Source organism: Ketogulonicigenium vulgare WSH-001 (genome assembly GCF_000223375.1).
Classification (GTDB): domain Bacteria; phylum Pseudomonadota; class Alphaproteobacteria; order Rhodobacterales; family Rhodobacteraceae; genus Ketogulonicigenium; species Ketogulonicigenium vulgare.
This window is the reverse complement of sequence record NC_017384.1, coordinates 962,284-1,018,679: the sequence shown is the minus strand read 5'-3', so window position 1 is coordinate 1,018,679 and position 56,396 is coordinate 962,284. Positions and strand designations below refer to the sequence as shown.

General features: G+C 61.6%; 53 protein-coding genes and 3 tRNA genes (2 of these 56 only partly in view). 29 read left to right on the top strand and 27 right to left on the bottom strand.

Translation table 11 applies throughout. The annotated features are described in order from the left end of the window. Positions 1-359 carry the 3' portion of an ABC transporter ATP-binding protein gene (locus KVU_RS05070; protein ID WP_013384264.1) on the top strand. The gene continues 640 nt to the left of window position 1, outside the view, so 359 of the gene's 999 nt are visible here — the last part of the coding sequence; its start codon lies off the left edge, out of view; it ends in the stop codon at positions 357-359. Beyond that, positions 352-1,320: an ABC transporter ATP-binding protein gene (locus KVU_RS05065; protein ID WP_013384263.1), complete on the top strand. Its 969-nt coding sequence runs from the start codon at positions 352-354 to the stop codon at positions 1,318-1,320. The genes KVU_RS05070 and KVU_RS05065 overlap by 8 nt, the downstream gene beginning before the upstream one ends. 150 nt (positions 1,321-1,470) lie before the next feature. On the opposite strand, the gene KVU_RS05060 is transcribed toward KVU_RS05065, so the two are convergent. Together KVU_RS05060 and KVU_RS05055 are read right to left on the bottom strand one after the other, a co-directional pair. Continuing rightward, positions 1,471-1,545: transfer RNA gene (locus tag KVU_RS05060), tRNA-Asn, on the bottom strand. Positions 1,546-1,632: 87 nt separating this feature from the next. Further along, positions 1,633-1,707 (bottom strand) — tRNA-Asn (locus KVU_RS05055). A 147-nt stretch (positions 1,708-1,854) separates the two neighbouring features. Between KVU_RS05055 and KVU_RS05050 the strand changes: the two genes are divergently transcribed. Then, complete coding sequence (locus KVU_RS05050) at positions 1,855-3,162, top strand: ATP-binding protein (RefSeq protein ID WP_013384262.1); 1,308 nt, start codon at positions 1,855-1,857, stop codon at positions 3,160-3,162. Here KVU_RS05050 and KVU_RS05045 read toward each other — a convergent pair. Beyond that, positions 3,159-3,752, bottom strand: a complete 594-nt coding sequence (locus KVU_RS05045; protein ID WP_013384261.1) for a gamma-glutamyl kinase — start codon at positions 3,750-3,752, stop codon at positions 3,159-3,161. The genes KVU_RS05050 and KVU_RS05045 overlap by 4 nt on opposite strands. A 187-nt stretch (positions 3,753-3,939) precedes the next feature. Here KVU_RS05045 and recA point away from each other — a divergent pair, with 187 nt between their 5' ends. The 3 genes from recA to KVU_RS05030 all read left to right on the top strand — a co-directional run bounded on the left by recA (position 3,940) and on the right by KVU_RS05030 (position 8,115). Beyond that, complete coding sequence (gene recA / locus KVU_RS05040; protein WP_014537720.1) at positions 3,940-5,028, top strand: recombinase RecA; 1,089 nt, start codon at positions 3,940-3,942, stop codon at positions 5,026-5,028. Positions 5,029-5,159: 131 nt separating this feature from the next. Continuing rightward, entirely contained in the window at positions 5,160-7,823 is a 2,664-nt protein-coding gene (gene alaS, locus KVU_RS05035) for an alanine--tRNA ligase (RefSeq protein ID WP_060486304.1), read from the top strand. Position 7,824: 1 nt separating this feature from the next. Continuing rightward, entirely contained in the window at positions 7,825-8,115 is a 291-nt protein-coding gene (locus tag KVU_RS05030) for a DUF1330 domain-containing protein (protein WP_013384256.1), read from the top strand. A 148-nt stretch (positions 8,116-8,263) separates the two neighbouring features. On the opposite strand, the gene typA is transcribed toward KVU_RS05030, so the two are convergent. The 6 genes from typA to KVU_RS05000 form a co-directional block, all read right to left on the bottom strand. After that, positions 8,264-10,084 (bottom strand): translational GTPase TypA, encoded by a 1,821-nt coding sequence (gene typA / locus KVU_RS05025; protein WP_013384255.1) that lies wholly within the window; start codon positions 10,082-10,084, stop codon positions 8,264-8,266. 89 nt (positions 10,085-10,173) lie between these two features. Continuing rightward, the gene (locus KVU_RS05020) at positions 10,174-10,509 is read right to left on the bottom strand and encodes a DMT family transporter (protein WP_013384254.1); all 336 of its coding nucleotides are present in this window, start codon (positions 10,507-10,509) and stop codon (positions 10,174-10,176) included. 21 nt (positions 10,510-10,530) lie between these two features. Next, positions 10,531-11,124, bottom strand: a complete 594-nt coding sequence (locus KVU_RS05015; RefSeq protein WP_236953044.1) for a YitT family protein — start codon at positions 11,122-11,124, stop codon at positions 10,531-10,533. Positions 11,125-11,210: 86 nt separating this feature from the next. Beyond that, a complete protein-coding gene (locus tag KVU_RS05010) occupies positions 11,211-11,885 on the bottom strand; it encodes a YitT family protein (RefSeq protein ID WP_013384252.1) in 675 nt (224 codons plus the stop codon). Between the two features lie 36 nt (positions 11,886-11,921). After that, entirely contained in the window at positions 11,922-12,521 is a 600-nt protein-coding gene (locus tag KVU_RS05005; RefSeq protein ID WP_013384251.1) for an HD domain-containing protein, read from the bottom strand. Further along, a complete protein-coding gene (locus tag KVU_RS05000) occupies positions 12,521-13,174 on the bottom strand; it encodes an alpha/beta hydrolase (RefSeq protein ID WP_013384250.1) in 654 nt (217 codons plus the stop codon). Before KVU_RS05000 ends, KVU_RS05005 begins: the two co-directional genes overlap by 1 nt. Before the next feature lie 265 nt (positions 13,175-13,439). Here KVU_RS05000 and iscR point away from each other — a divergent pair, with 265 nt between their 5' ends. The 8 genes from iscR (at position 13,440) to KVU_RS04960 (ending at position 20,677) form a co-directional block, all read left to right on the top strand. Then, positions 13,440-13,898 (top strand): Fe-S cluster assembly transcriptional regulator IscR, encoded by a 459-nt coding sequence (iscR, locus tag KVU_RS04995; RefSeq protein ID WP_014537718.1) that lies wholly within the window; start codon positions 13,440-13,442, stop codon positions 13,896-13,898. Continuing rightward, complete coding sequence (locus KVU_RS04990) at positions 13,895-14,938, top strand: cysteine desulfurase family protein (RefSeq protein WP_013384248.1); 1,044 nt, start codon at positions 13,895-13,897, stop codon at positions 14,936-14,938. Before iscR ends, KVU_RS04990 begins: the two co-directional genes overlap by 4 nt. 27 nt (positions 14,939-14,965) lie before the next feature. Further along, a complete protein-coding gene (sufB, locus tag KVU_RS04985) occupies positions 14,966-16,471 on the top strand; it encodes a Fe-S cluster assembly protein SufB (protein WP_014537717.1) in 1,506 nt (501 codons plus the stop codon). Then, complete coding sequence (locus KVU_RS04980; protein WP_013384246.1) at positions 16,471-17,244, top strand: FkbM family methyltransferase; 774 nt, start codon at positions 16,471-16,473, stop codon at positions 17,242-17,244. The genes sufB and KVU_RS04980 overlap by 1 nt, the downstream gene beginning before the upstream one ends. A 54-nt stretch (positions 17,245-17,298) precedes the next feature. Beyond that, the gene (gene sufC / locus KVU_RS04975; protein WP_013384245.1) at positions 17,299-18,051 is read left to right on the top strand and encodes a Fe-S cluster assembly ATPase SufC; all 753 of its coding nucleotides are present in this window, start codon (positions 17,299-17,301) and stop codon (positions 18,049-18,051) included. Position 18,052: 1 nt separating this feature from the next. Next, positions 18,053-19,327, top strand: a complete 1,275-nt coding sequence (locus KVU_RS04970; RefSeq protein ID WP_013384244.1) for a SufB/SufD family protein — start codon at positions 18,053-18,055, stop codon at positions 19,325-19,327. Further along, positions 19,327-20,544, top strand: coding sequence for a cysteine desulfurase (locus KVU_RS04965; protein WP_014537715.1), 1,218 nt, complete (start codon positions 19,327-19,329; stop codon positions 20,542-20,544). Before KVU_RS04970 ends, KVU_RS04965 begins: the two co-directional genes overlap by 1 nt. Positions 20,545-20,600: 56 nt before the next feature. Beyond that, positions 20,601-20,677 (top strand) — tRNA-Arg (locus KVU_RS04960). A 228-nt stretch (positions 20,678-20,905) separates the two neighbouring features. Here the strand turns inward: KVU_RS04960 and KVU_RS04955 are convergent. The 3 genes from KVU_RS04955 to KVU_RS04945 form a co-directional block, all read right to left on the bottom strand. Then, positions 20,906-21,400, bottom strand: a complete 495-nt coding sequence (locus tag KVU_RS04955) for a hypothetical protein (RefSeq protein ID WP_013384241.1) — start codon at positions 21,398-21,400, stop codon at positions 20,906-20,908. Positions 21,401-21,493: 93 nt separating this feature from the next. After that, a complete protein-coding gene (locus KVU_RS04950; protein ID WP_013384240.1) occupies positions 21,494-22,588 on the bottom strand; it encodes a P1 family peptidase in 1,095 nt (364 codons plus the stop codon). Positions 22,589-22,691: 103 nt separating this feature from the next. Further along, positions 22,692-23,243, bottom strand: coding sequence for a cupin domain-containing protein (locus KVU_RS04945; protein WP_013384239.1), 552 nt, complete (start codon positions 23,241-23,243; stop codon positions 22,692-22,694). A gap of 146 nt (positions 23,244-23,389) precedes the next feature. Between KVU_RS04945 and KVU_RS04940 the strand changes: the two genes are divergently transcribed. Continuing rightward, positions 23,390-24,760: an aminotransferase family protein gene (locus KVU_RS04940; RefSeq protein ID WP_014537714.1), complete on the top strand. Its 1,371-nt coding sequence runs from the start codon at positions 23,390-23,392 to the stop codon at positions 24,758-24,760. Here the strand turns inward: KVU_RS04940 and KVU_RS04935 are convergent, their stop codons facing one another. After that, positions 24,761-25,663 (bottom strand): LysR family transcriptional regulator, encoded by a 903-nt coding sequence (locus KVU_RS04935; RefSeq protein ID WP_013384236.1) that lies wholly within the window; start codon positions 25,661-25,663, stop codon positions 24,761-24,763. It lies immediately after the preceding gene. A gap of 150 nt (positions 25,664-25,813) precedes the next feature. Here KVU_RS04935 and KVU_RS04930 point away from each other — a divergent pair, with 150 nt between their 5' ends. From KVU_RS04930 to KVU_RS04900, 7 genes are all read left to right on the top strand, one after another. Beyond that, positions 25,814-27,307: an ABC transporter substrate-binding protein gene (locus tag KVU_RS04930; protein WP_013384235.1), complete on the top strand. Its 1,494-nt coding sequence runs from the start codon at positions 25,814-25,816 to the stop codon at positions 27,305-27,307. 75 nt (positions 27,308-27,382) lie between these two features. Beyond that, on the top strand, positions 27,383-28,336 hold the full coding sequence (locus tag KVU_RS04925; protein WP_044008042.1) for an ABC transporter permease: 954 nt from the start codon (positions 27,383-27,385) through the stop codon (positions 28,334-28,336). Beyond that, positions 28,333-29,151 (top strand): ABC transporter permease, encoded by an 819-nt coding sequence (locus tag KVU_RS04920; RefSeq protein WP_013384233.1) that lies wholly within the window; start codon positions 28,333-28,335, stop codon positions 29,149-29,151. Before KVU_RS04925 ends, KVU_RS04920 begins: the two co-directional genes overlap by 4 nt. After that, entirely contained in the window at positions 29,148-29,960 is an 813-nt protein-coding gene (locus KVU_RS04915; protein WP_013384232.1) for an ATP-binding cassette domain-containing protein, read from the top strand. The genes KVU_RS04920 and KVU_RS04915 overlap by 4 nt, the downstream gene beginning before the upstream one ends. Beyond that, entirely contained in the window at positions 29,953-30,753 is an 801-nt protein-coding gene (locus tag KVU_RS04910) for an ATP-binding cassette domain-containing protein (RefSeq protein WP_013384231.1), read from the top strand. Before KVU_RS04915 ends, KVU_RS04910 begins: the two co-directional genes overlap by 8 nt. 25 nt (positions 30,754-30,778) lie before the next feature. Next, positions 30,779-32,167 carry an amidase gene (locus tag KVU_RS04905; RefSeq protein ID WP_013384230.1) on the top strand — a complete coding sequence of 463 codons (1,389 nt, stop codon included), beginning with the start codon at positions 30,779-30,781 and terminating at the stop codon, positions 32,165-32,167. After that, positions 32,160-34,607, top strand: a complete 2,448-nt coding sequence (locus tag KVU_RS04900; protein WP_013384229.1) for a beta-glucosidase — start codon at positions 32,160-32,162, stop codon at positions 34,605-34,607. Before KVU_RS04905 ends, KVU_RS04900 begins: the two co-directional genes overlap by 8 nt. Positions 34,608-34,623: 16 nt before the next feature. Here the strand turns inward: KVU_RS04900 and KVU_RS04895 are convergent, their stop codons facing one another. Next, complete coding sequence (locus KVU_RS04895; RefSeq protein ID WP_014537711.1) at positions 34,624-35,499, bottom strand: LysR family transcriptional regulator; 876 nt, start codon at positions 35,497-35,499, stop codon at positions 34,624-34,626. A 99-nt stretch (positions 35,500-35,598) separates the two neighbouring features. Between KVU_RS04895 and KVU_RS04890 the strand changes: the two genes are divergently transcribed. Beyond that, positions 35,599-37,095, top strand: a complete 1,497-nt coding sequence (locus tag KVU_RS04890) for a CoA-acylating methylmalonate-semialdehyde dehydrogenase (protein WP_044008158.1) — start codon at positions 35,599-35,601, stop codon at positions 37,093-37,095. Between the two features lie 42 nt (positions 37,096-37,137). On the opposite strand, the gene KVU_RS04885 is transcribed toward KVU_RS04890, so the two are convergent. The 5 genes from KVU_RS04885 to KVU_RS04865 all read right to left on the bottom strand — a co-directional run bounded on the left by KVU_RS04885 (position 37,138) and on the right by KVU_RS04865 (position 42,283). After that, positions 37,138-37,845, bottom strand: coding sequence for a copper homeostasis protein CutC (locus tag KVU_RS04885; RefSeq protein WP_013384226.1), 708 nt, complete (start codon positions 37,843-37,845; stop codon positions 37,138-37,140). Further along, positions 37,845-38,834, bottom strand: a complete 990-nt coding sequence (locus KVU_RS04880; protein ID WP_014537709.1) for an ROK family protein — start codon at positions 38,832-38,834, stop codon at positions 37,845-37,847. The genes KVU_RS04885 and KVU_RS04880 overlap by 1 nt, the downstream gene beginning before the upstream one ends. Next, a complete protein-coding gene (locus tag KVU_RS04875) occupies positions 38,831-39,697 on the bottom strand; it encodes an ABC transporter permease (RefSeq protein ID WP_013384223.1) in 867 nt (288 codons plus the stop codon). Before KVU_RS04875 ends, KVU_RS04880 begins: the two co-directional genes overlap by 4 nt. After that, positions 39,697-40,617, bottom strand: coding sequence for an ABC transporter permease (locus KVU_RS04870; protein WP_013384222.1), 921 nt, complete (start codon positions 40,615-40,617; stop codon positions 39,697-39,699). The genes KVU_RS04875 and KVU_RS04870 overlap by 1 nt, the downstream gene beginning before the upstream one ends. A 127-nt stretch (positions 40,618-40,744) precedes the next feature. Then, positions 40,745-42,283, bottom strand: a complete 1,539-nt coding sequence (locus KVU_RS04865; RefSeq protein ID WP_014537708.1) for an ABC transporter substrate-binding protein — start codon at positions 42,281-42,283, stop codon at positions 40,745-40,747. 120 nt (positions 42,284-42,403) lie between these two features. On the opposite strand from KVU_RS04865, the gene KVU_RS04860 reads away from it, so the two are divergent. From KVU_RS04860 to KVU_RS04845, 4 genes are read left to right on the top strand one after another with little or no spacing between them, the layout of a single operon-like run. Then, positions 42,404-43,555 (top strand): ROK family transcriptional regulator, encoded by a 1,152-nt coding sequence (locus tag KVU_RS04860; RefSeq protein ID WP_013384220.1) that lies wholly within the window; start codon positions 42,404-42,406, stop codon positions 43,553-43,555. 9 nt (positions 43,556-43,564) lie between these two features. Next, positions 43,565-44,998: a M81 family metallopeptidase gene (locus KVU_RS04855; RefSeq protein WP_013384219.1), complete on the top strand. Its 1,434-nt coding sequence runs from the start codon at positions 43,565-43,567 to the stop codon at positions 44,996-44,998. A gap of 19 nt (positions 44,999-45,017) precedes the next feature. After that, a complete protein-coding gene (locus KVU_RS04850; protein WP_014537707.1) occupies positions 45,018-46,847 on the top strand; it encodes an ABC transporter ATP-binding protein in 1,830 nt (609 codons plus the stop codon). Further along, positions 46,847-47,845 (top strand): Gfo/Idh/MocA family protein, encoded by a 999-nt coding sequence (locus KVU_RS04845; RefSeq protein ID WP_013384217.1) that lies wholly within the window; start codon positions 46,847-46,849, stop codon positions 47,843-47,845. Before KVU_RS04850 ends, KVU_RS04845 begins: the two co-directional genes overlap by 1 nt. Here the strand turns inward: KVU_RS04845 and KVU_RS04840 are convergent. The 4 genes from KVU_RS04840 to KVU_RS04825 form a co-directional block, all read right to left on the bottom strand. After that, positions 47,842-48,246, bottom strand: coding sequence for a DUF1284 domain-containing protein (locus KVU_RS04840; RefSeq protein ID WP_014537706.1), 405 nt, complete (start codon positions 48,244-48,246; stop codon positions 47,842-47,844). The genes KVU_RS04845 and KVU_RS04840 overlap by 4 nt on opposite strands. Further along, positions 48,243-48,785: a biotin transporter BioY gene (locus tag KVU_RS04835; RefSeq protein WP_014537705.1), complete on the bottom strand. Its 543-nt coding sequence runs from the start codon at positions 48,783-48,785 to the stop codon at positions 48,243-48,245. Before KVU_RS04835 ends, KVU_RS04840 begins: the two co-directional genes overlap by 4 nt. 101 nt (positions 48,786-48,886) lie before the next feature. Then, positions 48,887-49,513 (bottom strand): GntR family transcriptional regulator, encoded by a 627-nt coding sequence (locus KVU_RS04830; RefSeq protein WP_013384215.1) that lies wholly within the window; start codon positions 49,511-49,513, stop codon positions 48,887-48,889. A gap of 17 nt (positions 49,514-49,530) precedes the next feature. Next, entirely contained in the window at positions 49,531-50,025 is a 495-nt protein-coding gene (locus tag KVU_RS04825) for an Lrp/AsnC family transcriptional regulator (protein ID WP_013384214.1), read from the bottom strand. 126 nt (positions 50,026-50,151) lie between these two features. Between KVU_RS04825 and KVU_RS04820 the strand changes: the two genes are divergently transcribed. Next, positions 50,152-51,090 carry a DMT family transporter gene (locus KVU_RS04820; RefSeq protein ID WP_013384213.1) on the top strand — a complete coding sequence of 313 codons (939 nt, stop codon included), beginning with the start codon at positions 50,152-50,154 and terminating at the stop codon, positions 51,088-51,090. On the opposite strand, the gene KVU_RS04815 is transcribed toward KVU_RS04820, so the two are convergent. The 4 genes from KVU_RS04815 to KVU_RS04800 all read right to left on the bottom strand — a co-directional run bounded on the left by KVU_RS04815 (position 51,087) and on the right by KVU_RS04800 (position 56,157). Continuing rightward, positions 51,087-51,959 carry a heme/hemin ABC transporter substrate-binding protein gene (locus KVU_RS04815; protein ID WP_013384212.1) on the bottom strand — a complete coding sequence of 291 codons (873 nt, stop codon included), beginning with the start codon at positions 51,957-51,959 and terminating at the stop codon, positions 51,087-51,089. The genes KVU_RS04820 and KVU_RS04815 overlap by 4 nt on opposite strands. Positions 51,960-51,962: 3 nt before the next feature. Then, positions 51,963-53,036, bottom strand: a complete 1,074-nt coding sequence (locus KVU_RS04810; RefSeq protein ID WP_014537704.1) for a siderophore-interacting protein — start codon at positions 53,034-53,036, stop codon at positions 51,963-51,965. A 47-nt stretch (positions 53,037-53,083) separates the two neighbouring features. Beyond that, on the bottom strand, positions 53,084-55,111 hold the full coding sequence (locus tag KVU_RS04805) for a TonB-dependent hemoglobin/transferrin/lactoferrin family receptor (protein WP_013384209.1): 2,028 nt from the start codon (positions 55,109-55,111) through the stop codon (positions 53,084-53,086). A gap of 146 nt (positions 55,112-55,257) precedes the next feature. Next, positions 55,258-56,157, bottom strand: a complete 900-nt coding sequence (locus KVU_RS04800; RefSeq protein ID WP_013384208.1) for a LysR family transcriptional regulator — start codon at positions 56,155-56,157, stop codon at positions 55,258-55,260. A gap of 74 nt (positions 56,158-56,231) precedes the next feature. On the opposite strand from KVU_RS04800, the gene KVU_RS04795 reads away from it, so the two are divergent. Next, a protein-coding gene (locus KVU_RS04795) for an SDR family oxidoreductase (RefSeq protein ID WP_014537703.1) crosses the window boundary here: on the top strand, positions 56,232-56,396 show its 5' portion. It continues 546 nt past the right edge of the window; only the first 165 of its 711 coding nucleotides appear in the window; it begins with the start codon at positions 56,232-56,234; the stop codon falls past the right edge of the window.

Sequence of the window (56,396 nt, the reverse complement as noted above, 5' to 3'; positions counted from 1 at the left end):
CGGTGATGATCATCACCCATGATCTGGGTGTGGTCGCCCGTATCGCCGAGGAGGTCGCCGTGATGTACGGCGGCCGCATTGTCGAGCGGGCAGGGGTCGAGGAGATATTCGATGCGCCGCGCCATCCCTATACGGCGGCGCTGCTGGCGTCGGCACCGCGTATTTCCTCACGTGCGCGCCTGACGCCTATTCAGGGCACGACACCGGTGTTGATCAACCCCAAACCGGGTTGCGCTTTTGCGCCGCGCTGTGCCTATGCGACGCCGATCTGCGTCAACGAACGCCCGCTGCTGACACCCGATGGCGCGCCCCATTGCTATGCTTGCCACCATCCCATGCCCGAGGTCGAACATGCTTGATCACACCGACGCCCCCTTGTTCGAGGCGCGGGGCCTCAGCAAAAGCTTTCGCGCTGGCGGCCATATCACCGGCAAAAAGTTCAACGCCGTCAAAGACGCGTCGCTTAAGCTCTACCGCGGTGAAACATTGGGAATCGTGGGGGAATCCGGATGCGGTAAGTCGACATTGGCCCGCATGTTGGTAGGGCTAGAGGTGCCGGACGGCGGGGATGTGTTGCTGCGGGGGCAGGCGCTGGTGCGCGATAAGGCCAGCCGCCGGGCGGTGCAGATGGTGTTTCAGGACCCCTATCTGTCGTTGAACCCGCGCCTGACGGTGATGGATATTATTGCCGAGCCGTTGGATGTGCATGGTCTGGCACGCGGCGCGGCGCGCAAGGCGCGCGTTGGGGAATTGCTGGATGCGGTCGGCCTTGATCCGCAGGTCTCCAGCCGTTTTCCGCATGAGTTTTCGGGCGGCCAGCGCCAGCGGATTGGCATTGCGCGCGCACTGGCGGCAGATCCGCAAATTTTGGTTTGCGACGAGCCGGTATCGGCGCTGGACGTCTCGGTGCAGGCGCAGGTGGTCAACCTTTTGATCGACTTGCAGGCCCGGTTCGGGCTGTCGATCATCTTTATTGCGCATGATTTGGCGGTGGTGCGCGCGATGTGTCACCGCACGATGGTGATGTATATGGGGCGCGTGGTCGAGGTGGGCGACACTGACACGGTGATGCAGCATCCAAACCACCCCTATACCCAGATGTTGCGCCGCTCTGCGCTAGAGCCCGACCCGCGCGCCGCGCGCCTCGCCAGGGGCACGACGCCAAAAGGCGAGCCACCAAACCCCGCAAATCTGCCGCAGGGCTGCGTCTTTCAATCACGCTGTCCGCTGGTTTTCGCAACCTGCCACCAGGCCGAGCCTGACCTGTTGGCGGTGGGGGATCAGGGAAAAGCGGCGTGCTGGCACCTAGAGGCGCGATGATATAGCGGCGCGGCCCGGCGGGTGTCATACATCTGCATTTAGCGATGCGATGACCCTATACCGCAAGCCTATGGGCCCGCGTGATAAATGGCGTTCATCGCATTTCACGTATGCATGGTCATATGGGGAGGCAGCCTGCTTTACGCCGCATGGCTCCGGCGGTAGGGATCGAACCTACGACCAATTGATTAACAGTCAACTGCTCTACCGCTGAGCTACGCCGGAATATGCGGGGTGGGCTATTTGATGTCAGCCGTAGCAGCCAACGCACCACCTTGTTTTATATTTTCAAACCAAATCCTTGGTTGAAAATGGCTCCGACGGTAGGGATCGAACCTACGACCAATTGATTAACAGTCAACTGCTCTACCGCTGAGCTACGTCGGAACATGTGGGGTGTATAGCTAGGCTGTTCCGGCCCGTCTAGGGCATTTTCACGAAAAATACGCATAACCTAAAGTCAGTGACACTGAAACTTACCCTTTGCAATCTTTCAAGAATTCCGCAGATTCACCGTAAGAGGAGGGATCGGTCATGTTCGAATTTCTAAAGCGGTATATGCCACGCAGCCTTTACGGGCGGGCGGCGCTGATTTTGCTGCTGCCGATTCTGACGTTGCAGGTGACGATCTCGTTGGTGTTCATCCAGCGCCACTTTGAACAGGTCACAACCCAGATGACCGAATTTTTGATCGTCGATCTGGCGCATCTGGTCTCCTATTACGATGACGGCGATCCGTTGGCGCTGGCGCAGGCGGCGAATGTGGCGCGTGCCCTGCGGTTTGAAATCGAAGACCCGGCACTGGCCCAACAGATGCAGGAGGATCGCGTCGCGTTCGAGGATCTGTCCGGGCGGGCCCTGATCCGTACATTGCATGATAGCCCGTTGCCGATCACGCATATTGACCTGACCCATCCGCGCCGCGTGTTTGTTGCGCTTGATACCAACAGCGGCCCCTATGTTGTCAGTTTTGAACGGCGCCGGATTGCGGCCTCGAACCCGCATCAACTGCTTGTTCTGATTATTGTCCTGAGTGTTCTGCTGACCTTTATTTCCTATGTGTTCCTGCGCAATCAACTGCGCCCGATCAAACGCCTGTCCGAGGCCTCGTTGGAATATGGCAAGGGCAGGGTGATCCCCTATCGCCCCTCTGGCTCGACCGAGGTGCGCGCGGCCGGCGCCGCCTTTGTCGAAATGCGCAACCGGATCGAGCGGCAGGTACAGCAGCGCACACAGATGCTGTCGGGCGTCAGCCACGATCTGCGCACACCGCTGACGCGTCTCAAACTGGGCCTGTCGATCAGCGATGATCCCGAAGCGGTCGAAATGCTGAAGGATGTCGAGGAAATGGAACATATGCTGGACGCGTTCCTGGACTTTTCCCGCTCGGATGCCGAGGCCGCGCTGGAATATGCGGACCCGGTTGCACTGGTGCGTGATACGGTCGCCAAGGCGCAAAAGCTGGGACAGGTTGTGCTGACACAAACGGCAGGTGTCGGCATGGTGCAGTTGCGCCCCGATTCGATCCGTCGCGCGCTAGAGAACCTGATCGGCAATGCGCAGCGTTACGCCGATCAGGTCCAGGTTAGCGTGCTGCTGAACGAACGTAATCTGCGCATCATTGTCGAGGATAACGGCCCCGGTATTCCAGCGTCGCTGCGCGAGGACGCGATGCGGCCCTTCGTGCGCCTTGATCCTGCGCGCAATCAAGATCAGGGATCGGGCGTCGGCCTTGGCCTTGCGATTGTGGCGGATGTGGCGCGCAGTCACGGCGGGCAGCTGCGTCTGTCGCAAAGCGAGACCCTGGGGGGCTTGCGCGCCGAATTGGTGCTGGCGCGTTAAAGCGCCATCTCCCACGCCTCGAATTCCAGCGGACGCTCGCGTCGAAAGCGGGCCTCGATCTCGGGGCTGAGGCTGGTCTCGATCTCGGGCGAGATATTCAATCGTGGCAAGGTGATGCGCATGTTCAGGCGCTGTTCCAGAAATTCAATCAGCCCATCTTGGTTCTCATAGCGCGACAGCAGCGTCGTCTCGCGCTTGCCATCGCCATCGAACACGTAAGACGCCTGCTTGCCGACCTTGGCGTAAGGCAGCGGCTTGTCGTTTAGATATTCGGTGACGAAATGGTCAAATGTGATTCCGCGCGTCGAATTCGCATGGCCGATCAAATCCTCGCGGTGGCGATAGCGATACCAGCTAGAGAGCCATGACACCGGCTCGCGGATGACCGCTAATGTTTCAAATCCCTCGCCACCCGAGTTTTCAATTAAAGGATTAATTGTTCTATTATAGCGTGTTAGCTGCATATGCTTAATCGTGGGCGGATTGCGCAGGATCATCGCCGCGCGGGGGGCAAGGAACCCTTCGATGGCCGTCGTTCCCGTCTTTGGCACGGCAAATAGAACCAGCCGCTCTTGCCAGAATACCAGCATAAAATCTCCGTTCGTCATTGAGGCAAATATCGCGCCTCGACGTAAACTATCGGTTAACCAATCTGACGAAAAGCTAGGGATGTCGATTTTACTTGATTTGTTCTCATTTTGGACCGACAACATGAACACATAGTGAACAAACCTCCGATTGCCGCTTGGCAAGGGCTATGGGATAAGGGTGACAACAATGGCAACGGCAGATCTGATTTCGATGATGGACAAGAAGGCTTCCGACAAGCAAAAGGCACTCGATAGCGCATTGGCTCAGATTGAGCGTCAATTCGGTAAAGGTGCGATCATGAGATTGGGCGGGGCGAATGCGCTGCCTGAAATCGAAGCAACCTCAACGGGTTCGCTGGGACTTGATATCGCTTTGGGGATCGGCGGTCTGCCCAAGGGGCGCATCATCGAAATCTTTGGGCCGGAAAGCTCGGGCAAGACGACGCTGACGCTGCATGCGGTCGCGGAAGAGCAGAAAAAAGGCGGCGTCTGTGCCTTTGTGGACGCGGAACATGCGCTGGACCCGTCCTATGCCAAAAAGCTGGGCGTCAATCTGGACGAGCTGCTGATCTCGCAGCCCGATACGGGCGAGCAGGCGCTGGAAATCGTCGATACGCTGGTGCGCTCGGGCGCGGTCAGCATGGTCGTCGTTGACTCGGTCGCGGCGCTGACGCCCAAATCCGAGATCGAGGGTGATATGGGCGACAGCAGTGTCGGCGTCCACGCCCGCCTGATGAGCCAAGCGATGCGCAAGCTGACGGGTTCGATCTCGCGTTCGAATTGTATGGTCATCTTCATCAACCAGATCCGGATGAAAATCGGCGTCATGTTCGGCAGCCCCGAGACGACCACCGGCGGCAATGCGTTGAAATTCTACGCCTCGGTGCGTTTGGACATCCGCCGCATCGGTGCGATCAAGGATCGCGACGAGGTTGTCGGCAACTCGACCCGCGTGAAAGTCGTCAAGAACAAAGTCGCGCCGCCCTTCAAACAGGTCGAATTCGACATCATGTATGGCGAGGGCATCTCGAAACGTGGCGAGATCATCGACCTTGGCGTCAAAGCCGGTGTCGTTGAAAAGTCGGGGTCGTGGTTCTCGTATGGCGATCAGCGCATCGGGCAGGGGCGTGAAAACGCCAAGCAATTCCTGCGCGACAACCCCGCCATCTCGGACGAGATCGAGGGGAAAATCCGCGCGATGAACGGCCTTGATCTGGCGTTTTCGCCCGGTGCGGATGACGACGCGGGCGACGGAAACGATCCTCTGCTGGACTGATCCAGATAAATTTAGCCCCGGTTGAGACGTCAACCGGGGCTTTTTGTATTTCCTGCCCTGCGATGACACTTTACGCCATGGCGGTGCAACGATATGCGAGACATGCAAAAGATAAGGATCATTGGGACGCCATGACCAGCCTCGCCGATATTCGTTCAACATTTCTGAACTTCTACGCCCGCAACGGCCATACCATCGTGCCGTCGTCGCCGCTTGTCCCGCGCAACGACCCCACGCTGATGTTCACCAACTCGGGCATGGTGCAGTTTAAAAACACCTTCACCGGGGTCGAGACGCGCGATTACGTGCGCGCCACCTCGGCGCAGAAATGTGTGCGCGCAGGCGGCAAGCACAATGACCTCGACAACGTCGGCTATACGGCGCGTCACCACACATTCTTTGAAATGCTGGGCAATTTCAGCTTTGGCGATTATTTCAAAGAAAGCGCGATCCCCTTTGCGTGGGAATTGCTGACCAAAGATTTCGGCATCAACAAAGATCGCCTGCTGGTCACGGTTTACCATACCGACGATGAGGCCGCGAATATCTGGAAGAAGGTCGCCGGCCTGTCGGATGATCGCATCATCCGCATCCCGACCAATGACAATTTCTGGATGATGGGCCCGACCGGCCCCTGCGGCCCCTGCACCGAGATTTTCTATGACCACGGCGACCATATCGCCGGTGGCCCGCCCGGCTCGCCGGACGAGGATGGCGACCGTTTCATCGAGATCTGGAATCTCGTTTTCATGCAGTTCGAGCAGTTCGAAGACGGCAGCCGCACCGGCTTGCCCAAGCCTTCGATCGACACCGGCATGGGCCTCGAGCGGATCGGCGCGCTGCTGCAAGGCAAGCACGACAATTACGACACCGATCTGATGCGCGCGCTGATCGAGGCCTCGGCCCATGCGACGTCGAACGATCCCGATGGGCCCGGTAAGGTGCACCACCGCGTGATCGCCGACCATCTGCGCTCGACCAGCTTCCTGATCGCGGATGGTGTGATGCCGTCGAACGAGGGCCGCGGTTACGTGCTGCGCCGCATCATGCGCCGCGCGATGCGTCATGCGCATATGCTGGGTGCGAAAGATCCGGTGATGTACCGCCTTGTCCCGGCACTGGTGCGCGAAATGGGCGCGGCTTATCCCGAACTGAACCGGGCACAGGCCCTGATCGAGGAAACCCTGCGCGCCGAAGAAACCCGCTTCAAGCAGACTCTGGACCGCGGTTTGCGCCTGCTGGATGACGAGCTGGGCCAACTCCCGGGCGATGCCGCGCTGCCCGGCGCGACCGCGTTCAAGCTGTATGACACTTACGGCTTCCCGCTGGATCTGACGCAAGACGCGCTGCGCGAGAAAAACCGCACCGTTGACACCGACGGCTTTACCGCCGCAATGAACGAACAAAAAGCCAAGGCCCGCGCCGCTTGGGCGGGTTCGGGCGAGCAGGCCGATGCCAGTGTCTGGTTCGATCTGGTCGAGCAAAACGGCACCACCGAATTCCTCGGCTATGACACGCTGCAGGCCGAAGGGCAGGTGACGGCCATCGTCGCCCCCGCAGGCGCGCTGATGGAGCGGGCCGAGATCGGCGCACAGGTCCAAGTCGTGCTGAACCAAACGCCGTTCTATGCGGAATCGGGCGGTCAGGTCGGCGATGCGGGCCTGCTGCGCACCGATACCGGCGTGATCGAGGTCACCGATACCAAAAAACACGCGGGCGCTTTCGCCCATATCGGCACCGTGCGCGAGGGTTTTGTCGCAGTCGGCCAAGGCGCTGTCCTGACGGTCGATGCCACCCGTCGCGGCCAGATCGCTGCAAACCACTCGGCCACGCACCTTGTGAACGAGGCTTTGCGCGCAGCGCTTGGCGATCATGTCGCGCAGCGCGGCTCGCTGAATGCGCCCGACCGCCTGCGGTTCGACTTTAGCCATAACAAGGCGCTGTCGGCTGATGAAATCGCCAAAGTGCAGGCCGATGTGAACGCCTATATCCGCCAGAATACGCCGGTCGAGACCCGCGTGATGACGCCGGACGAGGCGCGCGATCTGGGCGCACAGGCGCTGTTTGGCGAGAAATATGGCGATGAAGTGCGCGTCGTCTCGATGGGCCGTCTGGATGGGTCTAACAAAGGTGTCGATAAAAACACCTATTCGCTAGAGCTTTGCGGCGGCACCCATGTCACCCGTCTGGGCGAGATTGGCGCCTTCGTGCTGCTGTCGGATTCCGCATCTTCCGCCGGTGTCCGCCGGGTCGAGGCGCTGACAGGTCAGGCCGCGCTGGATCACTTGGCCGCCCAAGAAGCCGCATTGATCTCTGTCGCCAGCTTGCTGAAAACCAGTGCCGCCGATGTGGTCGAACGTGTCCGCGCACTGGTCGACGAGCGCAAAGCCCTGTCGAACGAGGTCGCGCAACTGCGCCGCGATCTTGCGATGGCGGGCGGTGCCAAGAATGATGTCGCGATCCGCGACGCGGGCGGCGTTTCGTTGCAAGCGCAACTGCTGTCAGGCGTCACCGGCAAAGATCTGCCCGCGCTGGTCGATAGCTTTAAATCCGAGCTTGGCTCGGGCGTCGTGCTGCTGATTGCTGATGTTGACGGCAAGGCTGCGGTTGCGGCGGGCGTCACGGCTGATCTGACCGATAAGGTCTCGGCGGTCGAGGTGCTGCGCGCGGCTGTCGGCGCTTTGGGCGGTAAAGGCGGCGGTGGTCGTGCGGATCTGGCGCAGGGCGGTGCGCCCTCGGCCGAGAATGCGGAAGCTGCGTTTGACGCGGCCGAAGCCCTGATCAAAGGAGTCTGAGATGCCGACAGCTTTGTGGATCGGCCGCATCGACGTCAGTGATGCGGAACGCTACGCCGAATATGCGCGCCTTGCGCCCGCTGCGATTGCGGCCTTTGGTGGCGAATTTTTGGCGCGCGGCGGCAAATACGAAGTTCTCGAGGGCGAGGGCCGTTCGCGCAATGTCGTGACGCGCTTTCCGTCAATGGATGCGGCGCGCGCTTGCTATAACTCGGACGCCTATCAGGCGGCGCTGGCCTTTGTCGAAGGGGCCGCCGTGCGCGATCTGATCATTATGGAAGCGCTGGATTAATCCGCGCCACAACGATGCACGAAAAACCCGGCGGAAACGCCGGGTTTTTTTATTGGGTAAACCGCCCGCAGGCCGCCCAAAAGAAAAGGCCCCCCAAAAGAAAAGGCCCCGGAGTTTCCTCCGGGGCCCGATCATTCAACCGACCGTATTAGCCGATCGACTTGGCATTGCGCTTACGCTCGTTCGAGTCGAGGAAGCGCTTGCGCAGACGGATCGCGACCGGGGTCACTTCGACCAGCTCATCATTGTCGATATAGGCGATGGCCTGTTCCAGCGACATAATGGTGGGCGGCGTCAGACGCACAGCCTCATCCGTGCCCGAAGCGCGCACGTTGGTCAGCTTCTTGCCCTTCAGCGGGTTCACTTCCAGATCGTTCTCGCGCGAATGCTCGCCGATGATCATGCCTTGGTAAACCGGCTCTTGCGGCGAGACGAACATCTTACCGCGATCTTCCAGGTTCCACAGTGCATAGGCAACAGCGGTACCGTCTTCCATCGAGATCAGAACGCCCTGACGACGACCTTGGATCGCGCCTTTATAGGGGGCCCAGCTGTGGAAGATGCGGTTCAAGACGCCCGAGCCGCGCGTGTCGGTCAGGAATTCGCCTTGGTAACCGATCAGACCGCGCGAGGGGACATGCGCGATGATGCGGGTCTTGCCAGCGCCTGCGGGGCGCATTTCGACCAGATCACCTTTGCGCACGCCGGTCAGCTTTTCAACGACCGCGCCGGTGTATTCGTCATCCACGTCGATGACGACTTCCTCGATCGGCTCGATGCGCACGCCGCCTTCTTCTTTCAGAACAACCTGCGGACGCGAGATCGACAGCTCGAACCCTTCGCGGCGCATGTTCTCGATCAGAACGCCCATTTGCAGCTCGCCGCGGCCAAAGACCTCGAACGCTTCGCCGCCGGGGGTGTCTTTGATCTGGATCGCGACGTTAACTTCGGCCTCTTTCATCAGACGTTCGCGGATGACGCGCGACTGGACTTTCTTGCCCTCGCGGCCAGCCAGCGGGCTGTCGTTGATACCGAATGTGACCGAGATGGTCGGCGGGTCAATCGGCTGTGCGGCAATTGCAGTGTCAACCGACAGATCGCAGAGCGTGTCGGCCACGGTCGCCTTGGTCATACCAGCGAGGGTAACGATATCGCCAGCTTCGGCGACATCAATCGGCTGTTGCGACAGGCCGCGGAAGGCAAGGATCTTGCTGACGCGGAACTGCTCGATCCGGTCGCCATCGCGGGTCAGGGCCTTCAGCGTGTCGCCAGCGCGCAATGTGCCAGCCTCGACACGGCCGGTCAGGATGCGGCCGATGAACGGGTCGGCCGACAGCGTGGTTGCCAGCATCTGGAAGGGCTCTTCGCGGCGCGCGATTTGCTTGGGCGGCTCGACGTGCTTGACGATCAGATCGAACAGGGCCGACAGATCTTTGCGCGGGCCGTCCAGTTCCATATCCGCCCAGCCGTTACGGCCCGAGGCGTAGACAACCGGGAAGTCCAGTTGCTCGTCGGTCGCATCCAGCGCGGCGAACAGGTCGAACACCTGGTTCAGCGCGTTATCGGCATCGCCATCGGGCTTGTCGACTTTGTTCACAACAACGATCGGACGCAAGCCCAGGGCCAGCGCCTTCGAGGTCACGAATTTGGTCTGCGGCATCGGGCCTTCAGCGGCGTCGACCAGCAGGCAAACGCCGTCAACCATGCTGAGGATACGTTCAACTTCGCCACCAAAGTCCGCGTGTCCGGGGGTGTCGACGATATTGATGCGCGTGCCGTTCCATTCAACCGAGGTACACTTGGCCAAGATCGTAATGCCGCGTTCACGCTCGATATCGTTGCTGTCCATCGCGCGCTCGGCGACGGCTTGGTTTTCGCGGAAGGCGCCCGACTGCTTCAGCAGTTCGTCCACGAGGGTCGTCTTGCCGTGGTCAACGTGCGCGATAATCGCGATATTGCGAATGTCCATGGGTCTCTCTTTTCAGGAATTGATCGGCGCATAACGTGCTAGGCCTGAAAAGACCAGTAGAAAACGCCGCGCGCGCTGTGATGGTGTATCTAGTGTGTGCTGCTGCTGGAAAAAAGGTTGATGACCAAAACGCCGGCAAGGATCAGGCTGATGCCGATAATGGCCGCCAGATCCAGCTTTTGCCCGAACAGCACCAGCCCGACGCCTGCCACTAGCACGATGCCAACGCCCGACCAGATCGCATAGACCACGCCGACCGGCATGACTTTCAGCGTCATCGACAGCAGATAGAACGAGGCGCAATAGCCGATCACCACGATGACCGAGGGCCAGAGCCGGGTGAATTGTTGACTGGCGTTCAACGCCGAAGTCGCGACGATCTCGAACAGGATCGCCGCGATCAATGTGATGTAATGCGTGGGCATGTCTTTGACCTGTCTGCGGTTTCAGCCCGCGATATACCAATCTTTGCGATGATTGAAGGCAAGGACGAATGACAAAATAAAGGTGCCGACAAAGGAAAACGCGACTTGCGGGAAAGGCAGTAAGAAAAGTGCCACAATGAATATGACAGCATCCATGCCCATCTGCACCCAGCCCGCTTTGATCCCCCAGCGTTCCTGCGCCATCACCGCCAGCATCGATGTGCCGCCAAGGCTTGATCCGTGGCGGAACAGGCCAAGGATACCGACCCCCGCCACGATGCCAAAGACGACCGCCGCCAGCAGGGGATCAATCGCAGTGATGGTGATGTAATCCTGTGCGACCGCCGTCAGCAGGGACACGGCGCCGACGCTGATGATGCCTTTCAGCGTAAAGGACCAGCCGCGTGTGAACAGGGCAATGGCGTAAAACGGCACGTTGACCCAGAAAAACACCGCGCCGAATGACCAATGCGTCACATAGCTGAGCAGCAAGGCGATCCCTGCGGTGCCGCCGGTGATCAGCCCCGCCGCGCGCAGCAGGAAAATGCCCGTCGCGGCCCCGATCGAGCCGATGGCCAACCCCTGAATATCTTCGAAAAGCGTATAGCGGCGCATGATCATCCCATCCCCGACCTATGGGCCCAGTAAATCACTGTCGGGCCTCAGGTCAATATGGTCAGTACCGCTTACCTAAAATAAAGTCAAAAGCCGATATAGCGATCGCGGCGATGATTTACAGCGATGACGAAATTCAGCACCACCGCGCCGATAAAGCTATAGATCACCAGATGCAGTGGCATCACGATCAGCGCGACGACGAACAGCGCGCTATCGAATGCCATCTGGATGTGACCGGCGCGGAACCGCGTGTGTTCTTGCAAATAGACCGCCAGAATGCCGATGCCGCCCAGGCTCGCACCATGGCGAAACAGCGCCAGCAGCGCCGATCCCGCGATAAAGCCATAGATGACCGCACCAAACAGCGGGTTCAGCAGATCGAAGCTTACCCAATCGCGCATCAAAATGCTAAGGGCCGACAGCAATGAGACCGAAATCAGCGTCTTGACCATGAACCGCAGGCCCATGCGCTTATAGCCAATCCAGTAAAAGGGCAGGTTGATCACAAAGAACACCACCCCGAACGACCAGCCGCTGACATAAGAGATCAGCACTGCCAGCCCCGCCATTTGCCCGGTGATGAACCCCAGCGATGTCAGGATCACCATCCCGAACGCCGCCATCACCGTGCCAAAGGCAATGCCCTGCGCGTCATCGAACAGGGAATGGGGGCTGGCTTTGTCGGACATGGGGGCCTCGGTCAGGGACGTGTTTGCGCCATTCAGCGCAGGCGCGCGGCGGATGCAAGGGGCGGCCATGAAAAAGGGGCACCGGATCAGCGGTGCCCCTAAATTTTAAGCTTTCCCGTGGGATACGAACCACGGCTTGACATGTTCGCGCACCGCTTGCCACAAAGCGGGCAGGCCCCGCGCGACTTTGACGCCGACCCGTTCCTCGAGCTGGTCAAAGCTGACGTCATATTCGCGCCACGATCCGCCGCCGCCGGCATGGTTCAGCAGCACCGGCTGCACCCGATCAAGTGCGCGGGCATAAAGCGCGGTTGGCGTGACGCCCCCCTCGAACTCCAGCCAGATCGCTAGCATCTGTTCGGCTTGGCCCTCGGGCAGCAGGCCGAACAGACGCGCGGCGGCGCGTTCCTCGGCCTCTTTCACGGCGGCGCTGGAATGGGCGCTGCCGCCTTGGGCGTGGATCGGCACATCGCCGACATCGATCTCGACCAGATCATGCAGCAACAGCATGGTGATGGCGCGGGCAATATCGACGCCTTCGCCCGCCTGATCTTGCAAGATCAGCGCATAAAGCGCGACCGACCAGCTATGCTCGGCCGAGTTTTCGCGCCGCGACTGGTCGGGCAGTGCCGTCGCACGATAGACGGATTTCAGCTTTTCCGCCTCACGCAGAAAACCCAGTTGCTGCGCAAGGCGGTCGGTCATTAGCGGGTGCCCTCGGTCAGGCGGCGTTTGACATAGGAATTCACCGAACCCGTCAGCGTATCCATATGGGTATCTTCAAAGAAGTGGCCCGCACCCTCGACAACTTCGTGGGTGATGGTGATGCCCTTTTGTTCGTGCAGTTTGCGCACCAGTGCCGATGTATCAGCCGGGGGCGCAACGCGGTCGGCGGCACCGTTAATGATCAGGCCGGACGCCGGGCAGGGCGCCAGGAAGCTGAAATCATACATATTCGCAGGCGGCGCGACCGAGACAAAGCCAGTGATCTCGGGGCGGCGCATCAGCAACTGCATCCCGATCCACGCGCCAAAGCTGAAACCAGCGACCCAGCAATGTTTGGCGTTGGTGTTCATCGATTGCAGGTAATCCAGCGCCGCTGCCGCATCCGACAGCTCGCCAATGCCCTGATCGTATTCGCCCTGGCTGCGCCCGACGCCGCGGAAGTTGAACCGCAAAACGGTAAAGCCCATGTTATAAAAGGCGTAGTGCAGATTATAGACGACACGGTTGTTCATCGTCCCGCCGAATTGCGGATGCGGGTGTAGCACGATGGCTATGGGCGCATCCCGGTCCTTCTGAGGGTGGTAGCGTCCCTCGATACGGCCTTCGGGTCCGGGAAAAATCACTTCAGGCATCGTTACCCCTATCTTCGTCGTGTTACGTCTAAACTGCCGGGCAATTCTTGACGAATTTGCATAGGCAGTTTAGAATGATTCAAAATCCGCTAGACCCGGCAGCGTCATCAGGACATGGGGCCAGCACTGTCATACGCCAATGCGTAGCGCCAGTGCAAACCCCGCTGTTGCAGCCACTTCGGCAAAGCGGGCGGTTGGCGCTCAAGTAATCAGGCGCCGCCCCAAGGTCAATGGATGTGGTCATTTCAGCGGTTGGACGCAAGGCATGAAGCTTTCGACAAAAGGACGTTACGCCATGGTGGCGCTGGTGGATCTGGCTTTGCAGCCAGAAAGTGCACTGGTGAACCTTGGCGAGATTTCAAAGCGGCAGGATATCTCACTGCCGTATCTCGAGCAGCTTTTCGTGAAGCTGCGCCGGGCGGATCTGGTGGAATCCGCGCGCGGGCCGGGCGGCGGCTATAAGCTGGCGCGTCCGATGGATCAGATCTCGGTTGCCGATATCCTCGAGGCGGTCGATGAAACCGTCAGCGCTATGCACAAAGGCGCGGGCGTGTCGGGCGGATTGTCCGGCTCGCGCGCGCAATCGCTGACCAACCGTTTGTGGGAAGGGCTATCGGCGCAGGTCTATGTGTTTTTGCACCAGACCAAACTGTCGGATATTGTGAAAAACCGACTGGCCCCGTGCCCTGCGGTGCCGTCTTTGTTCGAGATTATTGACCAATGAGCCGTATCTATCTGGACTATAACGCAACAGCCCCCCTGCGTCCCGAGGCGCGGGCGGCGGCGATTGCGGCGATGGATGCGGTGGGAAACCCGTCCTCGGTCCATATGGAGGGTCGTGCCGCCAAAACGATCATGGAGCGCGCGCGTGCCCAGATTGCCGAGGCGATTGGCGCGATGAATGCGGATATTATCTTTACCTCGGGCGCGACCGAAGCCTCGAGCCTTGCGCTGGCCGGTCGCAATCTGCAAGCCGCCGCGATCGAGCACGAGGCGGTGCTGGCTTGGACATCTTCCGATCTGCCGGTGGATGCGAATGGCCTTGTCACGGTGACTGACCCCGCCAGCAGCACGCTGCAACTGGCGAATTCGGAAACCGGCGTGGTGCAGAACCTGCCCGGTGGCTTGGCCGTGATCGACGCCACCCAAGGGTTCGGACGCATTCCTTTTGCCTTTGAATGGTCGGGCGCGCGCGCCGCGATCATCTCGGCGCATAAGCTGGGCGGCCTGAAGGGCGTCGGTGCGCTGATCATTCCGCAGGGCACCGATGTTGCGGCGCAACTGCTGGGCGGCGGGCAGGAGATGGGGCGGCGCTCGGGCACCGAGAACATCACCGGCATCGCCGCATTTGGCGCGGCGGCGGCGGCGGCGGCGCATGATTTGAATACCGGGCGTTGGGATGAGATTGCGGAGCTTCGCGATCTGCTGGAACAGACCATTCTGGACGGCAGCCCCGGCACACAAATCGCGGGTAGGGGCGCCGCGCGCCTGCCCAATACCACCAGCCTGATCACCCCCGGCTGGAAGGGCGAAACGCAGGTCATGGCGATGGATCTGGCAGGATTTGCGATCTCGGCAGGCTCGGCCTGTTCCTCGGGCAAGGTGCGCACCAGCAAGGTGCTGGCGGCGATGGGATATGATGCGGATGCGGCGGCCTCGGTCATGCGCGTCTCGCTGACATTGGATACGACACGCGATCAGGTGCTGCGGTTTGCTGCGGCCTGGATTGCGAAAAGCGTCAAACACCGCCAAAAGGCGGCTTGAGCGGCGCGGGATTATGAAAAGGACGGGATGATGGAAGACCTACAGGTAAAGGAAGGCGTGGACGAGGCAACCGTAGCCGCCGTTCAGCAGCTTTCGGGCACATATAAACACGGTTGGGAAACCGATATTGAAACCGATTACGCGCCCAAGGGTCTCAATGAGGACATCGTGCGCCTGATCTCGGACAATAACGGCGAGCCGCAGTGGATGCTGGACTGGCGTCTGCAGGCCTTTGCGCGCTGGCAAAAGTTGGAAAGCCCGACCTGGCCGATGCTGACCCTGCCTGTCATCGACTTTCAGGACCAGTATTACTATGCCCGCCCCAAAAGCATGGCCGTCAAACCCAAAAGCCTGGACGAGGTCGACCCCAAGCTGCTGGCGACCTATGAAAAGCTGGGCATCCCGCTGAAAGAGCAGATGCTGCTGGCCGGTGTCGAGGGTGCGGCCGAAGAACGCAAAGTCGCTGTGGATGCGGTGTTCGATTCCGTGTCTGTGGGCACCACGTTCAAGGACGAGCTGGCAAAAGCCGGCGTGATCTTCTGCTCGATCTCTGAGGCGATCCGCGAACACCCTGAACTGGTCAAGAAATACCTGGGCACGGTCGTTCCGGTGTCGGACAATTTCTATGCCACGCTGAACTCGGCCGTCTTCTCGGATGGGTCTTTCGTCTATGTGCCGCCGGGCGTCCGTTGCCCGATGGAGCTGTCGACCTATTTCCGCATCAACGCGGAAAACACCGGCCAGTTCGAACGCACCCTGATCATCGCCGACAAGGGCAGCTATGTCAGCTATCTCGAGGGGTGCACCGCACCGCAACGTGATATCGCGCAACTGCACGCCGCTGTGGTCGAGATCATCGTCGAAGAAGATGCCGAAGTGAAATATTCCACCGTGCAAAACTGGTATCCGGGCGATGCCGAGGGCAAGGGCGGTATCTATAACTTTGTGACCAAGCGCGCCGATTGCCGCGGCGACCGCGCCAAGGTGATGTGGACCCAAGTGGAAACCGGATCGGCCATCACCTGGAAATACCCCTCGTGCATCCTGCGCGGTGACGACAGCCAAGGCGAATTCTATTCGATCGCCATCGCCAACAACGCCCAGCAGGCCGATACCGGCACCAAGATGATCCACCTTGGCAAGAACACCAAGTCGCGGATCGTCTCGAAAGGGATCTCGGCGGGCCGCGCGCAGAACACCTATCGCGGTCTTGTCTCGATGCACCCAAAGGCACAGAACAGCCGCAACTATACGCAATGCGACAGCCTGCTGATCGGTGATCAATGCGGCGCGCATACCGTGCCTTATATCGAAGTGCGAAACAATTCCTCGCGCGTGGAACACGAGGCGACCACCAGCAAGGTGGATGACGATCAGATGTTCTATTGCCGCTCGCGCGGGATGGACGAAGAACAGGCCGTCGCGGTGATCGTGAACGGTTTCGTCAAGGACGTGCTGCAAGCGCTGCCGATGGAATTCGCGATGGAAGCGCAAGCTTTGGTCGCGATCAGCCTCGAAGGTTCGGTCGGCTAATGGACGGCCCGCTGACCTTGCCCCAGCCCGAGACGACGGGCGCAGATTACTTTGACCTTGCTGCCGCGCAAAACGCGCGCGCGGCGGGCGAGGTGCTGCACTTCCCGCCGTTCGAGCTGGCGCATTGGGGCGGGCTGACCTTTTGCCTGAACTATCACAACGACCCGATCCAGCGCGCTTTGCGCGCCGGGACGTTCTATGAAGCCGATGTATTGGCCGAGGTGCTGCGCCATCTGCCCGAGGGCGCGCATATTCTGGATGTGGGCGCGAATATCGGCAATCACGCGCTGTTCTTTGCCACCCGCGCCAAAGCCGCGCGTGTCGTGGTGATCGAGCCGAACCCGCTGGCAATGGCGCCGCTGTTCGCCAATGTGATCGTGAACGGGCTCGAGGAGGTCATTGACCTCGACTACCTGGGGATCGGGCTGTCGGATGAGGACGCCGGCGGCTTTGCCATGCACCGCCACGACCGCAACCTTGGCGCGACGAAAATGCGCAAGGGTGGCGGTGATCTGCAGGTGCGGCGCGGCGATGATCTGTTTGGCGATCAGGTCTTTCACTTTGTAAAGATCGACACGGAAGGCATGGAAATAAAAGTGCTTTCCGGGATTTCTGAAATGGTTGATCGCTGTCAGCCCACGATTTTGGTCGAGGTGTTCCACGGCCATATTCCCGCGCTGATGAACTGGATGGATAGCCATCGCTATCAGCCCGTCGCCGATTGGCCCGTCGCCACCGATACATCGAATTACCTATTGCAGCCGCTTGGCTAATACCGAAAATCTCCTGTGCGCCAAGGCGGCAGGACAGACCAGATGGAAGACAAAATGCTGACGATCAAGAACCTGCATGTAAAGCTGGAAGAGGAAGACAAGGCGATCCTGAAAGGGGTCGATCTGGTGATCAAACCCGGCGAAGTGCATGCCATCATGGGCCCGAACGGTTCGGGTAAATCGACCACCTCTTATGTGCTGGCGGGCCGCGACGGCTATGAAGTGACCGACGGCGAAGTCGAGTTCGAGGGCGAGAACCTGCTGGAGATGGAACCCGAGGAACGCGCCGCCGCTGGCGTCTTTCTGGCCTTCCAATACCCGGTCGAGATCCCCGGCGTCGGCAATCTGACCTTCCTGCGCACCGCGCTGAACGCACAGCGCAAATCGCGCGGCGAAGAGGAACTTTCGGCCGCCGATTTCCTGAAACTGGTGCGCGCCCGTGCCGCCAGCCTCAAGATCGACGCTGAAATGCTGAAGCGTCCGGTCAACGTCGGCTTTTCGGGCGGCGAGAAAAAGCGCAACGAAATCCTGCAGATGGCCATGCTCGAGCCCAAGCTGTGCATTCTGGACGAGACGGATTCCGGCCTTGACGTTGACGCGATGAAGCTGGTGGCCGAGGGCGTGAATGCGCTGCGCTCGCCCGAGCGGTCGTTCCTTGTCATCACCCACTATCAGCGCCTGCTGGATCACATCAAACCCGATGTTGTCCATATCATGGCCAATGGCCGCATCGTGAAATCGGGCGGGCCGGAACTGGCGCTGGAAGTCGAGAATAACGGCTACGGCGACCTGCTGGCGGGGGTGTAAGATGGGTTTGCCGAAGATCAAGGCTGATACCACCACCGCGCTTTTGGCCAATCTGGTGCTGCCCAAAGGCGCGCCTTGGGCAGATGCCGTGCGCGCCGCCGCGCTCGCGCGGGTCGAGACGGATGGTCTGCCGTTCCGCCGCGACGAATACTGGCGTTATTCCAACCCCGAGGGGCTGACCGCCAGCGCACCCGCAACTGTTGCGCCCGCGACCGAGGATGACGCCTTTGCCGCGCGCGAGGTGCTGACCATTACGTTTGTCGATGGTGTCCTGGACACCAGCCTGTCGGATCTGCCCGCGCTGGAAGGCGTCGAAGTGGATACGCTGGCGACCGCACTATCCGAAGATGCCCATTGGGCCAAGGACTTGTTCGGCACTCTTGAAGCAAAAGGTCAGGTTCCAGTGCAGCGCCCGCTGGCGGCGCTGAACACGGCTTTTGCCTATAGCGGCCTTGTCCTGCGCGTCAAAGCCGTGGTCGAGACGCCGATCAAGATCATTTACCGTCAAAGCGCGACGGCCGCAGATGCATTCGTGCGTCACCTGATCTGGCTGGAAGAAGGTGCAGGCCTGACCCTGCTAGAGGTCGGCACCGGCGCCGCGCGTTTCAATTCGGTCACCGAGGTTGAAGTAGCCGACCACGCCGCCTTCCACCACATCCGCACCCAGGGCCGCACCGCTGATCGCCAACTTGCCACCCATATGTTCGCGCATCTAGGGCAAGAGTCGCTGTTCAAAAGCTTTACCCTTGCCGTTGACGGTCGTTTCACCCGCAATGAATGCGTGATCGAGATGACCGGCGACGATACCTCGGCGCATGTTGCGGGCGTCGCGGTCGGCGAGGGGCGTGACTTCCTGCATGATGACACGATCTTCATCACGCATGATGCGGTGAATTGCGAAAGCCGTCAGGTCTTTAAAAAGGTGCTGCGCAATGCGGCCACCGGCGTTTTCCAAGGCAAAATCCTGGTGAAACCCGGCGCGCAAAAGACCGACGGCTATCAGATCAGCCAGTCGTTGCTGCTGGACGAGGATGCCAATTTCCTTGCCAAGCCGGAACTCGAAATCTACGCCGATGACGTGGCCTGTTCGCATGGCTCGACCTCGGGTGCGATTGACGACACCGCTTTGTTCTATCTGCGTTCGCGCGGGGTGCCCCATGCGCAGGCGATTGACCTGCTGGTGCTGGCCTTCCTTGCCGAAGCGCTGGACGAAATCGCGGACGAGGATCTGGCCGACGATCTGCGCGAGCAACTGACGATCTGGTTGAAGCGCTGATGTTCGACATTGCAAAGGTCCGTGCGGATTTCCCGATCCTTGCGCGCGAAGTGAACGGCAAGCCGCTTGTCTACCTGGACAACGGCGCCTCGGCGCAAAAGCCGCAGGTGGTGATCGACGCGATCACCACCGCCTATTCCCATGAATATGCAAATGTTCACCGCGGCTTGCACTACCTTTCTAATGTTGCAACTGAAAAGTATGAGGGGGTGCGCGGGATCATCGCGCGCTTTTTGAACGCCGCGCGGGCGGATGATATCGTCTTTACCTCTGGCTCGACCGAGGGGATCAATCTGGTCGCCTATGGTTGGGCCATGCCCCGCCTGCAAGCGGGGGACGAGATTGTTCTGACCGTCGCCGAACACCACGCCAATATTGTGCCATGGCATTTCCTGCGCGAGCGCCAAGGCGTCGTGCTGAAATGGGTCGAGGTCGGCGCGGATGGTGCGATCGACCCGCAGGCGATCATCGACGCTATCGGCCCGCGCACGAAACTGGTGGCGGTCACGCATTGCTCGAACGTGCTGGGCACGATTGTCGATGTGAAAGCCGTGGCGGCCGGCGCCCATGCCAAAGGCGTGCCGGTGATGGTCGATGGCAGCCAAGGCGCTGTGCATCTGCCGGTCGATGTGCAGGATCTGGGCGTCGATTTCTATGCGATTACAGGGCATAAGCTGTACGGCCCCTCCGGCTCTGGCGCGATCTATATCCACCCTGACCGTCAGGCCGAGATGCGTCCCTTTATGGGCGGCGGCGATATGATCGATACGGTAACGCGCGATCGCATCACCTATGCCGCGCCGCCCATGCGGTTCGAGGCGGGCACCCCCGGCATCGTCCAGACCATCGGCCTTGGCGTCGCGCTGGACTATATGATGGCGCTTAGCATGGAAAACATCGCCGCGCACGAGGCGGATCTGGCGCATTACGCCGCCATTCGCCTGGCGCAGCTGGATTTCATCGAAGTGCAGGGCACGCGTCCGGACAAGGCGGCGATCTTTTCGCTAACGATGAAAGGCGCGCATCCGCATGACATCTCGACCGTTTTGGATAAACGCGGCATCGCTGTGCGGGCAGGGACGCATTGCGCGCAACCGCTGCTGGACAGCTTTGGCCTGACCGCCAGTTGTCGCGCCTCTTTCGCGGTTTACAATACCCGCGCCGAGGTCGACGCCCTGATCGACGCGCTGCATCTGTGCCACGATCTATTTGCGTAACGGCAGATGAATGATTGGTTGCAGGCCGTTGGGCCTGCGACTATAGCTAACCCCAAGCACCCGTAGCTCAGCTGGATAGAGTGTCGCCCTCCGAAGGCGAAGGTCACAGGTTCGAATCCTGTCGGGTGCACCAATCATCAAGATATTTTAATATAAGTACCTGATATTTTAGGGCTTATTTTTTGATCTGGAACTTTGCTGTTCGGTCGATGTTCCCATGAAGATCCGCCGCCGCTCTGCTTTCCGACTGTAGTGATCTATTCCCGACAGGGATTCATGGCCAGTCCACGCGCCGATCTGGCGGGTTGTAGCGCCGTTTTCCGAAAGCGACGTGTCCCGCGCTTCACGCAGGCCGCGCCCTCTATCGCGTCATCTCGACCGGTCTCTCGGCAATCTGTGCCGTGGCGGGGTCATAGCGATAGGCGATTGCAGCGCTTTCATCTTCCAGATCGCCAAGAGTAAAGACCGGCAACCCGTTTTCGACCACGTAATCGCCTTCCTCGGCGCAGGTGCCGAATTCGCCGCTGCTGCGCAGGATGCCGTCCGCATATGTGATCCAGGCAAACATAACAGGGCAGGCATTGCCACCTGTATACATTTCCAGCAGCGCGCTATCGCCCTCGACCACCAGCACGCGGGGCAGATATTGGCTTGCCAGCAGCACCTCTTGATCGCTGCCCGCATGGGCGAAGAGGCCAAAGCCCTCGACGGTGTTTTCGGTGATCTCGACCGCGCCCGCAGGCAGGTTCACATAGACGGTGCTGCCCGGCTCGGGGAAGGGATCGGTGCTGACCAAGGGCGCAGCCGCGCTAGCGACGGGCAGGGTCAGGGCGGCGATCAGGATGAATTTGCGCATGGAGCCTCGCATAAATTGGGTGTTTTGCCAATTCTGTCAAAGCTTTCGCGCTATGCCTAGCGCGGCGCCGCCCCATGCGCGGTTTATGGCCGCTTACAGCGGTGTGCTATGGGCGATATCGCGATAGGCGGGGATGTCTGGGTCGGTCAGGCTTTCGGCGGCCATGACCGCGCGGACAATCGCATGTGACATGACCACAGCGCCAATTGTCCCGATCGCGGTCACACTGGCGGTCACGCCATCCGATTTGCCGGTCGAGAGGCCGAAAATCGTATCGCCGTCCGACATCGTGTGGATCGGGCTGATCGCACGGGCAAAGCCGTCATGCGCCATTTCGGCGATCTTTGTCATCTCGGTCTTGGTAAAGGGTGCGTTGGTCACGACCGCACCGATCGTGGTATTCTGCCCGCTAGAGGTGATGACGTTATGACCGGCCAGGATCTGCTGCTCGGTATTGCGGAAGGCGCTGCGGTCCTCGGTCAAGGCACCGGCAACGATTTGGCCGGTGCGCGGGTCGATCACATCGCCAACCGCGTTTACCGCAACAATCGCCGCCACGACAATATTGGTGCCAGGTACGGTATAGCTGGCCGTGCCGAGGCCGCCTTTCATCGAAGATCCGCGGAACATCTTGCCGATGGTCGCACCCGCGCCTGCGCCCACATTGCCATTGGCCGAAGGCTGATCGGTGGCCGCATCGCAAGCCGCATAGCCCGCCGCCGCATCCGGCCGGATCGCGAAATCGCCAACACCCAGGTCGAACAGGATCGCAGCCGGCACAATCGGCACCACGCCGCGCCCGACGTTATGGCCCATGCCGCGTTCCTCAAGCCAGCGCATGACGCCGCCCGCCGCATCGAGGCCGTACGCCGAGCCGCCCGACAGCAGGATCGCATTGACCGTATCCACCATATTGGTTGGATTAAGCAGATCCGTCTCGCGCGTGCCGGGGGCCGAGCCGCGCACGTCGACACCGGCGCGGGCGCCTTCCTCGCACAGGATGACCGAACAGCCGGTGGGGCGACCCTCCATCAGCGCGTGACCCAGTTTGATGCCCGGTACATCGGTGATGCAGCCCGCCATCAGCGACGGCAAACTGTCTTGCGCGCTGGCCGAGGTGCTGTGCAGCATCGTGGCACCTGCAGCGCCAAGGCCGACCATTGCGGCGCCAAAACTTCTGCGATCCATATCCAATTCCCTGTTTTGATTTGATTATGGCGTCAGATGATCACGTAAGGTCAGATCATAACAGATCACAATCCGGTATCACAGTGACACGAAAATCGTGACACTAGAACGTCGGTGGCGTGCAGGCGCTGACCACTTCGCAGGGCTGCGCGCCGGGATTGCGAAAGCGGTGTGGCAAGGTGCTGTCAAAGGCATAGGCGTCACCGGGGCCGAGCAGTTTCTTTTGCCCGTCGACAGTGACCTCTAGCCGGCCGTACAGGATGATCCCGACTTCTTCGCCCGCATGGGTCAGGGGGACTTTGCCGGTATCGGCGCCGGGCTGATACACCTCGCGCAGCATCTGCAGGGCGCGGCCTGCGCCGCCGTCACCGACCTGCCGGAACGATATCTTGCCGCGCCCGATCTCGCGCAGCTCTTCGGCGGCAAAGAACACCTGCCGCTGCGCTTCGGGGTCAAAGGCAAAGAATTCCGCCATGCCGATCGGCAGCCCGTCCAGAATGCGTTTCAGCGACCCGACCGAGGGGTTGGCGCGCCCCGATTCAATCAGCGAAATGGTGGAGTTCGGCACGCCCACACGCTTGGCCAGCACGCGCTGCGACAGGCCGCGCGCCATGCGCAGCGCCCGCAGCCTGCCGCCGATATCCAACTGATCCATTGCAGTCCCGCTGTTAGTGTTGTTCGATATATCCAAACACTGCCAGATCACCTGCTGTATTTCAATGGCTTACCCTGATCAGATAAAGGCTTGTTCGCGCCCGTGATCCGTGACGAACTAGCGCCACAAATCCAACAGAGGCAATCATGAGCAACGATCTCTCGCATGTCGTCAGCGCCGACAAGGCGCATGTGTGGCACCACCTGACCCAGCATAAACCCTATGAGGTGGGCGAGCCGCGCATCATCGTCGAGGGGCAGGGCATCCATGTCTGGGACCAGCACGGCACCCGCTTTCTGGACGCTGTGTCGGGTGCGGTGTGGACGGTAAACGTCGGCTATGGCCGCACCGAGATCGGCGATGCCATTCGCGATGCCGTTGTGAAACTGAACTATTTTGCAGGTTCTGCCGGCACGATCCCCGGCGCTTTGTTCGCCGAGCGTCTGATCGAGAAGATGCCCGGCATGAGCCGCGTCTACTATTGCAACTCGGGCTCCGAGGCGAATGAAAAGGCGTTCAAAATGGTCCGCCAGATCGCCCATAAAAAATACGGCGGCAAAAAGACCAAGATCCTGTATCGCGACCGCGACTATCACGGCGGCACTATGGCCACTATGTCGGCGGGCGGGCAGGACCAGCGCAATGAACAATATGGCCCGATGGCGCCCGATTTCATCCGCGTGCCCCATTGCATGGAATATCGCGCGCAATGGGATCTGACGGGCGAGGCCTATGGCAAACGCGCCGCCGCCGCGATCGAGGAAGTCATCCTGCGCGAAGGCCCCGAGACGGTTGGTGCACTGTGCCTCGAGCCGGTGACCGCTGGCGGCGGCGTCATCACCCCGCCCGAAGGCTATTGGGACGCCGTGCAGGCGATCTGCAAGAAATACGACATCCTGCTGCATATCGACGAAGTGGTCTGCGGCATCGGCCGCACGGGTGAATGGTTCGGCTATCAGCACTACGGCATCAAGCCCGATTTCGTGACCATGGCCAAGGGTCTGGCCTCGGGCTATGCGGCGATTGCCTGCTGCGTCACCACCGAAGAGGTGTTCGAGATGTTCAAGGATGATCCGGCGGATATCCTGAACCACTTCCGCGACATCTCGACCTTTGGCGGCTGCACCGCTGGCCCCGCCGCTGCGCTGGTCAATATGGATATTATCGAGCGCGAAGGCCTGCTGGAGAACACCACCAAAATGGGTGCGCGGCTGATCGCCAATCTGAACGCGCTGATGGAAAAGCACGCGGTGATCGGCGATGTACGCGGCAAGGGCCTGTTCTGCGGCGCGGAACTGGTCAGCGACCGCGCGGCGAAAACGCCGGTGACCGAGGCGCAAATGGGCGCGGTCGTCGCCGAATGCGCAAAACAGGGCGTAATTATCGGTGCCTCGAACCGTTCAGTGCCGGGCCTGAACAATGTGCTGTGTTTCGCGCCCGCCCTGATCATCACCGCCGATCAGATTGACGAGCTGACCGCCGCCGTCGATTCCGCGCTGATCCGCGTTTTCGGCTGATCAGGGGTGATGGCGCCGTAAGAACGCCTCGATAAATTCCAGCAACCGTCGCGCCGCCAGACTTTGGTGGCGCGACACCGAATGGCTCAGCTCCAGCAGCGTTTCGATCCGGTCTTTGGGCTGGAAGGGGCGCGCGACAAGGCGGCCGTCGTCAATCTCGCGCTGCACCGCCATTTGCGGCAGGATCAGCACCGCCGCGCCGCGCATGGCGAGTTCCTTTTGCAGCTCCAGCGAGGATGTCGTAAAGCCTGTTTCGCGTGCGTCAATGCCATGCGCCCGCAAACGGGCATCAAAGGCGCGCCGGACACCGAAATTGCGGTCGGGCAGGGCAAGGCGATGGCCCATAATATCGTCGATACCAATCACATCGCGCACGGCCAGCGGGTGGTCGGGGGCCATGATCGGCTCGTGCCGCACGGCCATTTTGAACCGGTTCACGATGCGCCGGTCGATGGGGGCGAACATGGTCATCGCAAGGTCAGTTACGCCCCCCGCCACCGCATCCAGCGCACCTTGCGCCGAGGTGACCGAGACCTCGACGCTGATCGTCGGGTATTTATGCGAGAATTCATACAGCGCAGGCGCAAGGATCGAGCTGAGCGCCGCGCCATTGACATGCACCGAGACATTGCCGCGCCTGAGCCCCTTCAGGTCATCAATGCGCTGCTGCATCACGCGCAGTTCCCGCGAAATCTCGCGCGAGCCTGCGACCAGAACCTCGCCCGCCGCCGTCAGACGCACACCGCGCGGCGTGCGTTCCAGCAAGGTCGCGCCAAATTCATGTTCCAGCTTGTCGATCTGGCGGACAACGGCGGTGGGTGACATGCCCATGAGCTCGGCGGTCTGCCGGATCGAGCCGGAACGGGCCAATTCGTTGAAAAGATCAATCGCGTCGATATCCACGCTGGGCCGTCCAAGTTTAGTGCTACGATTTCCGTTGCACCCTAGACACATTATTTCAGATTTCAAAGCACCGAAAACTGGGATTTACTAGCAGTATCGTCTGGCAAAAAATGCCAACAGGGTCGACATATAAAAATAAAGGAATTCATAATGCCATTCGCACTGCGCCATTTGGCCAAGTCCGTGTCCGTCGCCGCATTATGTGCCGCCGCGCCTTTTGCTGCGCTTGCGGCGGGCGAGGTCACCTTCATCCAGCCGGTCGAGCCGACCGGCCTTGACCCGACCCAAGATTCCCCCGTGGCCGCAGGTCAGGTCACCTGGCAGAACGTGTTCGAAGGTCTGGTGACCATCGACCGCAACGCGGAAATCCAGCCGCAACTGGCTGAAAGCTGGGAGATTTCCGAAGACGGTCTGACCTATACCTTCCACCTGCGCGACGGCGTCACCTATCACAATGGCGCGGCTTTCGACGCCAATGTCGCCAAATTCAGCTTTGACAAGCTGCTGGGGCCGGATTCGACCAATGGTCAAAAGGCGCTTTATGCCGCCGTCACCAGCGTCGATGTTGTCGATGACAGCACGCTGACCATGACGCTGTCGGCGCCGAACTCGGACCTGCTCTATTGGCTGGGCTTTCCGGCGGCTGTGATTGTCGAGCCGACCTCGGCTGCGACCAATGCCACCGCACCTGTGGGCACCGGCCCGTTCAAGGTGGATGAATGGCGCATGGGCGACCGCGTGATCATGTCGGCTTTTGACGGCTATTGGGGTGGGCGGCCTGCGCTCGATACCGTGACCGCGCGCTTTATCGCCGATCCGCAGGCGCAGGTTGCGGCGCTGCGTTCGGGTCAGGCCAATGTCATTGCCGAGCTTGGCGCGCCCGAGCTGTTTGCCCAATTCACCAGCGACGCCAATTTCACCGCCCATGCCGGCGCAGGCGAGATGGAAGTTGTCGCAGGCATGAACAACGCCCGTCCGCCCTTTGACGACGCCCGCGTCCGTCAGGCGCTGATGATGTCGATTGATCGCAGCGCATTGGTCGAGGTTGTGACCTCGGGCCTTGGCACGCCGATCGGTGCGCATTTCTCGCCCGCCAGCCCGTTTTATGAGGATCTGACCGGTGTATACACCTATGATCCCGAAGGCGCCAAGGCGCTGCTGGCCGAGGCCGGCTATGGCGACGGCTTCACCTTTACCTTTACCGTGCCGAACCGCACCTATGCGCAGCGCTCGGCTGAAATCATGCAGGCCTTCTTCCAGCAGGTTGGCGTTACCGCCAATATCGAAATCGCTGATTTCCCCTCGGCTTGGGTGACGCAGGTGATGACCGGCCGCGATTTTGACATGACCATCATCGGCCATGCCGAGCCGCTGGATATCAATATCTACGCCCGCCATCCTTATTACTTCAACTATGAGGATGCCAATTTCGACGCGACCATCGCCGCCATATCAGCCGCCACCACGCCCGAGGCCCGTGCCGAAGGCTATCAGGCCGCGCAGGAAATCATCGCCAGCACTGTGCCTGCGCTGTTCCTGTATTCCAACCCCAAACTGGGTGTCTGGAGCGCGGGTCTGGAAGGCGTATGGGAAAATGGTCCCGTGCCGTCGAACGACATGACCGACGTCCGCTGGGCGGAATAACCCAATAGGGGCGGGCGTTTAGCCCGCCCAATCCCGCCGCGGCCAAGGCCTGCGGCAAGACTGAAAGTCCCCTCTATGCCACGACTTCATAGGGCCGTCAGACAAGTATTGGGTTTGATACTTGTGCTGGCCATTTCCTCCTTTGTCATTTTTGCGCTGATCGAAGCTGCGCCGGGTGATGCAGCGACGATCATGCTGGGCATGAACGCGGCCCCCGATACGCTGGCCGCGCTGCGGGCCGAGCTGGGTCTCGATCAACCCTTCATGACCCGATATCTTGGGTGGTTGACCGGCGTTCTGCAAGGCAACCTTGGAAATTCGTATATCTATCAAACACCTGTGGCCGATCTGATCGGCGAGCGGTTGAAAGTCACCGTGCCGCTGGCCGTATTGGCGACCGCGATGTCGCTGGTGATCGCACTGCCGCTGGGGGTTTGGGCCGCAAACCGCCCCGGCGGCGCGGTTGATAATCTGGCCTCGCTTTATTCCCAGATCGGGATCGCTGTGCCGAACTTTTGGGTCGGCCTGCTGCTGATCCTCGGCGTTGCGCTGGGGCTGGGGCTGTTCTCATCGGGTGGTTTTCCCGGCTGGGGTGCGGGGTTCTGGCCTGCGATCAACGCGCTGATCCTGCCCGCCGTGGCGCTTGCCATCCCGCAATCCGCCGTGCTGACCCGCGTGACGCGCTCCTCGGTGATCGAGGTGGTGAACGAGGATTTCGTCCGCACTGCCCGCGCCAAGGGCCTCAGCCGCGCGCGCGCCCTGTGGCGCCATGCTGTGCCGAACGCGCTGCTGCCGATCATCACCATGCTGGGCCTGCAGATCCCGTTCCTGATCTCGGGCGCGGTGCTGGTCGAAAACGTGTTCACCCTGCCGGGCCTTGGCACCTTGGCCTATCAATCGCTGTCGCAGCGTGACCTGATCGTGGTGCAGAACGTCATCCTGCTGTTCGCCCTGATCGTGCTGGTCGCAAATACTGTCGTCGATGCGCTTTACGCGGTGATCGACCCCCGCCTGAAGGGCCGCCTATGAAGAAGATCCCACTCTCACTGATTATCGGCGGGGTGATTACCGGAACGCTCGTTGGCGCGGCGATTGTCAGCCAATTCTGGACGCCGGGCGATCCGACCGCGATGAATATCACACAACGCATGAAAGGGCCGGGCGTCTCGGGCCTTTTGGGCACCGATCAGATCGGGCGCGATGTGTTCTCGATCATCATGGCGGGGGCGTTTACCTCGCTGGGGATCGCGTTTCTGGCGACGCTGGTCGGCAGCACGATTGGCACAATCATCGGCGTCGCGGCTGCGGCTGTCGGCGGCGCGTTCGACCGCTTTGTCATGGCGGTGAATGGCGTGCTGTTCGCCTTTCCGCCGATCCTGTCGGCGATCTTGCTGGGCGCGCTGCTGGGCGGCGGGCCGCGCACGGCGATCATCGCCATTGGCCTGTTCATGGTGCCGGTTTTCGCCCGCATCACCCGCGGCGCGGCGCTGCAAATCTGGTCGCGCGATTTCGTGCAAGCGGCGCGTATGGCCGGCAAAGGCCCGGTGCTGATCACTGCGCAGCATATCTTGCCGAATATTTCCGCGCAGTTGATCGTGCAACTGGCCATCCAGACCGGCCTTGGCATCCTGTCTGAAGCCGGCCTTAGCTATCTGGGCATGAGCGTCGCCCCCCCGACACCCAGCTGGGGACGTATGCTGTTTGAATCGCAGACCTATATCAGCACCGCGCCGCATCTGGTGCTGGCCCCCGGCCTTGCCATCTGTATCGCCGTTCTGGGCCTGAACCTGCTGGGCGATGGGCTGCGTGATCTGACCGACCCGCGAAGGAGCCAAGCATCATGATGCTATCCGTTCAAGACCTGCGCGTGGCCTTTGCCCGCGAACGCGGCGCGCCTGTCGAAGTGGTGCACGGCATCAGCTTTGACCTGGAAAAGGGCGAAACCCTTGGCATCGTTGGCGAAAGCGGCTCGGGAAAATCCGTGTTGTCGCTGGCGACGATGGGCCTGCTGCCCCGCACCGCCCGCACCAGCGGCAAGATTCTGCTGGAGGGCGAGGATATCCTGACGCTGCCCGAAAAGCGGATGTGCGCGCTGCGCGGCCGCAAGATCGGCATGATCTTTCAAGAGCCGATGACCGCTCTGAACCCCGCCATGCGCGTTGGCGATCAGATCGCCGAGGGGCTGATCCTGCACAAGGGCCTGTCCAAATCCGCGGCGCGGGCCGAGGCGCTGCGCCTGCTGAACATGGTGCAAATTCCCCGTGCCTCCGAGCGGATCGACAGTTTCCCGCATGAAATGTCGGGCGGTCAACGCCAGCGCGTCGGCATTGCCATCGCCCTTGCGCTGCAGCCCGAGCTGCTGATCGCGGACGAGCCGACCACTGCGCTGGATGTGACCGTCCAGGCCGAAGTGCTTGATATTCTGGATGATCTGGTGACGGACCTTGGGATTTCGCTGATCCTCATCTCGCATGATTTGGGCGTCATTGGCCGTATCGCCGACCGCACCTTGGTCATGTATCGCGGCGATCCGATCGAGCAGGGCGAGACCGCCCGCGTGTTGCGCGCGCCCAGCCACGATTATACCCGCAAACTGATTTCGGCCATGCCGCGCCGCGTCCGCAACTCGCTGCAAGGGGTGCAACATGGATGATATCCTGAAAATCGACAGCCTGACGCGGCAATTCGTGCTGGGCACCTCGACCATTACGGCGGTCGATAACGTGTCTTTGTCGCTGGCGCCCGGACGCATTCTGGGTGTCGTGGGCGAAAGCGGCTCGGGCAAGTCCACGCTGGCCAAGATCGTCATGGCGCTGGACAAGCCGACCGCAGGACGCGTCACCGTCGCGGGCGAAAGCCTGTTCGACCTGTCGCCCGCCGCCTTGCGCGCCGCGCGCCGCAACTTTCAGATGGTGTTCCAAGACCCCTATAGCTCGCTCGATCCGCGCCATGACGTGGGCCGGATCGTGGCCGAGCCCCTGCATCTTGATCCCCGCGCGCCCAAAGGTGCCGCGCGGCGCGAGATGGTGGCCGCGCTGCTTGAGGATGTGGGCCTGTCTGGCAAAGACGTCTCGCGCTTTCCGCATGAATTTTCGGGCGGCCAGCGCCAGCGTATCGCCATCGCCCGCGCGCTGATCACCAAACCGCGCCTGCTGGTCGCGGATGAGGCGACCTCCGCACTGGATCTGACGGTGCAAAAACAGATCCTCGAACTGATCCTGCGCCTGCGCGATGAACATGGCATCGCTGTCATGTTCATCACGCATAACATTGGTGTTGTTGACGAAATTTGCGACGAGGTCGCCGTCATGCAGCATGGCAAGCTGGTCGAGACCGGCCTTGCCCGCGCCGTGCTGGACGCGCCGCAGCAGGCCTATACCCAGCGCCTTTTGGCCGCCGAGCCGACATTGGAAGTGATTGGACGCAAATCCCGCCGTCAGGCGTGACCTCGCGCACATTGGACAGAGTGACATGAGTGAAATTCTAGACAAAACGGCCCGTGAAACGATTGCCGCTTTCACGAACAAGCAGCTTTCCCCCGTTGAATATATGCAGGCGCTGATCACGAGGGTCGAGGCGTCCGAGCCAAAGGTTGGCGCGCTTTACGCCTTTAAGCCCGAGGAATCGCTCGCCGCCGCCCGCGCCGCCGAGGCGCGCTATATGGCCGGGGCACCGATGGGCCGTCTGGACGGGATGCCGATTTCAGTCAAGGAATTGATTGCGACCAAGGGCGATCCGATCCCGCTGGGCACCGCTGCCGTCGATCTGGTGCCCGCGACCGAGGACGCGCCGACCGCAGCCCGCCTAAAAGAAGACGGCGCGATCATTTTTGCGAAAACCACTTGTCCCGATTACGGCATGCTGTCCTCTGGCCTGTCGACATTTCACCAACTCAGCCGCAACCCGTGGAAGCTGAGTGAAAACACCGGCGGCTCGTCCGCGGGTGCGGCGGCTGCGGCGGCTGCGGGCTATGGCCCCTTGCATATCGGCACCGATATCGGTGGCTCGGTGCGCCTGCCTGCGGGTTGGACGGGCCTCTTTGGGTTCAAGCCATCGCTGGGCCGGATGCCGATCGACCCCTATATGACTGGCCGCTGCGCCGGGCCGATGACACCGACGGTGGATGATGCGGCTTTTGTCATGCCGACCGTCACGCGTCCCGATTGGCGCGACGCGACCTCGCTGCCCTATGAGGCGCTGGATTGGGACGTGCCAGCCGCCGATGTGCGGGGGCTCAAAATCGGCCTGATGCTGGATGCGGGCTGCGGTATCGACGCCGAACCCGAGGTGATCGCCGCCGTGCAGGCTGCCGCCGATCTGTTCGCCGCGCATGGGGCCGAGATCATCCCCGTCGCCCCCGTGCTGACGCGCGAGATGCTGGACGGCCTTGATGTTGCATGGCGCGCGCGCTTTTGGGGCAAGATGGAATTGCTTTCGCCTGAAAAGCGGGCGCTCGTCCTGCCCTATATCTATGACTGGGCGAAAAACGGCGGCGATGCCCGTGCCGTCGATGTGGCACGCGGCTTTGACCAGACGTTCGAGATGCGCCGCACCTCGGTCGAGGTGTTCCAAAAGGTGGATATCATCCTGTCGCCGGTGAACCCCAATGTCAGCTATCCGGCGGATTGGGCCTCGCCCACCAACGATCCCGCAAAGCCCTTTGAACATATTTGCTTCACCGTGCCGTGGAACATGGGCGAGCAGCCTGCCGCTTCGATCAACTGCGGCTATTCGTCCACCGGCATGCCCATCGGGTTGCAAATCGTCGCGTCTCGGTTTGAAGATCTGAAAGTATTTTCAATTGCCAAGGCCTATGAAAATTGGCGTGGCCCTATTTTGAACTGGCCTCGCCATGATTAAAACACGTGCAGAAACTTTGGTCGATCAACTGTCGCTGGAACAGCAGGTGCAATTGCTGACCGGCACCGATTGGTGGAACCTGCAGGGGTTTCCCGAACTTGGCATTGGCGCGCTTGGCGTGACCGATGGCCCCAGCGGCGCGCGCGGTGCGGGCGGCATTATGGGCGGCACCAAGACCACCGCCTTTCCCGTCGGCATTTCCATCGGCGCAAGCTGGTCGCCCGAGCTTGCGCGCGAGCTGGGCAGTGCGCTGGCCGATGAGGCGCTGGACAAAGGCGCGCGCGTGCTGCTGGGCCCGACGATCAACCTGCAACGCGGGCCGCTGAACGGGCGCAACTTTGAATGCTATTCCGAAGACCCGATCCTGACTGCCGAACTGGCGATTGCGATGGTCGAGGGGCTGCAAAGCAAACAGGTCGGCGCGACGCTGAAACACTTCATCGCGAATGAAAGCGAGATCCGCCGCACGGTGAATTCGTCGGACGTCGATGAACGCACGCTGCGCGAGCTCTATTTCGTCCCGTTCGAGCGCGCGGTGAAAGAGGGTGGCGCTTGGGCTGTAATGTCGTCCTATAACCGGGTCAATGGCACCTATGCTGCTGATAACGAATGGACTTTGACAGATGTGCTGCGCAAACAATGGGGCTTTGACGGCGCGGTTATGTCCGACTGGTTCGGCCTGCGCAATACCACAGCGCCGGTGAACGCTGGTCTTGATCTGGAAATGCCCGGCCCCTCGCGCTGGCGCGGGCAGGCGCTGCTGGATGCGGTGGCGGCAGGCGAGGTCAGCGCGGATGCTGTGCGCACCGCGGCGCTGAATATCCTGACCCTCGTGATCCGTACCGGCGCGATTGACGAGACTGCGCCCCGCACCGAGGTCGAGAATGAGCGCGACAGCACCCGCGCCCTGATCCGCAAAGTGGGGGCCGCCGCTGCCGTGCTGCTGAAGAACGACGGCGCGGCGCTGCCGGTGACCGGCACCCCGAAAATCGCCATCATCGGCCCCAATGCCAAAGCCGCGCGTGTCATGGGCGGCGGCTCGGCCGGCGTGAACGCCTATCGTCGCACCAGCCTGTGGGACGGTATGCTCGAGGCCTTTGGCGCAGATAACCTCAGCTATGCCGAGGGCTGCACCAATCACCGGTTCGAGCCGATCCTGCGCGGCAGTTTTACCCGCGAATGGTTCGGCAATGACACGCTTTCGGGCGCGCCGATCTACAGCGACAGCGATGCCAGCATGGCCAGCTTCCTTGAATATCTGCCCAAAGGTGTCGACAAGCTGGATCACTCGATCCGTATCAGCGGCAGCTTTACGCCTGCTGAAACAGGCACTTACCGCTTTGGCCTGCATTGCACCGGACGCGGGCGTCTGCTGGTGAACGGCGCCGAAGTTGTCGAGGCTTGGGACAGCTGGACGCGCGGCAGCACCATGTTCGAAGAGGGCTGCGATCCCGTCATCGCCGATCTCACGCTGCAAGCGGGTACGCCCGTCGAGGTGGTCTTTGAATTCGCAACCAAACCGACCTTTGATCTGCATTTCCACGCTTATCAGGTCGGCGTCGGCATCGTGAAAACCGAAGCCGCGATTGCCGAGGCGGCTGATCTTGCCGCTGAGGCGGATGTTACCATCCTGTGCATCGGACGTTCCGAGGAATGGGATACCGAAGGCTGGGATCTGCCCGGCATGGCCTTGCCCGGCGCACAGGATGCGCTGGTCGCCGCCGTCGCCGCGCGCGCCAAAAAGACCATCGTCGTGCTGCAAAGCGGCGGTCCCGTTGAAATGCCGTGGCTCGATCAGGTCGATGCCGTGTTGCAAGGCTGGTATCCGGGGCAAGAGGCGGGCCTTGCGCTGGCCGATGTGATCAGCGGCGCGGGTTATCCCGGTGGCAAACTGCCGCAAAGCTTCCCCAAAGGTCTGCGCGACACGCCGACGCTGGGCGGCAATGACGACAGCACCTATCCGGGTCGCGACGGCCATGTCGTGTATACAGAGGGGCTGTTCATCGGCTATCGCTATCACGAACAGCAGGGCATCGCGCCGCTGTTCCCGTTTGGCCACGGCCTGTCCTATACCGATTTCAGCCTTGGCCTGCCGATGGTCGATCTGGACGGCGAGGGGCAGGGCGCGCTGCGTATCGCGGTCGAAAACACCGGCGCGCGAACGGGCAGCGAGGTGGTACAGCTTTACATTGCACCCCTTGCCGCGCCGGTAGAGCGGCCTGTGTCCGAGCTGAAAGGCTTTGGCAAAATCGCTTTGACGCCCGGCACGACGGGCGAGGTTTTGATCCCGCTAAAGCCGCGCGATTTCGCCTATTTCGACGTCGCCACCCAGTCGTGGATCGTCGCGGGCGGCGATTACGAGCTGCGCATCGGCACCTCGGCCAGTGACATCGCCCATCGCGTGACGGTCACCGTCAGCGACCAAGTGCTGCCCGTCTAAGTTGAAGGCTGTGTAACTAAAAAATAGCGCGGTCGCGCTGGACAATGTCGGCCAGAAAATCCGACACCAGCGCGACCCGCCGCAAGGCCCGCAGATCTTCATGCACCACCGTCCAATAGGCGCGGCGCACGACATGCTGCGGCAGTACCGCGACCAGATCGGCATCGCCGCGCGCCATAAAGGCATGTAAAATGCCGATACCCGCGCCCGCGCGCACGGCCTCGCGTTGCCCCATCGCGGATGAAATCGACAGGCTTGACCGCCAATCCTTTGAAAATTCAGCGGTATAATCCAGCGTGCTGGCATAGATCAGATCATCGACATAGCCGATCAAACTGTGATCCCGCAGGCCCGCCAGATCAGCGGGCGCGCCGTGCCGCGCCAGATAGGCGCGCGAGGCGTAAAGACCCAAGGTGTAATCCGTCAGCTTGCGCGCGATCAGGCGGCCCTCGCGCGGGCGCTCGAGGGTGACGGCGATATCCGCTTCGCGCTTGGACAGCGAAAAGGCGCGCGGGACCGGCACCAGTTCGATCTTTAGGCTAGGGTGCTGCAAGGTCAGCGCGCCCAGACGCGGGGCAAGAAAGGCGACGCCAAAGCCATCGGGCGCGCCCACGCGCACTGTCCCCTCGATCGCACTATCGGCGCCCGCCATGGCGCTGGCGGCAAGGCTTGCGCTTTCCATCGCCTCGGCATGGATCAAAAACCGCTCGCCCGCCGCTGTCAGATCGGTGCCATTGGTGCGGCGATGGAACAGCGTGCTGCCAAGCGCGTCCTCCAGCGTGGACAGACGCCGCGCGACAGTAGCATGGTTCAACCCCAGCGCCTTTGCCGCGCCCAAAATCTGGCCTTGGCGCGCGACGGCCAAAAAGATGCGGGCGTCATCCCAATTCATGACTATACTTTCTGCACATCGGAACAGGAAAATTATGCGTTGATGTGCAAATATCATAGTGCGATCATGCTGCCAATTGCAGCTTTTGGAAAGAAGACCATGCGCACCATTGGCCATTATATCGACGGGGTCGAAACTAGCGGCGCCAGCACCGAATTTCAGGACGTGTTCAACCCCGCCACGGGCGAGGTGATTGCCCGCGTCGCGCTGGCCTCGCCCGCCGACCTTGCCGCAGCCGTCGCATCGGCCGCAGCGGCGCAGCCCAAATGGGCCGCGACCAACCCGCAGCGCCGCGCCCGCGTTTTCATGCGCTATGTCGCGCTGATCAATGAAAACATGGACGAGCTTGCGACGCTTTTGTCGCTGGAACACGGCAAAACGGTCGAGGATTCCAAGGGTGATATCCAGCGCGGTCTGGAAGTCGCCGAATTCGTCGCCGGTGCCCCGCATCTGCTGAAAGGCGAATTCACCGATGGCGCAGGCCCCGGCATCGACATGTATTCGATGCGCCAGCCCGTTGGTATCGGCGCAGGTATCACGCCGTTCAACTTCCCGGCGATGATCCCGCTGTGGATGCTGTCGCCCGCGATTGCCGCTGGCAACGCTTTCATCCTGAAGCCGTCCGAGCGTGACCCCTCGGTCCCCGTGCGTCTGGCGGAACTGGCAATTGAAGCCGGCCTGCCCAAGGGCATCTTGAACGTCGTCCATGGCGGCAAATCGGTCGTCGACGGCATTATCGAAAACGAGCTGATCGGCGCGATCAGCTTTGTCGGCTCGACCCCGATCGCGCGCTATGTCTATGGCAGCGCTGCCGCGAATGGCAAACGCGTGCAGGCCTTTGGCGGCGCGAAAAACCACATGGTCATCATGCCCGACGCCGATATGGACAAGGCCGCCGATGCGCTGATGGGCGCGGGCTATGGCTCGGCTGGCGAGCGCTGCATGGCGGTCTCCGTCGCTGTTCCCGTGGGCGAAGGCACGGCTGACCGTATCGTCGCCGCGCTGCGCCCTCGCATTGACAGCCTGAAGGTCGGCCCGGCAACCGATAGCGCCTCGGAAATGGGCCCGGTCATCACCAAGGCCAGCCAGGACAAGATCAAGGCGCTGATCACCTCGGGCATCGAGCAGGGTGCCGAGCTGGTCGTTGATGGACGCGATTTCAACCTGCAGGGCTATGAAGGCGGCTATTTCGTCGGCCCGACCCTGTTCGATCACGTCACCCCCGAGATGGATATCTATAAAGAAGAAATCTTTGGCCCTGTCCTCAGCGTCGTGCGCTCGTCCACCTATGAGGATGCGCTCAAGCTGGTCATGGACAATGAATATGGCAATGGCACGGCGATCTTTACCCGTGACGGCGATGCGGCGCGCGACTTTGCGGCGCGTGTGAATGTCGGCATGGTCGGTGTGAACGTGCCGGTGCCGGTGCCGCTGGCTTATCACAGCTTTGGCGGCTGGAAGGCCTCGGCCTTTGGCGATCTGAACCAGCATGGCACGGATGCCATCAAGTTCTGGACCCGCACCAAGACCGTCACCGCCCGCTGGCCGAGCGGCATCAAAGAGGGCGCTGAATTCCAGATGCCCACAATGAAGTAAGACTGTGAAATAAAGAAAAGGCGGGGTGAAAACCCCGCCTTTTTAAAGGACTGCCTTTAGCGCCGCGACGGCGGCACCGGATGTCGCCTTGCGCCCGGGGCCATCAAAGCCCAGCGCCAGCACTTTCCCATCAGGCGCAGGCAAAGCCGCACCGCCCGAGGCATGGACTTCGCTGACGCCCAGCGCCAGCAACCCCCTGACATTTTGCGCATTCACGCCGCTGCCCGGCATGATCGAAATGCGGTCACCGGCATAGGCGACAATATCCCGCAGCGCATCGAGGCCCGCGACAGCGCTGGTCGCGCCGCCCGAAGTCAGGATCCGCTCGAACCCCAGCGCTACTGCTTGATCCACTGCCGCATTGAAATCCGGCACCAGATCAAAGGCGCGATGCAGTGTCAGACCCATGCCATCCGCGCGCTGGATCAACCGCCCAAGCAATTCTGTATCAAGCCGGCCGTCAGCTAGGTTCGCGCCCAGCACGACACCGGCCAGACCCGCCGCGCGCGCCGCGTCGATATCGCCCTCCATCACCGCGATCTCGGCCGGGGTAAAGACGAAATCACCGGCGCGGGGGCGGATCATCGCATAGGTGGCGCAACCCGTGCTTGCGGCAGCAAACATCAGGCCAGCGGTCGGGGTCAAGCCGCCCACGGCCAGCGCGGCACATAGCTCGATCCGGTCAGCGCCCGCCGCGACAGCAGTTGCCAGCCCCTCGGCATCGTCGACGCAGATTTCCAGCAAAGCCATCAGCGCGCACCCGACAAATGCTGCTCCGCCAGAACCGAGACGCCGATCAGCCCACCATTGCCGCGATGCTGGCCGGGGACCAGCACAGGCGCCTCGAATGTGTTCAGCGTGCCTTTGCGCACGACCTGATCCAGCGCGGCGATCAGATCGGGACGGTTCGCAAGCCCGCCGCCCACCGGCACGATACTGGCGCCCAAGGTGTTCAGCACAAAGCCCAGCGGCCCGCCCAAAACTTGCGCCCAGATCGCGACGGTGCGGGCGGCATCGGCATTCCCTGCCTCCCACGCGTCCAAGATCTGATAGCTGGTCTCGTCGCGGCCGGTGTAATGCTGGTGCAGACGCTCCAACCCGCGCGCGCTGCCGATCGGGTCAAGGCAACCCTTTAGGCCGCAGCCGCAGGGGAACTGCGGCACAGCGACCATCTCGCCATCCACCTCGACCGCCAGCGGCGCGATGGGGCCGTGGCCCCATTCGCCGGTGATGCCGCGCATGCCTTGCACAACGCGGCCACCGATCACCAGACCGCCACCAACGCCCGTGCCAAGGATCGCGCCAAACACAACCTCATGCCCGCGACCAGCACCAACGACCGCCTCGGCCAGTGCAAAGCTGTCGGCATCATTGGCGATGACGACATCGCAGCCAAGGCCCGCCGACAGCTCGCCCGGCACATCATGGCCGTCAAAGCAGGGGATATTCGCCGCCGTAATGGCGCCCGAACGCGTGTCGTAAAGACCCGCCACGGAAATCGCCAGCGGCAGTGCATCCGCCGCCGCGCCGTGACGGGCGATCAGACCCGCCAGCGCCGCGACGAAACCATCCCAGCTATCCACGGGCGTTGGCACCTGTTCGATCAGCGCCACTTCGCCGGCGCCAAAGATCCGCCCGAATTTGATGAAACTGCCGCCAATATCGGCACCCCAGGCAATGGTGCGCACAGGCGCACTTGCGGCAGTTGCGGTGTCGGGCGCAGAAACAGTCATATTCATTTACGGGGGTCCAAAAGATCGCGCAGGCCATCGCCCAAGATGTTGAATCCCAACACAGTTATCATGATTGCGATACCGGGGAACAGCGACATCCAGATGTTGACGCCAAAGTAATTGCGTCCGTTGCTCATCATCGCGCCCCATTCGGGCAGTGGCGGTTGCGCGCCAAGGCCAAGGAACGACAGCGAGGCAGCGGCCAAGATCACCGTGCCTGCCGTCAGCGTCGATTGCACGATCATCGGACCAATCGAGTTGCGCAGGATATAGTTCACCAAAATGCGCCACTGCGGCACGCCCAGCGCTTGTGCGGCCTCGATGAATTCCATCTTTTTCAGGCCCAGCGTCAGGTTGCGCGCAAGGCGGGCATAGATCGGAATGGCAAACAGCGCGATGGCGATCATCATATTGAACAGCGAGCTGCCAAGGATCGACACGACCAAAATGGCCAGCACGATGCCGGGAAAGGCGAATAGCACATCCATGAACCACATGATGAACTCGTCCATCCACTTGCCCGCCATACCGGCGATAATGCCCAGCGGCACACCGACAATGGTCGCAATGCCGACCGAAACCGCAACCTCGGCCAGCGACAGGCGCGCGCCGTAAACCACGCGGGCAAAGATATCGCGGCCAAAGTCATCGGTGCCGAACGGATGCTGCGGGCTGGGGCCTTTTAGCATATTCATCAGGTTCTGCGCGCTGGGGTCATGCGGTGTCAGCAGCGGCGCAAAGATCGCGACCAGCACGATCAGCAGCACCAAAGCGCCGCCAACGACGACATTCGCATTGCGTCCCGACCAGCGCAGGACGCGCATCAGATTGGATCGACGTGCGGGGGGAGTTGTCTGTGTATCGGTCATTACTCGAACCTGATGCGGGGGTTAAGCGCCGCAATTAGCATTTCGGCAAGGAAGTTGATGAAGACAACGGCGCAAACTGCAACCATCGTCACGCCTTGGATCACCGGATAGTCGCGGTTGCGCACCGCATCGACCATCAGGCGGCCAATCCCGGGCCAGTTGAACACGGTCTCGGTCACGACAGCGCCACCGATCAGACCGCCAAAGTTCAGGCCCACGATCGTGACGATCGGGATCATGGCGTTGCGCAGCGCGTGGCTCCAATAGACAGCGCGGGGATCAAGGCCTTTGGCGCGCGCGGTGCGGATGTAATCTTGGCTGAGAACCTCGATCATGGACGAGCGGGTCATCCGCGCCAGCACCGCCATCGGCAGCACGGCCAAGGTCACGGCGGGCAAGATGTAATGGCGCCAGGTGCCAGCCCCCATCAGCGGCACCCAGTTCAGTTGCACCGCGAAATAATTCATGGCCATCAGCGCCAGCCAAAAGTTCGCCATCGAGGCACCAGCAATCGCCAGGATCATCACCAGATAATCGGGTGCGCGGTTCCGCCAGATCGCGCCGATCATACCGGCAGGCACGCCGATGATGATGGCCAGCACATAGGCCACAATCGCCAGCATGACGGTATTGGGCAGGCGTTCGGAAATTTCTTGCCAGACGGGCAGGGACGAACGGATCGAATTGCCGAAATCGCCTTGCAGCGCGTTGATGACGAATGTCGCATATTGCTCGGGGATCGACCGATCCAGACCCAGACGCACGGTCATGGCATCGACGGCCTCTTGCGTGGCCTCGGGGCCGGCCAGCACGCGGGCGGGTTCGCCCGGCAGCAAGCGGATCGAGACGAAGATCAGCATCGACACGCCGATCAGGATCAGCGGCAGAGAGATCAGTTTGCGGATGATATAGCGGCGCATCAGCTCCGTCCTGTTAAAGTCAGGGCCGCTTGAACAGCGGCCCTTCGTCATTTCCAAAAACCGGGCCGCAACATGCGCGGCACGGTAGCAAAATAGGGGCCGCGGGGACCGCGGCTCCCGTGGATGATTAGTTCTTGATTGCCGTATCGACGCGCACCATGCCGCCCGGCACAGTCCAGACGCCTTCAACGCCGTCGCGGTAGCCGACCAGATCCTTCAGAACATAAAGCAGCACCATCGGCGCGTCTTCGTTCACGATCTCTTGCAGCTGGCCGTAGACTTCGTTGCGCGCAGTCTCGTCGGTCATTGCAGCGGCTTCGTCCAGCAGGCGGTCAAACTCGGGGTTGTTGTAGAAGCCGAGGTTGGCGCTGGTGGGCGCGGCGCTTGCCGAATGATAGAGCGGACGGAACTGCAGATCCGGGCCGTTCACGCCCGACGACCACGAGGCGATGACCGCATCGGTGCCTTCGGTTGCTTTTTGGGCCGCATCAGCAAAGGCGGCTGCCGACCAGACACCGCTTTCCATACGGCGCACGTCCAGCGTCACGCCGACCTGTGCCCACATGGCTTGCAGCGCTTCGGCGATGCGCGATTCCTGCTCTTGCACGACGACCGACATGGTGAAGCCGTTCGGGAAGCCAGCCTCGGCCAGCAGTTCGCGGGCTTTGTCCAGATCCAGCGGATAGGGGTTCAGGTCAGGGTTATACCCTTCGGCAATGCGCGCGAGCGGCGAGTTTGCCGGGTCGGCATAGCCATTGGTGATCGCCTGCACCAGACCGTCGCGGTCGGTTGCAAAGTTCAGGGCCTGACGGACGCGGACGTCTTTCAGCTCTTCGGATTCGGTGTTCAGCGCAACCCAGAACACGGCCGAGCCGTCGGTGACCGACAGGTTCAGATCGGGGTTTGCCTGGATGACTTGTGCAAAAGCCGCAGGCGCGGGGTTGATCACATCTGCATCGCCAGTTTGCAGCGCCATCGCCAGCACCGAAGGCTCGGACGTCCAAGTCCAGCGGATGTCGTCAACGCTGGCGGCATTGTCGCCCCAGTAGCCGTCGAATTTGGTCTGTGCGACGAATTCGCCCGACTTGTATTCGACCAGCTCGTAGGGGCCGGTGCCGACCGAGAACGCGCCAACCGTGCCAGCCGCATCAGCGGTCGGGCTGACGATCATCGCGCCATTGGTGGTCAGGATGTTCAGGAACGCCGGGTAGGGGCTTTTGAGGGTGAATTGGACGGTGTAATCGTCCAGCGCCTCGATACCCGCCAAAATGGTGCGGATACGGCCCGAAGCGGCCAGACCGCGCTCGGTGCTCAGGTGACGTTCAAAGTTGTAAACGACAGCTTCGGCGTTGAAGGGGGTGTCGTCATGGAAGACAACGCCTTCGCGCAGCTTGAACGTATAGATCGTGCCGGTCTCGTCGATGGTCCATTCGGTGGCCAGCGCAGGCGCCAGCGACAGATCGGACGTGCGGGCCAGCAGGCCTTCGTAAACCGGCGCCAGCAGGGCGTTGGTATAGGTTGCGCTTTGGTCACCCGGATCCATCGAACGGGGGCCTTCGCTTTGCATCACGTTCAGCGTTTCAGCGAGAACCGCCGAAGATGCCAGAGCGGCGCCGGTAAAAACCGTCGCCAACAGCGCTTTGCGCCAGTTGGACAGAACAGCCATGTCTTCCTCCTGATTGGACATAGTTTGAAGCATATTATCTATTGTTAGTTTATTTGGTGAACTAACTATCTTGCATAGTCCAATTTGTAGACCTACTGTCAACCCAAAACAGGGGGTCAAATGCGCAATCCCAGCCTCGGGCCAAGCTTAGGGTCGACACATTATCAGATCCTGCGCCTGATCAGCGCGGGTGGCCCGACGACGCGTGCAGTGCTGGTACAGATGACCGGCCTCAGCAAGGCTGCGATCAGTGGTTTTACAAGGGATTTGCTGGATTCAGGCCTGCTGCGCGAGACGGATACCGTGCAAAAACAAGGCCGCCCCTCGATGCTGCTCGACCTTGCGTCAGAGGCGGCTTTTTTCGTCGGATTCTCGGTGATGACCGATCCCGCGCGGTTGATGCTGGTGAACCTTGAAGGTCAGGTCCTGGCGCAGCTTGAAATGCCCCGCAGCAGCGATCCGCAGCAACTTGCCGTGGCGTTAGCTGAAAATCTGCCAAAACTTTGTGCAATTGGTGAAATAACTCCGCAGGCGCTGACCGCAATTGGTGTCAGCCTGTCAGGATTGATCGATTCGAAGCAGGCAGTTTGCGTGCGCTCGACCCAGCTTGGATGGCGTAATGTGCCGCTGGCGCAGATGATCAGCGATGCCACCGGCCTGCCGTGCTATATCGAAAACGACGCCAAGGCGCTGGCCGTCAGTCGCAAGCTGTTTGGCGAGGCGCGCGATCTGCATTCCTATACGTTGATCTGGATCGGCAACGGCATTGGCGCGGCGCATTTCGTGCATGATCGCCTGTATCGCGGATCGCATGGCGGCGCGGGCGAGATCGCCCATATGACCATCGACACGGGCGGCAATCCCTGCCGCTGTGGCAAGATCGGCTGCCTTGATACCGTCGCCTCGATGATCGCCATCCGCGAGGCGATGGCGGCCGAGGGGATCGCCGCTGACACATTGGCCGATGTCGAGCGTATCGCCGCATCCGGCAGTCAGGTCGCGATCCGCACCCTGCATCGCGCGGGCAGTGCCCTTGGGCTTGCCATTGCGCAGATCATCCAGTTGAACGACCCCCAACTGGTTCTGGTAACCCATCAGGAACAGGCCTTTAGCGGCCTGTTTTCGACCGTGATGCACCAGACCATCGAAGCCAATGTCCTGCCATCTTTGTCGGGCGAGACGCCAATCCGTCTGCGCCGTCTGACCGAGGATGACTGGGCCGCCAGCGCGGCAGCCGTCGCCACCCATAACTTCCTGAACGGATCCATCTAGGAGAGTAAAATGCGCATCGTTTTCGGTGGCATTCATATCGAGTGCAGCACCTACAACCCCGTCCTGTCTCGGGACGAAAACTTTCGGGTGCAGCGCGGCCAAGAAATGCTGGACGCACCCTATTTCGCGTTCCTGAAAGAGTATGACGCCGAATTCGTGCCGACCTTCCACGCGCGCTGCATCCCCGGCGGCCCGGTGGAACGCGCGACTTACGAGGGCTATAAGGCCGAGCTGCTGGCCGGCATCAAAGCTGCGCTGCCCGTCGACGGCGTCTATCTGGCCATGCATGGCGCGATGTTCGTCGAAGGCATGGAAGATGCCGAAGGCGACTGGATCTCGTCCGTGCGCGATCTGGTTGGCCCCGATATTCCGATCTCGGCCAGCTATGACCTGCATGGCAACCTCAGCCAGCGCATCATCGACCAGTTGGACATGTATTCGACCTATCGCACCGCGCCGCATATCGACGTGACCGAGACGATGCAGCGTTCCGTCTCGATGCTGGTGCGCGCGCTGGAAACGGGCGAGCGTCCGCATGTCATCTGGGCGCCGATCCCCGTCGTGCTGCCGGGCGAGCGCACCTCGACCGTCGATCAGCCTGCCGCTGGCCTTTACGCCATGCTGCCGGGCCTTGACGCGCCAGAAGGCATCTGGGATGCCTCGCTGAACGTGGGATACGTTTGGGCCGACGAGCCGCGCGCAACCGCCGCTGCCATTATGACCGGCACCGACCGCGCCGCGCTAGAAGCGGCTGCAACCCAGATGGCACAGGCCTATTGGGACGCCCGCGATGACTTTGCATTCGGCCCCGAGACCGGCACGATTGAAAGCTGCGTCGCAACCGCCATCGCGGCGACAAGCCAGCCTGCCGTGCTGGCCGAGTCGGGCGACAACCCCACCGGCGGCGGCGTCGGCGATCGCGCCGAACTGCTGGCCGAGCTGGTCAAGCAGGGCGCGACTGGCGTGATTTTCGCAGGCATCGCCGACCGTCCCGCGACGGATGCGGCCTATGCGGCAGGCGTGGGCGCGACGCTGGAGCTGACTGTTGGCGGTTGGCTGGACAATAGCTCGGACAGCTTTACCGGCACGTTCGAGGTAATTTTCATCGCTGAAACCGACGTCGCTTTCGACCGTCAGGCCGTGCTGCGTATCGGCGGTATTGATCTGGTGGTGACCGCACGTCGCCGTCCGTTCCACAATATCGTTGACTTCACCTCGCTGGGCCTTGACCCTCATGGGGCAAAGATCATCGCGGTGAAATCGGGCTATCTCTCGCCCGAGCTTGCGCCCATCGCGAACCCCAGCCTGATGGTTTTGTCCTCGGGCGCCGTTGACCAATTTATCGAGCGTCTGACGAATACCCGTCGTTCGCGCCCGATCTATCCTTTCGACAAGGGCTTTGACTTCAGCCCGCGCGCGATCCCTTCGGCCCGCGCCGAATAAGCCAGAAAGTAGCTAAACCATGACCGAACCCGTTCTTTCGATCAAAAACCTGACCACCTCGTTCCTTGTGGATGGGGAATGGAAATCCGTGGTGCGCAATATCTCGCTGGATGTGATGCCGGGCGAGACTGTTGCCATCGTGGGCGAAAGTGGGTCGGGCAAAAGCGTGACCTCGCTTTCGGTCATGGGGCTGCTGCCCAAATCCTCGTCACGTGTCACCGGCTCGATCCGCCTGAATGGGCAAGAGCTGGTCGGCATGGACGAGGTCGCCCTGCGCCGCCTGCGCGGCGGCGAGATGGCGATGATCTTTCAAGAGCCGATGACCTCGCTGAACCCGGTCTTTCCGATCGGTCGCCAGATCTCCGAGGCGCTGACCACCCATATGAACCTGACCGCCGCCGAGGCGCGCGCCGAGACGATCCGGCTGCTGGAAAAGGTGCGTATTCCCAATGCGGCCTCGCGTCTGTCGGCCTTCCCGCACCAGTTCTCGGGCGGGATGCGCCAGCGCGTGATGATCGCCATGGCGCTCGCGTGCAAGCCCAAGCTGCTGATCGCGGACGAGCCGACCACCGCGCTGGATGTGACCATTCAGGGCCAGATCCTCGACCTGATCAAAACGCTGCAAGAAGAAGAGGGCATGTCCGTCCTGTTCATCACCCATGATATGGGCGTTGTGGCCGAGGTTGCCGACCGCACCGTGGTGATGTTCCGCGGTGATGCGGTCGAAACCGGCCCGACCGATCAGATTTTTGCCGAGCAAAAGCACCCCTATACCCGCGCCCTGTTGGCCGCCGTGCCGCGCATGGGTGCGATGGACGGGCAGGCGGTGCCGCTGCGTTTTGGCATCGTCGATAAGGAAACCGGCGTTGCGGGCGCTGAAATCCCGCTGGCCGCGCCCGTGGATACCAACACGCCTGTGCTGCAAGTGCGCAACCTTGTGACCCGTTTCGACATCACCGGCGGCTGGCTGGGTCAAAAGACCGGCGCCGTTCATGCGGTGGAAGATGTCTCGTTCGACCTGTTCAAGGGCGAGACTTTGTCGCTGGTGGGCGAATCCGGTTGCGGCAAATCGACGATTGGCCGCTCGATCATGCGCCTGACCGAGGCGCAATCGGGCGAGGTTCTGGTCGGCGGCAAGGATGCGCGCAAAATGCCGCGCACCGAGCTGAACAGCCTGCGCCGCGAGATCCAGATGATCTTTCAAGATCCCTTTGCCAGCCTGAACCCGCGCATGACCATTGCCGAGGCTTTGGCCGAGCCTTTCATCGTCCACAAGCTGGGCAGCAGGTCGGATGCCAAGGAAAAGGCCGCCGCCTTGATGCAGCAAGTGGGCCTGTCGCCCGATATGTTGCGCCGCTATCCGCATGAATTCTCGGGCGGGCAGCGCCAGCGCATCTCGATCGCGCGGGCGCTGGTGCTCGAGCCAAAGGTGATTATCGCGGATGAAAGCGTCTCGGCGCTGGACGTGTCGGTCAAAGCGCAGGTGGTGAACCTGCTGCTGGATCTGCAGGACCGCCTCGGCCTGTCCTATCTGTTCATCAGCCACGATATGGCTGTGGTCGAGCGTGTCAGCCACCGCGTCGCCGTCATGTATCTGGGCGAGATTGTCGAGATCGGCCCGCGCGCCTCGCTGTTCGCGAACCCGCAGCACCCCTATACGCGCAAGCTGATGTCGGCGGTGCCGGTGCCCGATCCCGCGCGTCGCCTGATCCGGCGTGCGATCTCGAACGACGAGATCAAAAGCCCGATCCGTCCCGTTGGCTATCAGCCGCCCACGCGGGAATACCGCGAAGTGGCTCCCGGCCATCTGGTGCGCATTGACGATCAAACCGCTGAGGTTGCAGCCTGATGCCCATCCGGGTGGTGGTTGTCGGACTGGGTCTGATGGGGCGCGCGCATCTGCGCGCCTATCAGGACGATCCGGCCTATGATGTCGCGGGTATCGTGACCCGCAGCGCACCGCCGCCCGATCTGGCTGACCTGCCGCATTGGACAGATTTGGATCAAGCGTTGCTGGACGCCGCGCCTGATCTGGTGTCGATCTGCACCTATACCGATACCCATGTCGATTACGCGCTGAAATCCATCGCGGCGGGGGCGGATGTTTTCGTCGAAAAGCCGCTGGCGACCACCGCGACCGAGGCCGCCCGCGTTATAGACGCCGCCCGCGCAGCGGGGCGCAAGCTGGTCATCGGCCATATCTTGCAACACCACGCCCATTGGCAGCGCTTTGTGCATGACGCGCGCGAAATGGGCGGGCCATTCGTGTTCCGCATCAGCCTCAATCAGCCGTCCGAGGGCGATCTGTGGCGCAAGCATCAGGCGCTGATGCAGACGACCTCGCCTATTTTGGACGCGGGCGTGCATTACGTGGATATCATGTGCCAGATCACCGATGCCGCCCCGGTCGAAGTGCGCGGCATGGGGCTGCGGCTGGCGGATCACCTGCCGGATGGCATGTATAATTACAGCCATATCCAGATTACATTCGCCGATGGCTCGGTCGGTTGGCACGAGGCGGGCTGGGGGCCGATGTTCTCGGATATCGCGAAATATGCGCGCGATGTGGTCGGGCCAAATGGCGCGGTGTCGCTGGAAGATGGCGGCGTGCTGACCCGCCGCAGCGCCGCGCTGGACGCGGGCGGCGCGCGATTGTCGCCCGATCAGGTGACCCTTATGCCCCCTATCGACCACGCTGCCATGTGCGCGGCGCAAGCCGCTTTCCTTGCCCGCGCGATCACCGAGGATTTTGATCTCTCGGCGCATCAGCGCAGCGTATTGATGGCGCTGCGGATCTGCATCGCGGCGGATGAAAGTATTCGGTGCGGCGCGCCGGTGCGGCTTTAAAGCACCGCTTGCTTGTAGCCGTCCGCGCCGATGCCGGTGCAAAGCTGTGCCCAATCACATGCGGCGCAGGCTGTGCGGATGGTGTGCTGCGCGAAAGCCGCCCGCAGCACTGTGATACGCGCAGGCGTCAGCGTGAGTTCCACGCCCACTTCAATCGGCAGACCCAATAACACGCTCGCATCCCGCGCCGCCGCCGCATCACGCGCCGCGATACTGCCCTCCAGACAATGACCCATATAGGGTGCGCAGATGTCATCAGGGCCATCCGTGATGCGCAAAGCCTCGCCGCCCGCCAGCCGCCCGGCGATCACGGCCATATTGGCCGTGAAAGCGGGGGTATAGCCTTTGCCGACAAAGGTCAGCAGGCACAGCAAATGATGCGGCCGGATCAGAACTGTCACTTGCGCGCCAACAGCCCAAGGCAAGCGGCACCCAGCGCCGATTTCAGCACGCCGCCGATGATGAACGGCAGCACACCGCCGGTGACTGCAGCAGATACGCCGATCATCAGCGACAGCCAGGCCGCGCCGACCACCAGACAGACGGCATTCCCCAGCAGCATGGCGGCAAAGGCCAGCAGAGCCCGCTGACCATTCCAGCCGCGCGCGACAAGCCAGCCGACCAGCGCCGCTGCCAGCGGAAAGGCGATGAGATAGCCCGCCGTTGGCCCCGCGAAATGCAACAGCCCCGCCGCGCCGCCCGCCAGCACCGGCAGACCCATCGCACCCTGCACCAGCCACGCCGCCACTGTCGCCGCGCCAAGGCGCGCCCCATACAGCGCGCCGATCAGCGTCACGGCAAAGGTCTGCATCGTGATCGGCACCGGGAACATCGGCACCTCGATATACGACGAGAGTGCCAGCAGCAGGCTGCCCCCGATGACAGCCAGCATTTTGCGCGCCGCGTTTTCGTGGATGAAGGGCAGGGTATATGTCGTCATATTGCACCTATTTGTAGATAATTTTATCTGATCGATAGGCGATCTACGCATCGCATCCTAGATTCGACAAGCGATAATGATAAATTATCTATAATTATAGATTATTTAGCCGGACGCTTACCGCTCCATAGAATATGACGGGCCAGCTTTGTGACCGCCGCATCCACATCTTTGGCACGCAGCGCGGCAAGGATGGCGCGGTGGTCGCGGTCGGTGGGGGTCTCCCATTCCGCGCGCCAGCCCGAGAATAGAAACCGCGCGCTGGTCGCCTGTAAATCGTCAATCGCGCGCAGCAGACGCGGCATTTTGCACGGCGCAAGGATCAGCGTATGGAACAGCCGGTTCTGTTCTTCCCAGGCTTGCACATCGGGGGCGTGATCCCCGGCGCGTGTCGCATCTTCCGCAGCATTTAGAATGCTTTGCGTCAAATGCGGCGCGGCATGGCGCAGCGCCAAAGCCTCGAGCGAGGCGCGCATTTCGGCAACCTCCCGCACCTCGGCGGGCGAGAATCCGGCGACCCGCACACCGCGGCGCGGCAGGCTTTGCACGAGGCCCTGCGCCTCTAGGCGGCGAAAGGCCTCGCGCACCGGGACGTGGCTTGCGCCGAATTCGGCGGCGATATGATCCTGGCGCAGGGGCGTGCCCGCCGCAATCTGGCCCGAGATGATCCGTTCGGCCAAAGCCTGCGAGATCCGAAGGGCGAGGGGTTCTGATTTAGCTGTGCTCATATTTTATAGATAATTCATTATCCGGCGCGACGCAAATGCCCTGTCGGCAAGGCCGTGGTATATTTGACCTGATCCAGCGCAAAGCTGGACCGGATGTTCAGCACCACCGGGATCAGTGTCAGGCATTCCAGCATCAACTCCTGATAGCGCAGCAGATCCTCGACCACGACGCGCAGCAGGAAATCCGCCTCGCCGGTCATCAGATAGCACTCCATCACCTCGGGGCGGCGGGCGATGGCATCGGTGAACACCTTCAGCGAGTCCTTGTCCTGCTGTTTCAACGTCACATGCACAAAGACGTTCACCGCCAACCCCAGCGCCAGCGGATCGACCAGCGTCACCGCCCCGCGAATGACGCCGCGCTCGCGCATATCGGCGACGCGCCGCCAGCAGGGCGAGGCGGAGAGGCCGACTTTCTCAGCCAGTTCGGCATTGCTGAGTTCGCTATCGGTTTGCAACAGATCGAGGATTCTTAGACTGGCCTCATCCAGCATGTCGCGAATGTTAGGCAAAACTCACCTCATGAAAAAATAATCTGGGTAAACTTATCCGATAATCTAGGAAACAACAGCGGTAATAGGCCGGAAATTCCGCCGACGATCGGTCAAACTGTCCAGTAAGAATAAGGGCAGTTTTACATGAGCGATACGCATCACACCCCATCCTTGGCATCGGCACGCGCGCCGCTGTTGGATCAGCGCGCGAAAACCGTGCTGTGGCTGCTGGCCATGGTGATGCTGTGGGGCCTCAGCTGGCCTGCGACGCAAGTGGCGCTGCTCAGCGTGCCGCCCGTGTGGTTGGCGGCGCTTCGCTTTGGCTCGGCCGGCATCTGTCTGTTCATCTTTGTCGCCCTGCGCGGCGAGCTGCGCCTGCCGCCCAAGGCAGACTGGCCTATCGTGATCAGCATCGGGTTTTTGCAGATGATGGCCTTTACCGGCATGGGCATGATCGCGATGACCACGACCGAGACCAGCCATTCCGTCCTGCTGGCCTATACGACGCCACTGTGGTCGGTGGTGATGGCATTCCTGCTGTTCCGCCAGGCGCCTACACATGCGCAATTTGGCGCGCTGGCCGTCGGCCTTGTCGGCGTCGGCCTGATCGTCTCGCCACTGGAAATGGACTGGAGCCAGCCGGGCGTGCTGCGCGGTGCGCTGCTGCTGATTGGTGGCGCGGTGTCATGGTCGGTCGTCATCTTGCATGTGCGCCGCCACCGCTGGCAGTCCAGCCCGCTGCAATTGGCACCTTGGCAAATGCTGCTGGCAACCGTGCCGCTGGCCAGCATCGCATTCCTGACCGAAGGCGCACCGGTTGGGATTAACTTTACCCCGGAACTCATTCAATTGCTGGTGTTTATCGGCCCGATTGCAACATCTGCCTGCTTTGTGATTTCTGCCGAACAGGGCCGCCGGATCACGCCCTTTGCCATGGCGAATTTCACGCTGGGCGTGCCGCTGGTGGGGATTACGGCCTCGGTCATCTTGCTGGGCAACCAGCTATCGCCGGTGTTTCTGACCGGCCTTGCACTAGTGACCTTGGGCATGGGCCTGGCGGCGCGGGCGGCACGAGGGCGCTAGGCCCCGTGCAACACGTCCGCCACGCGGCGGATCTGGCCTGCGGTGCGCGGGCCAAAACCGATCATCAGATTGTCCTCTAGCACGATCAGCGCACCATTGCGCGCGGCGGTGGTGGCCTGAAACGCAGGCAGGGCAAAGACATCCTGCGCGCGGGGCCCGCCATGGTCATCGGGCATCAAGATCACATAGGCGGGATCGCGTTCCAAAATCAGCTCGGGCGAGGCCTGCAGATAGCCATCGTGATCGGCAAAGATGTTCAGCGCCCCTGCCGCCCGCATAATCTCGCCCGCGGCGGTGTTGCGGCCGGCGGCGCTATAGCGCAAGAGGCCGTGGAAAAAGGCGGTGCGTGGCCGCGCCTCCAGTGGGATATCGGCGCTCAGCGCCTCGGCCGCCGTGTAATCTGCTGCGATCGCGGCGGATAGCGCCTCGCCTTCGGCCACGCGGTCCAGCGCGGCGGCGATAATCTCGACCTTGCGCAAAATCCCCGCCAGCGAGAAATCGCGCGGCACGGTGACAAAGGGGATGAACTGGCCCTGCAACAGTGCGACCACGTCAATCGGGCCGATATCCTCGGCGGCGATGATCAGATCGGCGCTGACGGACATGACCCCCTCGGGCGAGAGCGCGCGCCGCTGGCCCAGCGACGGCAATGCGGCAAGCGCGGCGGGATAGCGCGAGCTTTCATCCCGCGCCACCACGCGATCACCTGCGCCCAGGGCAAAGATGATCTCGCTGATATCGGGGCCAAGGCTGATGATCGTCCCAGCGCCGCGCGGGATCACGGGCTGACCGCCCGCGTCCAGCACCTCGGCGCGCGCCGCAAAGGGCAGCAGGCAAGCGCCGATGGTGAAATTTCGACGTGAAATCATGGGTTAACCTGCCATATGTCCCGATGCGCCGCGCCGCCAATAGGCCGCAACCAGCGTCGCATCGCGCCCAAGGCCCAAGCTGCCGCGCCAGTATTCGCGGATGCGTGTGGCATATTCCGCCTCGGCCGCGAACCAGCCAAAGGCATTACCGGCGGGGAAAGGCGTCGCCATCACCTTTGCTGCGAGCAGATCGCCCGCAGGCGCGCCCTCGCGATAGATCCAATGCAAGGTGATGCCGGTGCGGTTGGCAATCGGCTGCACCTCGGCTTCGCTCGCCACCTCGATAAAGGCGTCGCCGGTGACATGGGATGGCAGCGTTTCGAGCAGCCGCGCAATCGCAGGCAGGCCGGTCTCGTCTGCGCCCAGCAGATAGTGTTCCGCAGCGGCTTTCAGCGGACGGCCGACCGGGCCGATCATGCCGACCTCATCACCGGGTTGCACAGAACGCGCCCAATCCGCGCCGGGGCCATCGGTGTCATGCAGCAGCAGGTCGATATCGACCCAACCGGCATCAGCGTCCAACTGGCGGATCGTATAGACACGCGGGGCAGGCTTGCGCGCCTCGTCCAACCACAGGGGTAGGCCATCGGGGCCAGCCACCGGCCAGACCGGATCGGGCACCGCCGCTGTCGGCAGTTGCAGACGGACATGCATCGCGCCAAAGGCGGCGAAACGGTCCAGATCCTCGCCCGACAGGCGCACGCGCTGCATATGAGGCGTGATGCGCTGGGTGCTGTCCACCCGCATCAGACGAAAGCTTTCCAGCCGCGCATCGCCCGCAAGGCTACCCTGCCAGACGACGGTGGGCGGGTTCGGGCGGGCATAGACGCGCAGGGCCGTCGCCATCAGGTCTTTCAGCCGCGCAAGGCCCGCCGGATCTGGTGCGCCGCCTTCCAGCAGCATATCGCTGTCGGTCCAGCCCAGTTGCAGCCAGCCAAAGGGATAGGACAGGCGGAAGCTACCCGCGCGGTCGTGCTCCACCACCGCCTGATAGCTGCGTAGCCGGTCGCGGATTTGCGGTATAATCGCCGCCGGATCATCGCGCAGCACCTGCGCATGACAATGAAGATCGCTCATGACATCATCCTAAAAGGCGGCGAGCCCGCTGGGGCTCGCCGTTTTCATCAACCGCCAAGGCGTTTGGTAAAGGCGATACGAACGGTGCGACCGCGACCCTGTTCGATATCCGTGGTCGTCGCCCAGCCCGATTGCGGGTCGGTGTAGGCCTTGTCGAACAGGTTATCGACGCCGAAATCGACGCGCCAGTCATTCGGGGCCTGATAGCTGGCAAACAGGTTCACCAGATCAACGGCCGGATAGTCAAAGCTGCCGGTCGACAGCACGCGCGTCACATCGCCAAGGTATTGGTATTCCACACCATATTCCAAACGATCATCCATCGCACGCAGGCCGAGGCGCGCGGTCACGCTATCCAGCGGCGTGTTCGACAGCGTGGCGCCAGTATCATCCAGCGTCGCATCGACAAAGGCACCGGCGAGGTTGAAATAGCCTGCGCCAAAATCATACGAACCCTCGATCTCGAACCCTTCAAGGGTGGCATTGCCGACGTTCACATGCGTGGTCGCGCCGCTGGCGGCGCGGGCGGTCTCGATATAATCCTGCACATCGGTGTGGAAGGCGGTGACCTTGGCCGTCAGCAGATCGCCCGTGCTGAACAGGCTGGCGAATTCCATATTCGCGCCGATTTCCCAGCTTTTCGCAATCTCGGGCCGCAGGGTCAGGTTCGGCTCGTATCCCGCACCATGCGCGCCATTGCGGCGGAAAGTTTCCTGCAAATGGGGCGAGCGGTAGCCTTCGGAATAGGTCGCAAAGACCTGCATCCCTTGCATAATATCATAGCCGACCGAGACGCGCGGCGACCAGCGGTTGCCCGACAGGCTTGCGGGTTCGGAGGCGGCGGTGGGCGTGGCTTTTGTCATGCCTTCCAGACTGTAGTGGTCGTAACGCAGCGCGCCAATCAGCTCCCACGCACCATGACGGCCTTGCCACTGCCCAAAGACGCCGCCGATCTCCTGCTCGCCGCCGCCAAAGTGATCGGCATCGGACGAGGCCTCGATCCGCGCGAAATCGCCGCCCAGCACCACGGTCTGATCCCAGCCGCCCGCATTGATGCGCGCAGTGTTTTGAAAGCTGAGGCCGGTCGTTGCCACATCGTAGTAGCGGCTGTTGCCGATCGAGGCGGTGGGCCAGACCTGCGATTGATCGTTGTCATTGCTGGCGTGATAGGCGCGGATCGTAAAGTCGATCAGATCGCTATCCAACGGATCGTAGCCATAGGACAGGGTATAAGTGTCGCTATAGGTCTCGGTCTCGTATCGGCTGAGGGTCGAGGACATCGAACCGCTAGAGCCCGAGATCACATCATCGGTAATCTGGCGCATAAAGCTGAATTTCAGCTCGTGCCCCTCGGCGGGCCGCCATGTCGCCTTGCCGAAACCGGATTGGATTTCCTCGCCCGTCCAGCGCACCAGATCGCCGTTACCATCGCGATATTCATCGCTATTGCGGTAGGATAGCGATGAAATCACGTCGAAATTCTGCCCAAAGCGCATGGCGCCCGTGGCGGTGGTCGAGAATCCCTCGCCATTGCTGCCATAGCGCAGGCGCTGGCTATAGGCCCAGGTCTCATCCGCCGCCAGCATGTCGCTGGCATCACGCGTCTCGAACGCCACAACGCCGCCGATCCCGCCCGAGCCATAGGTATTCGACGCCGGGCCGCGCACCACAGTCACCTGTTTCAACAGGTCAGGGTCCAGATAGAACGAGCCCGAGCCATGCCCGACGCGCCAGAAATCCTGCCGCGCGCCATCCACCGTGACGACCACGCGCCCCATCTGCTGCATCCCGCGCAGATTCACCGCAACCGAGGCGTCATCCCCGCTGGCCGTCGCGCCAACACCGGGCACGCGGCGCAGCACATCCGCGACCGAAGCCGCCTGCTGGCGCTCGAGGTCTTCAGAGGTGACGGCGCTGACACCGGTCAGCGATTGCAGGGCGGTTTGTTCGGTGCGCAGATCGCTAATCACGATTGTACCGAGTGAGGTCGTGGTGTCTTGGGCGAGCGCAGGCACCGTCAGCGCACAAAGCGCGACAGCACCGCGCAGCATGCCGCGCATTGAAATAATATGCATTATCATAGCCTTATGAATCGAACTGCCCGCAAAAGCAGAAGATGGAAGGGATGTTGGGGATTTGGCGGGCAGGCGACAGGCCGACTTGCTGCGCGCATCCTTGCGCTATCGCCGCCTAAGTCAAGCGCAACTGCGCAAATATTAAGCTATGTTGCCGCAAAGCTGCGCGCTTTGGCAACAGCGCTCACCGCGTCAATCACCACACGCAGACGCGGCAATATTGCGCTTTGTGTGGGCCACAGCGCATAGATAGGCAGATCGCCGGTCAGCGCCTCGGGCAATACTGCGACCACTTGGCGCGCGGCCAAGGCATCGCGCATCAGCCATGCGGGCACCATCCCAATACCATGCCCCGCCATGATCGCCGCGCGGGTCAACAAGCTGCCGTCAAGATGCAATGGTCCCGCAGGCAGCAGGGTTTCGACGTGATCTTGTGCGCTGAACTGCCACGGCATGCCCTGCGGCATCGCAATCAGCCGGTGCGCCCCCAGATCGGCCAGCCTGCGCGGCACCCCGCGCGCCGCGACATAATCCGCGCTGGCGCAGAGCATGACGCGCTGCGTCCCAATCCGCCGGGCCGTGATACCTGCCAGCGGCGGCGGCGCTCCGATCCGCACCGCAAAATCAATTCCCGCCCCAATCAGATCATTGCGCTGGGTCGAGGTGTCGATCTGCAACTGCAACAGCGGCCAGTCATCGGTCAAGGAAAACAAAGCGGGCGCAATGACTTCGGCCCCAAACAGAGGCGGCAGACTGATGCGCAAAAGGCCCGCAGGCGTGCTGTGAAGGGCGCGCAACATACCTTCGGTCCGGTCAATCTCTGCCCGGGCTTGGCGGCAAGTCTCGGCATAGATCGCGCCCTCGTCTGTCAGGGCCAGACGGCGCGTGCTGCGCGCAAACAGCGTCACCCCCAGCCGCGCCTCTAATCGCGCGATCGCCTTGGCAACGGCCGAGGGTGACAGGTGCAGCCGCGTCGCGGCGCCTGCAAAACGCCCCGCATCGCAGACCGCCAGAAAGATACCGATATCATCGCCAGGCGTATGCATTCGTGAACCACAGGCATGAAAAAGGTGAAAACATGTCGTTATGACCGCCTGACATTCACATTTAAACCGGAGCAATGGAACAGATAAAAACCTATGCCATCATTGGCGGCTCATCGGGCATCGGCTTTGCCACGGCCCAGCAACTGATCGCGCGGGGCGACCGCGTCTATATCGGCGGGCGCGATCCGGCGCGATTGCAAGGCGCGCTGGATCGGCTTGGACCGCGGGCAATGGGGCAG

What these genes read in the sequence shown, in the direction of transcription:
- KVU_RS04810 (WP_014537704.1), bottom strand. Translation starts at nt 53,036, where the DNA reads ATGAGCGATCTTCATTGTCATGCGCAGGTGCTGCGCGATGATCCGGCG.
- KVU_RS04950 (WP_013384240.1), bottom strand. Translation starts at nt 22,588, where the DNA reads ATGGATCGCAGAAGTTTTGGCGCCGCAATGGTCGGCCTTGGCGCTGCA.
- KVU_RS04905 (WP_013384230.1), top strand. Translation starts at nt 30,779, where the DNA reads ATGAGTGAAATTCTAGACAAAACGGCCCGTGAAACGATTGCCGCTTTC.
- KVU_RS04800 (WP_013384208.1), bottom strand. Translation starts at nt 56,157, where the DNA reads ATGCATACGCCTGGCGATGATATCGGTATCTTTCTGGCGGTCTGCGAT.
- KVU_RS04830 (WP_013384215.1), bottom strand. Translation starts at nt 49,513, where the DNA reads ATGAGCACAGCTAAATCAGAACCCCTCGCCCTTCGGATCTCGCAGGCT.
- KVU_RS04970 (WP_013384244.1), top strand. Translation starts at nt 18,053, where the DNA reads ATGGGTTTGCCGAAGATCAAGGCTGATACCACCACCGCGCTTTTGGCC.
- KVU_RS05050 (WP_013384262.1), top strand. Translation starts at nt 1,855, where the DNA reads ATGTTCGAATTTCTAAAGCGGTATATGCCACGCAGCCTTTACGGGCGG.
- KVU_RS04990 (WP_013384248.1), top strand. Translation starts at nt 13,895, where the DNA reads ATGAGCCGTATCTATCTGGACTATAACGCAACAGCCCCCCTGCGTCCC.
- KVU_RS04850 (WP_014537707.1), top strand. Translation starts at nt 45,018, where the DNA reads ATGACCGAACCCGTTCTTTCGATCAAAAACCTGACCACCTCGTTCCTT.
- KVU_RS04930 (WP_013384235.1), top strand. Translation starts at nt 25,814, where the DNA reads ATGCCATTCGCACTGCGCCATTTGGCCAAGTCCGTGTCCGTCGCCGCA.
- KVU_RS04980 (WP_013384246.1), top strand. Translation starts at nt 16,471, where the DNA reads ATGGACGGCCCGCTGACCTTGCCCCAGCCCGAGACGACGGGCGCAGAT.
- KVU_RS04835 (WP_014537705.1), bottom strand. Translation starts at nt 48,785, where the DNA reads ATGACGACATATACCCTGCCCTTCATCCACGAAAACGCGGCGCGCAAA.
- KVU_RS05005 (WP_013384251.1), bottom strand. Translation starts at nt 12,521, where the DNA reads ATGACCGACCGCCTTGCGCAGCAACTGGGTTTTCTGCGTGAGGCGGAA.
- KVU_RS04900 (WP_013384229.1), top strand. Translation starts at nt 32,160, where the DNA reads ATGATTAAAACACGTGCAGAAACTTTGGTCGATCAACTGTCGCTGGAA.
- KVU_RS04925 (WP_044008042.1), top strand. Translation starts at nt 27,383, where the DNA reads ATGCCACGACTTCATAGGGCCGTCAGACAAGTATTGGGTTTGATACTT.
- KVU_RS04865 (WP_014537708.1), bottom strand. Translation starts at nt 42,283, where the DNA reads ATGGCTGTTCTGTCCAACTGGCGCAAAGCGCTGTTGGCGACGGTTTTT.
- KVU_RS05010 (WP_013384252.1), bottom strand. Translation starts at nt 11,885, where the DNA reads ATGGCCGCCCCTTGCATCCGCCGCGCGCCTGCGCTGAATGGCGCAAAC.
- KVU_RS04870 (WP_013384222.1), bottom strand. Translation starts at nt 40,617, where the DNA reads ATGCGCCGCTATATCATCCGCAAACTGATCTCTCTGCCGCTGATCCTG.
- KVU_RS05015 (WP_236953044.1), bottom strand. Translation starts at nt 11,124, where the DNA reads ATGCGCCGCTATACGCTTTTCGAAGATATTCAGGGGTTGGCCATCGGC.
- KVU_RS04955 (WP_013384241.1), bottom strand. Translation starts at nt 21,400, where the DNA reads ATGCGCAAATTCATCCTGATCGCCGCCCTGACCCTGCCCGTCGCTAGC.
- KVU_RS04940 (WP_014537714.1), top strand. Translation starts at nt 23,390, where the DNA reads ATGAGCAACGATCTCTCGCATGTCGTCAGCGCCGACAAGGCGCATGTG.
- KVU_RS04845 (WP_013384217.1), top strand. Translation starts at nt 46,847, where the DNA reads ATGCCCATCCGGGTGGTGGTTGTCGGACTGGGTCTGATGGGGCGCGCG.
- KVU_RS04885 (WP_013384226.1), bottom strand. Translation starts at nt 37,845, where the DNA reads ATGGCTTTGCTGGAAATCTGCGTCGACGATGCCGAGGGGCTGGCAACT.
- KVU_RS05000 (WP_013384250.1), bottom strand. Translation starts at nt 13,174, where the DNA reads ATGCCTGAAGTGATTTTTCCCGGACCCGAAGGCCGTATCGAGGGACGC.
- iscR (WP_014537718.1), top strand. Translation starts at nt 13,440, where the DNA reads ATGAAGCTTTCGACAAAAGGACGTTACGCCATGGTGGCGCTGGTGGAT.
- typA (WP_013384255.1), bottom strand. Translation starts at nt 10,084, where the DNA reads ATGGACATTCGCAATATCGCGATTATCGCGCACGTTGACCACGGCAAG.
- alaS (WP_060486304.1), top strand. Translation starts at nt 5,160, where the DNA reads ATGACCAGCCTCGCCGATATTCGTTCAACATTTCTGAACTTCTACGCC.
- KVU_RS04890 (WP_044008158.1), top strand. Translation starts at nt 35,599, where the DNA reads ATGCGCACCATTGGCCATTATATCGACGGGGTCGAAACTAGCGGCGCC.
- KVU_RS04880 (WP_014537709.1), bottom strand. Translation starts at nt 38,834, where the DNA reads ATGAATATGACTGTTTCTGCGCCCGACACCGCAACTGCCGCAAGTGCG.
- sufC (WP_013384245.1), top strand. Translation starts at nt 17,299, where the DNA reads ATGCTGACGATCAAGAACCTGCATGTAAAGCTGGAAGAGGAAGACAAG.
- KVU_RS04915 (WP_013384232.1), top strand. Translation starts at nt 29,148, where the DNA reads ATGATGCTATCCGTTCAAGACCTGCGCGTGGCCTTTGCCCGCGAACGC.
- KVU_RS04945 (WP_013384239.1), bottom strand. Translation starts at nt 23,243, where the DNA reads ATGGATCAGTTGGATATCGGCGGCAGGCTGCGGGCGCTGCGCATGGCG.
- KVU_RS05020 (WP_013384254.1), bottom strand. Translation starts at nt 10,509, where the DNA reads ATGCCCACGCATTACATCACATTGATCGCGGCGATCCTGTTCGAGATC.
- KVU_RS04965 (WP_014537715.1), top strand. Translation starts at nt 19,327, where the DNA reads ATGTTCGACATTGCAAAGGTCCGTGCGGATTTCCCGATCCTTGCGCGC.
- KVU_RS04855 (WP_013384219.1), top strand. Translation starts at nt 43,565, where the DNA reads ATGCGCATCGTTTTCGGTGGCATTCATATCGAGTGCAGCACCTACAAC.
- KVU_RS04920 (WP_013384233.1), top strand. Translation starts at nt 28,333, where the DNA reads ATGAAGAAGATCCCACTCTCACTGATTATCGGCGGGGTGATTACCGGA.
- KVU_RS04805 (WP_013384209.1), bottom strand. Translation starts at nt 55,111, where the DNA reads ATGCATATTATTTCAATGCGCGGCATGCTGCGCGGTGCTGTCGCGCTT.
- KVU_RS04820 (WP_013384213.1), top strand. Translation starts at nt 50,152, where the DNA reads ATGAGCGATACGCATCACACCCCATCCTTGGCATCGGCACGCGCGCCG.
- KVU_RS04815 (WP_013384212.1), bottom strand. Translation starts at nt 51,959, where the DNA reads ATGATTTCACGTCGAAATTTCACCATCGGCGCTTGCCTGCTGCCCTTT.
- KVU_RS04895 (WP_014537711.1), bottom strand. Translation starts at nt 35,499, where the DNA reads ATGAATTGGGATGACGCCCGCATCTTTTTGGCCGTCGCGCGCCAAGGC.
- KVU_RS05065 (WP_013384263.1), top strand. Translation starts at nt 352, where the DNA reads ATGCTTGATCACACCGACGCCCCCTTGTTCGAGGCGCGGGGCCTCAGC.
- KVU_RS05045 (WP_013384261.1), bottom strand. Translation starts at nt 3,752, where the DNA reads ATGCTGGTATTCTGGCAAGAGCGGCTGGTTCTATTTGCCGTGCCAAAG.
- KVU_RS04910 (WP_013384231.1), top strand. Translation starts at nt 29,953, where the DNA reads ATGGATGATATCCTGAAAATCGACAGCCTGACGCGGCAATTCGTGCTG.
- KVU_RS04875 (WP_013384223.1), bottom strand. Translation starts at nt 39,697, where the DNA reads ATGACCGATACACAGACAACTCCCCCCGCACGTCGATCCAATCTGATG.
- KVU_RS04860 (WP_013384220.1), top strand. Translation starts at nt 42,404, where the DNA reads ATGCGCAATCCCAGCCTCGGGCCAAGCTTAGGGTCGACACATTATCAG.
- recA (WP_014537720.1), top strand. Translation starts at nt 3,940, where the DNA reads ATGGCAACGGCAGATCTGATTTCGATGATGGACAAGAAGGCTTCCGAC.
- sufB (WP_014537717.1), top strand. Translation starts at nt 14,966, where the DNA reads ATGATGGAAGACCTACAGGTAAAGGAAGGCGTGGACGAGGCAACCGTA.
- KVU_RS05030 (WP_013384256.1), top strand. Translation starts at nt 7,825, where the DNA reads ATGCCGACAGCTTTGTGGATCGGCCGCATCGACGTCAGTGATGCGGAA.